Origin of the sequence: Pseudoxanthomonas sp. X-1 (genome assembly GCF_020042665.1) — a bacterium.
Lineage (GTDB): Bacteria > Pseudomonadota > Gammaproteobacteria > Xanthomonadales > Xanthomonadaceae > Pseudoxanthomonas_A > Pseudoxanthomonas_A spadix_A.
Window position 1 is genome coordinate 1,377,277 of record NZ_CP083376.1, and the last position, 56,842, is coordinate 1,434,118.

Below are 56,842 nucleotides of genomic sequence, written 5' to 3' on the forward strand. Positions count from 1 at the left end.
CGGTTCGGGCAAGACCACCCTGCTGGTCCGGCAGGCCTTGGAGCGACCTGGGCGGCGCATCGCGATTGTCACCTACACGCTGGAAAACCTTGAAGAGATCCGGCGCTCGTTTGAGGTCCACGCCGGCGCGGTCCCCGCGCATGTCACCTTGCACAGCTGGTATGGCTTTCTGCTGCGCCAGTGCATCCGCCCGTACCAGGCGGCGCTGTGTCCTGAGCCTCGCATCGAGACCATCCTGTTCGTAGAAGGTGTCACCAACAACCGGGCCCCACGCACTCAGGTGGCGCGCCACTACCTGGCTGGCAACCGGATGTATTCGGACCGGGCCGCCGACTTTGCTGTGCGCTGCGATGAGCTGACCCAAGGTCAGGTTGTGGCACGCCTGGCGGCCATGTACGACGAGCTCTACATCGACGAAGTTCAGGACCTGGCCGGCTTTGATCTGGATCTGGTCGAGCGGCTGTTGAAGAGCCATATCGCCATCACGTTGGTGGGTGATACGCGCCAGGCGACGTATGCCACCAACTATGCGCAAAGGCACAGCCAGTATCGTGGACCCAATCTGGCAGCGCTGTTTCAGATCTGGGAGTCGGATGGCTTATGCCAGCTGGATCACCGCCTCATCAGTCTGCGCTGCGTCCAAGCCTTGTGCGACATGGCTGACACGCTCTATCCGCAGATGCCCCGCACCCAATCAGGCAATGGCGAGGTCACGGGGCATGATGGCATCTACCTCGTCGCTCCCGGCGACGTTGCTGCGTACATGCGAGAGTTCGCCCCCACAGTGCTCCGGCATGACCGGCGGCATGCCTGCGACGGACTGCCTGCGGTGAACTTCGGGCAGTGCAAGGGACGCACTTATAGCCGAGTCCTAATCTTCCCCAACGGGCCGTTGACGCAGTACCTGCGCACCGCAGATGCGGCGCGCATCACGGCGCCATCGAAGTACTACGTGGCCTTCACCCGTGCGCGGCAAAGCGTAGCATTTGTGTACGCTGGCGTATGTATGCTGCCGGGACACCAGCTCTATATGCCTGCCAGAGCGAGCACGTAGAGTAGCGTTCATATCTCGCATATCTCGCGGAAACGGCGGCGCCGGGCAGCCTAAGTAACAGCTGGCTTGATCGACGCCGAAAACCCTTCCGTTTGCATCCTACAAGGATCCTTGTAGAATCGCCGAATGAACGATGATTCTGCCGTCTCAGCGCTCTCTGCGCTTGCCCACTCCGACCGCCTGGCCGCATTCAGGATGCTGGTCCGCGCAGGTCCCAACGGCATGCCGTCGGGTGAAATTGCCGAAGCGCTTGCGATTCCGCCACCGCGCATGAGCTTTCACCTTGCGACCTTGGAGCGGGCGAGCCTACTGCGCTCTTGGCGCGACGGGCGGCGTGTGCTGTACGCCGCCAACTACGAAGACATGCGCCAGCTTCTTGAATTCCTCACCGAGGACTGCTGTTCCGGAAATCCGGATATCTGCGGCGCCCTCAATAACCTCGTCACCCCTTGTACCACGGAGACCTGCGCATGAGCTTTCCTCAGCCGTTTAACGTCCTGTTCCTCTGCACCGGCAATTCAGCGCGCTCGATCCTGGCCGAGAGCGTCCTTCGCAAGATCGGCGATGGCCGTTTCAATGCGTTTTCCGCCGGCAGCCATCCAAAGGGTGAGGTCCACCCGCTGGCAATCGAAACGCTGCGTCAGGCCGACTACCCAGTCGAGGGGCTGCGCTCCAAGGCGTGGGACGAGTTCGCCGTGCCCGACGCCCCAGCGATGGATTTCGTTTTTACCGTCTGCGATCAGGCTGCCGGCGAGGCCTGCCCATTGTGGCCAGGACAACCGATTACCGCGCATTGGGGTATCCAAGACCCGAGCCGTGAAGCACGCGGGGACATGTGGCAGCGCGCCGCCTTTCGGCAGGCGCTTGTGTACATGGAGAACCGTATCAAGGCGTTCGTCGCACTTCCGATCCCCACACTGACCCGGACGAGCTTGGCCGCCCAGGTAGGCGAAATCGGGCAGTTCGACGGCACCTCATCGTCGCGACCCGACGTGGCGTAAGGGGATCATGATGACACTGACGATTTACCATAACCCGGCCTGCGGCACGTCCCGGAATACCTTGGAAATGATGCGCCAGTCCGGTGAACACCCGGAGGTCATCGAATACCTGCAGACGCCCCCAACGCGCGAGAAGCTGGTCGAGCTGATCGCCGCGATGGGCATGGCGCCGCGTGAACTCCTGCGCCAGAAGGGAACACCGTACGCGGAGCTGGGCCTGGATAATCCCGCGCTCACCAACGAACAACTGGTGGACGCGATGATGGCGCATCCGATCCTGATCAACCGTCCCATCGTCGTTTCTGACCGGGGGGTGGCCCTGTGCCGACCGTCCGAGAAGGTGCTCGCGCTGCTGGACAACCCGCTGTCCTCCTTCACCAAGGAAGACGGCGAAATTGTGACGGTAGCCGGAGCGTCGACATGATCGATCGCATCGCCGCAGATCTGCCGAGCATCGACGCAACGCAACTTGCACCAATCGACGTTGACGCGCTAGCTGGGCCCGGCGACCCCAGGCACCCGCCCCGGATCCTCATCCTCTATGGCTCGCTGCGGGAACGCTCTTATTCGCGGCTGCTGGCAGAGGAAGCCGGCCGGCTCTTGCGCTGGTACGGTTGCGACGTACGAATCTTCGATCCGCATGACTTACCACTGCCTGACGGAGCCACCCCGGATCATCCGAAGGTGAGTGAGCTGCGCGATCTCGCGTACTGGTCCGAAGGCATGGTCTGGGTCAGCCCCGAACGCCACGGCGCCATGACCGGGATCATGAAGGCGCAAATCGACTGGATTCCGCTGGCCGACGGCGCCAAGCGCCCAACACAGGGCAAAACCCTGGCGGTGATGCAGGTGTCCGGCGGTTCGCAGAGCTTCAACGCAGTAAACCAGCTGCGTGTACTCGGCCGGTGGATGCGTATGGTCACCATCCCGAACCAGTCCTCGGTGGCCAAGGCATTCCAGGAATTTGATGAGGCCGGGCGCATGAAGCCGTCCGCGTACTATCAGCGAGTTGCAGACGTATGCGAGGAGTTGGTGAAGTTCACTTGGCTGGTGCGTGGTCGCTCAGCGTATCTGACCGATCGCTATTCCGAGCGCGTTGAGAGCGCCGAAGAACTCTCCAAGCGCGTGAATCAGCGCTCCATCTAACCCTGTCGGAGCGCTGCATGCTTGCCCTCGCGATCTTTATCGTCACTCTTGTATTCGTCATCTGGCAGCCGCGCGGGCTCGGCATAGGCTGGTCAGCACTTGCCGGCGCCGCAGTGGCATTGGCCACCGGCGTGGTCGGGTGGAATGACGTTGGCACGGTGTGGGGGATTGTCTGGGATGCGACATTCACCTTCGTCGCACTCATCATCATCTCGCTCATCCTGGACGCGGCCGGCTTCTTCGCATGGGCGGCCCTGCATGTGGCCCGCTGGGGCGGCGGCAATGGTCGGAGGCTCTTTCCGCTGATCGTCCTGCTGGGCGCTGCGATCGCAGCCGTGTTCGCCAACGACGGCGCGGCCCTGCTGCTGACGCCGATCGTTCTGGCGATCCTGTTGCGCTTGAATTTCCCGCCAGCCGGGGCGCTGGCGTTCACGGTCGCCTGCGGCTTCATCGCTGACACGGCAAGCCTGCCTCTCGTTGTCTCGAACTTGGTCAACATCGTCACCGCGAACTTCTTTGACGTCTCATTTGGACGCTACGCAGCGGTCATGGTGCCGGTGAATTTGGTGTCGGTCGGTGCCACGCTGATCGTCCTGTGGCTCTGGTTCCGCCGCGACATTCCGCGCACTTACCCGCTCCACGATCTTGAAGCGCCGCATGAGGCGATCCGCGACAAGGCAGTCTTTCGCGCCGCCTTGCCCCTTCTTGCATCGTTGCTCGTTGCGTACTTCGTAACCGGGCCGCTCGGCGTGCCCATCGCCTTGGTGACGGGTGCGGCTGCGCTGGTGCTGATGGCAATTGCAGGTCGCTGGACGAGAGGCGGCCGAGGCGCCACCGTGGCCCTGACCAAGATTCTGCGCGGCGCGCCTTGGCAGATCGTGCTGTTCTCGGTTGGCATGTATCTTGTGGTTTATGGGCTTGGCAACGCCTGGCTGACAAAGGTGGCAAGTGCGGTGCTTGAGTGGCTGGCAGCGCAGGGAACCTTTGTGGCCACGATCGGTACCGGCTTCGCGGTGGCGGGTCTCGCATCGATCATGAACAACATGCCGGCAACCCTAGTGGGCGCGCTGGCCATCGACGGGGCCAATCTTCCGGCCGCCACCCGCGAACTGATGATCTATGCCAACGTCGTGGGCAATGACCTCGGCCCCAAGCTCACCCCGATCGGCTCGCTCGCGACCCTGCTGTGGCTACACGTCCTCGCCGGCAAGGGCCAACGGATCACGTGGGGCCAGTACATGAAGGTGGGGCTCATCCTCACGCCGCCCGTCCTGTTGGCCACGCTCATCGCGCTCTGGATATGGCTGCCGCTTGAGCGGTGACCGCGCTGGCGCATCGAGCTACTGGCAGTGGTCACATTTTCTTCAAGGGCGGCCCAGTTGGTGGCGGTGCTGCCGGACCGGGGTCCTTGAAGCAAAGCACGACTTGCTCAATCCCGAATTGATCGACCAGCACCTTGGCAATCACGGCTCGTACCAGATCTAGATCGACAGAAGGTTCGGCAACCGTGATTGTTGCGGTGATCTGCAGCTTGCCTCCTCCGCACGGAATTAGGCGCAGATCATTTACCGCCTTGACGCCGGGACCGACGAACATCCCTGCCAGAACCTTTTCCAGATCAATTTGGCTCATGATCTCGTGGACTCAAAAGGAATGCGCCTACCGCGATTCCCAAGGTCGCGATGAAGCCAGCGGTACAGCACCGGTAGTACCAAAAGAGTCAACGCGGTCGATGACACGATCCCACCGATGACGACCGTAGCGAGCGGACGCTGCACCTCCGAGCCGGCACCGATATTCAAGGCCATGGGCAGGAACCCGAGCGAGGCCACCAGGGCGGTCATCAGCACCGGGCGCAGGCGTCCAAGGGCGCCGTCCCGGACAGCGTCGTCCAGAGCATCGCCCTGTTCGCGCAGGCGGCGGATGAAGGCGATCATGACCAGCCCGTTGAGCACAGCCACGCCCGACAGCGCGATGAAGCCCACGCCGGCGGAGATCGACAGCGGAATCCCCCGCAGGGCCAGCGCCAGCACCCCGCCCGTCAGCGCCAGTGGAACGCCACTGAACACGATGGCCGCATCCTTGGCCGAGCCGAAGGCCATGAACAGCAGGGCGAAGATCAACGCCAGTGTCACCGGAACCACCACCCCCAGGCGTTGGCTGGCCGAGATCAGCTGCTCGAAGGTGCCGCCGTAGTCGATCCAGTAGCCCTCCGGAAGCCTCACATCCTGGCCGATGCGCGTGCGCAACTCGCCGACGAACCCGCCCAGATCGCGCTCGCGCACGTTGGCGGTGATCACCACCCGCCGCTTGCCATTCTCGCGGTTGATCTGATTGGGCCCGCGCTCCACCTGGATCTTCGCCACTTCCCGCAGCGGCACCGTACGAGGCCCACCATTGGCGCCGGTGGCCAGGCGGCTGGACTCGTCCACGCTGGCGCTTTCCGGCAGTGGAATGGGCAGATCTGCCAGCACAGCCGGGTCTTGGCGCTGCGATTCGGGCAGGCGCACGACCAGGTCGAAGCGGCGGTCGCCCTCGATCAACTGGCCGGCGACACTGCCCCCAATGGCGGTGGCCACCGTTTCTTGCACGTCGCCCGGGTTCAGGCCATACCGAGCCAATGCCGCCGGATCTGGTGTGATGGTCAGCAGCGGCAGGCCGGTGACCTGCTCGGCCTTGACATCCTCGGCGCCGGGGACGCTGCGCATGATCCGCTCGACCCGGCTGGCCAGGCGCGTCAGCTGGTCGAGGTTGTCACCGTAGACCTTGACCGCAACGTCAGAGCGGACGCCGGAGATCAGCTCGTTCGTGCGCATCTGGATAGGCTGGGTGAACTCGTAATTGCTGCCCGGAATTTCCTTGGCCGCTGCCTCCAGCTCTTCTACCAGCTCGGCCTTGGGCTTGCGCGGGTCGGGCCACTGGTCGCGGGGCTTGAGCATCAGGAAGGTGTCGGCCATCGACGGCGGCATCGGGTCGGTGGCCACCTCGGCGGTGCCGATCTTGGAGAAGATGTTGGCCACTTCCGGGAACTGGGCCAAGCGCTTCTCCAGGGTTTCCTGCATGGCCACCGACTGCTCCAGGCTGGTGCCGGGGATACGCATGGGCTGCAAAGTGATGTCGCCTTCATCCAGGCTCGGCACGAACTCCGAGCCCAGGCGGGTGGCCAACACGCCACACCCCACCACCAGCACGGCCGCGCCGGTCAGCACCACAACCCGCCGGCGCAGCGCCCAATCCAGCAGCGGCGTGTAGCGAGCGCGTGACCAGCGCATCAGGCGGTTGTCGTGCTCAGCCACACGACCGCGCAGGAAGGTGGCGATCGCCGCCGGCACGAAGGTCAGCGACAGCACCATGGCACCGGTCAGGGCCAGCACCACGGTGATGGCCATCGGGTGGAACATTTTCCCTTCCACCCCCGACAGCGCAAAGATCGGCAGGTAGACCGCCGCGATGATGCCCAGACCGAACAGGCTGGGACGGATCACCTCAGCGGTGGCCGAGGCGGTCAGGTCAAAACGCTCCTCATCGTTGAGCTGGCGGCCCAGCGCGTGCTGCGCCTCCCCGAATCGGCGCAGACAGTTCTCGATGATGATCACCGCCCCGTCCACGATCAGGCCGAAGTCCAGTGCGCCCAGGCTCATCAGGTTGCCCGACACGCCGCCACGGACCATGCCGATGATGGTGAACAGCATCGCCAGCGGAATCACTGCGGCGGTGATCAGCGAAGCGCGCACATTGCCCAGCAGCAGGAACAGCACCACCACGACCAGCAGCGCGCCCTCGATCAGGTTCTTGGACACGGTATTGATGGTGCGGTCCACCAGCGCGGTGCGGTCATACACGGCTTTGGCATGCACGCCCGGGGGCAAGCTGGCGTTGGCGGCGGCCAGCTTGGCCGCGGCCGCCTGGGAGACCTCCCGGCTGTTGGCGCCAAACAGCATGAAGGCGGTACCGACCACGACCTCATGGCCATTCTGGGTGGCCGCGCCCGTGCGCAGCTCCTTGCCTTCGCCGACGCTTGCGACATCGCGCACCCGAATGGGCACGCCATCGCGCCGGTCCAGCACGATGTTGCCGATCGCCTCCAGATTGGCCAACTGGCCGGGCACGCGCACCAGGAACTGCTGGCCGTTGCGTTCGATGTAGCCGGCGCCGATGTTCTGGTTGTTGCGCATGACAGCAGCGACCACGTCATTCAACGTAAACCCCAAGGCCACCAGCTGGGCCGGATCCGGGGTGATGTGGATCTGCCGCTCAAAGCCGCCGATGGTGTTGACCTCGGTGACGCCGGGCGTGGTGCGCAGCTGCGGCCGGATCACCCAATCCTGCAGGGTGCGCAGGTCCGTGGCCGTGTACGGGGTGCCGTCGGGCTTGCGGGCATTGGGCTCGGCCTCCACGGTGTACATGAAGATCTCGCCCAGGCCGGTGGAGATGGGGCCCATCTCCGGATCCAACCCGTCGGGCAGTTGGGAGGCGATCTGCTGCAGGCGCTCGGCGACCTGTTGGCGGGCAAAGTACAGGTCGGTGCCGTCCTTGAATACGACAGTGACCTGGGAGAGCCCGTAGCGTGACAGGGAGCGGCTGTAGTCCAGCTTGGGCAGGCCGGCCATGGCCGTTTCGATGGCGAAGGTCACCCGTTGTTCGGCCTCCAGCGGGGAGTAACCCGGGGCCTGGGTGTTGATCTGGACCTGGACGTTGGTGATGTCCGGTGTGGCGTCGATGGAGAGGTGACGGTAGCTCCACACACCCAGCGCAATCAGCGCAGCGGTGAGCACCAGCGTCAGCCAGCGGTGGCGGATGGACAGCCCAATGAGGCGTTCGAGCATGGCGGGCCTCATTCTTCTTCCACGGTGAACTTTTCGATGTCGGCCTTGATCAGGAAGCTCTGGGCCACCACCACCTGTTCACCGGCCTTGAGCCCTTCCAGCACTTCGGCGCGCTCAGCGTCGCGGCGCCCCAGCTTGACTGGCCGGGTGTGGTAGGTCTCTCCCTGCTGCACGTAGACCACGTCCTGGTCTTCTGCGGTCTGCAGCGCGGTGATCGGCACCACCAGCGCCGCCGATTGGCGATCCACGGTGACCCGCGCCTTGACCGCCGAACCGGGCCGCCACAGGCCATCGGTGTTGGCCACTGTGGCGCGCGCAATGGTGCTTTGGCTGGCGGTGGCGGTGCCGGGCAGGACGCGCTCCAAGGTGGTCTGTGCGGTGACGCCATCGCTCAAGCGGGTGACCGTCACCGGTACGCCGGCACCGATGTGCTGGGCGTCGGCGCCGAAGATGTGCAGGTCCACCCACAGCGTGGACAGGTCGGCGACCTCAAACAGCGGCGCGCCCTCAGCGGCCGCCATGCCTACAGCAGCCGTACGCGCCATGACCACGCCACTGATCGGCGCGGTGACGGTATAGGTCGTCAGGCTCAGGTTGCTCTCTACCGTGGCCAGTGCCTGGCCGGCCCGCACCTGATCACCCACGCCGGCTCGCACGGAGCGGACCGGTCCGGGGAAGCGTGCAGTGACCTGCGCGATGCGCCCGTCGATCGGGGTCAACAGCCCTTGCACCTCATGCTCATCGGCAATCTCACCGGGCCCTGCCGGCGCGACCTGGATACCCGCCGCCTGCGCCGCCTTGGCGGCAATCTTGGTTTCCAGCGGCGCTTCCTCGTGCTCGCCGTGTTCTTCGCCCTCAGCGGCGGCGCCGCCTTCGGACGCTTCGTTGGGGGCCGACGCGTTGCAGGCGGCCAGCATCATCAGGGCCATGCCCAGTGCGGTCCAGGAAAAGCGATTCATGGGGTTTCTCCAATGGAAGCGGCCGACGGCGGCGTTACAAGCGCCTGGCCGGTCAGTCGTTGAATTTCGATCAGGGCGCGCTGTGCATCGAGCGCCACGTCCAGCTGCTGCTGGGCCATGGCCGTGCGTTCGGACTGCAACTGTGCCCATTCCAGGTAGCTGATCGCGCCGGCGCGATAGGCGCGCTCGGCGGCCTGCTCGGCCCGGGCCAACTTCGGCAGCACGTCGCCTTGCAGCCGTGCAACCTCGGCCTGCGCCACGGTATAGCGGCCATGGGCCTCGACCAACGTGGAATACAGCGACAGGCCCTTGGCCTCGCGCTCGATTGCCATCACCTCCAGTTCGGCTTCGCCGGCGCGGATCTCTGGCTGCGCACGGCTGCGGCTGCCCAGCGGCATGGACAGGCTGGCCACCAGCGCGGTGTCGTCAGTCTCCTGCAGGCGGCGCACGCCCAGCTGCCACGACAAGTCTGGCGCGGCCGCCGAGCGCGCCAGCTGGAGTCGCGCCTGCGCGATTCGGCCGGCGTCGGCAAATTGCGCCAGCTCGGGAGTGCGCTCCAGTTCCTCGGCCAATGTCTGCATGGACGCGATCGCGGGCAAGGTCATCGGATCGGCTGCGGCCACCTCGAAGCTGGGAGCCCGTTCGCCCCACAGTGCGGCCAGATGCTGACGGGCGGCGATTCGCTGCTGCTCGGCGCGATCACGGGTCAGCTCTGCGCGCGCCAGCGCCGCCTGTGCAGTCAGCAGCACCGACTCGGGCGACGCGCCAGCCTCCAGGCGCTGCCGGGCAGCGGCCACGGTTCGCTGGCGCTGGCCAACATCCTTGTCCGCCAGGCTGCGTTGCCGGTCGGCTCCGACGACGGCCAGATAGCGCCGCGCCGTCTCGGCGAGCAGGTCCAGCCGCCCGGTCTCGCGCTGCACGGCCAGTGCATCAATCCGGCTTTGGGCCAAGGTGCGGCGGGCGTCGAGCTTGCCGCCGCGCTCCAGGACCGAGCTCAGGCTCAAGGTCAGCTCGGCGCTGTCCAGGCCGCGGGCTGCGCCAGTGCCCAGCGCATTTTCAACCTCCGCCCCCAACGTCCACGGTGGCCGCTGCACGGCCTGGTCGCGCTCGGCAGCGAGCACGGTGGCCCGCGCATCGACCAGGCGCAGCTCGGGGTGGGTTTGGGCCACGCGTGCAAACGCATCGTCCAAGGTCATCAGCTCTTCCGCTGTCGCCGGCGTTGCCGCCGCGCTCAACAGTAGCCACGCGGCCAGGGCCGCCAATCGCACATGCATGAAGTACTCCAGAATTTTCGATAGCCAACAGGGATCCGGCGCACGCCGGCGCGCATCACCCTGCGATCGGCGGCCGGAACGGCGCGAGCAGGTGCTCATGCCGATACCTGTCCGCATGGGCTGTCGCCGACGGCCAATGCCGGCCGATATGAGCAATGGCCAACACTATTTCTGGAGCCGGCGCGGCCTGGCTACAGCACAGCACCAGCTGCTGAATCCGGTGCAGCGCGGCGTCTACGCCACGCTCGGAAGCTGGTGGTGCCACTGCTGGGTCATGGTCGGCAGCGGCCGAATGGGTTTGCGCATGGAGCTCGCCAGCCACTGCCAGCACCGGCTGCGTCACAAGGCCCACGGCCAAGTGCGCCAGCAGCAGCCAGCGCAGGCCACAGCTCAGCCGGCCAAGCGCTGTCATGCAGGCGTTTTGCGCGCGTCGGCATGTGCCCGGCGAGCATCACCCAAGATCTCGAAAGCCTCCTTGATCACATACAGACCGATCAGGGCGCCGATCACGAAATCCGGGTAGGGGCTGGCCAGCCACCACACCAACAGGCCGGCCAGAATCACCCCAACGTTGGCCACCACATCGGCGCGGGTAAACAGCCAGGTCGCTCGCAAATGCACTTCGCCGGACTTCAATGGGGCGAGCATACGGAGCACCTTTAGGTTCACGGCGAGCGAGACCAGAGCGGTACCGATCATCCAACCGCTGACCGGCTCGGCGCCATACATCACCCGGCGGCCCACTTCGACCAGCACGCCTACGCCCAGCAGCAGCAGCACGCTGCCACTGACCCACGCGGCGTTGGCCTTGAAGCGCGCCGTGCGCCCGATAGCGACCAGGCCAATGGCATAGGCGGTGGCGTCAGACAGCATGTCCAGCGCGTCGGCCAGCAGCCCGGTGGAATGGGCAATCCAGCCGGCAATGCCGCCGATCACGGCCATCGCTGCATTCAGCACCAAGGCGATCCAGAGGATGCGCCGCTCCTCCTTGTTCTTGGCTTCGTGGTGGCACCCGCAATCACTCATGTCCTGGTCCTCTGCTGTGTTGTTTCATTGCTTGTTTGCGCCTGGCTGTCTACGCACACCGGAACGGGCATTGGCGAGGAACCCCACGATGGCGGCGGTGCCTACCAGTACCTGCGCCAGCAGCGACTGCCAGTTCGGATACAGGCCGATCCATTCGATGCGCGGCAACGCAAGCGGTGTTTGAGAGATCCAGCCCGCTTCCTGCAACGCGGCCACGCCTTTACCGATCAGGATGACCGCCATCACCGCGATGAGAATCGAGCTGATCGAAAAGAACCGGCCAATCGGCAGTCGCCTGCTCATGCGCAGCATCCAGTACGCCACCGCAGCCAACACCGCGATTCCCGCCACCAGGCCTGCGAGGATGGCGGTGGACGCCTGATCGCTCCACATCGCGATGTAGAACAAGATCGTCTCAAACACCTCGCGGTACACCGCGACAAAGGCCAGCATGAACAGGAAAACAGCCGAGCGCCGTGTCAGCGCATTCGTCAGCTTGGCGTGCAGGTACTCCTGCCACCGCCCTGCAAGGCTCTTTTGGTGCATCCAGATGCCTACGCTGAGCAGGACAGCGGCAGCGAACAAGGCCGAGACGCCCTCAGTGACTTCCCGGTTCGCACCGCTGATATCAACAAAGTAAGTAGCCACTGCCCAGGTAGCTGCGCCTGCCAACAACGCGCAGATCCAACCCGCATGCACATACGGCAACACATCAGACCGCTCGGCTTTACGCAAGAACGCCACGATGCCAATCACGATCAGCAGCGCTTCCAGTCCTTCGCGCACCAAGATGGTAAAGCTGCCCAGAAACGCGGTACTGGCCTCTATTCTGGTGTCCTGCAGCGCCACGTCCGCCCGATCAAACAGCTGGGCAATTTGCGCTGCCTGCACGGCCACGTCAGCCGCCGGATCGTGCTGATCCAGCTGCGCGCGGTAGCCTGCCATGGCCGTTTCGATCTCTCGCAGCAATGACGGATTGCGCGTGGCCAGCGTGGGTTCAAGCGGCTCTACACCATCCAGATAGGACGAGAGCGCAAGCTTCTTGGCTTGAGCCAGGTCCTCATCAGCGTAAGCGCGCTGGCTGGCGGCCAGTCGCTGCCGCGCCACCGCAAAGCGATCGGCTCCTGGTACCGCTTCGTTTACTGCCTGTGGCTGCGAACGCAGGTAGGCGATGATCGCGTTTGCCTGATCGGCGGGCATCGTGGTGGCAAGATCGGCCTCTCGCGTGCGTGTCAGCGCTTCGAGCGAGGGAATGTGCGTATGGGCCTCGGCACTGGTGCGCCATAACGCTTCACCTTGAGCCTTGGCTTGCGAGGAGTACCCCAAGCTGCCCACATAGAATGCCAACGCCCAGCGATCACTTTCTGCCAGCCCAGAGAAGCTGACCATGCCGGTACCCGGCACACCCTGGGAAATGACCTCGTACAACGAAAGCGGCGTTCGCTGCGCGGCGCGAGTGGCATCGGTGAACGCGATCGGCGGCGGACTTAACGCTTGCGCGGCGGGGCCATCACCGTGACCTGTGGGGCCGTGACAAGCCGCGCACTGCTGGCTGTAGATGGACGCGGCCTGGGAGGTCTTCGGCGGGCTCGCCGGAACAGCGCCGATTGGGTAGCGGGCCAACAGCGTCGTGCCGAGCCCGCGCGCCAACGTTGCCACTTGCGCCGGGTCGGCCTTCTCTGCCACCGCCTGGACTAGGCGGTCGGCCTGGGCCGTCAGCTCCTGCTGGTTCTGGCCACCGGGCAATGCTGCCAGCTGACTGCGCACGGCGCCGGCAAACTCGCTCATTTCGGCGTATTCGTTGGGGGCAATTACGCGGCCGGCCTGGACCGCGCCGGGGTAGTCGACCGCGATGTAATCGAGCATCTGCCAGGTTTGGCGCAGGTCTGCTGCGGCAGGCTCCGCCTGAGCAGAAGCGGGCAGAACCCAGCCGATCAGCAAGGCAATCAGGCAGTAGCGAATCAAGGCGTTGGGCAGTGGCATGGTCGTCACACGCAGCGCCGCGGCCGGAGTGGCGGCGGATACGGGTTCAGCGTAAAGTCCGTAGCTACTACGGAGTCAAGCGTACTACGAATGAAAATCAGTCAGGCTGCCGACGCCAGCGGATGCCACTTGGAGACGATTCGCTATTACGAGCGGATCGGGTTGCTGCCGCGCCCGGGGCGCACGGGCAACGGCTACCGGGTCTATGGCCCGGCCGACATCGAGCGGCTGCGCTTCATTGCGCGTGGCCGGGACCTGGGCTTCAGCCTGGAGGAGGTCCGCAGCCTGCTGCAGCTGGCCGGCGATGAGGAGCTTTCGTGCCGGGACGTGGACCGGTTGGCCCGCAGCCATCTGGCCGACGTGCGCGCCCGCATGGCCGACCTGCAGCGCATGGCCAGCGAGCTGGAACGGGTGATTGCCAGTTGCCATGGCGGCCAGCGGGCCGAATGCACCATCCTGTCAACGCTGCGCCAGCCGGCCGCTGTGGAGGCCACGCGCCAGTGACCGAACTGGACCGCTACCTCGATGCGGCCACGCGCCAGAACACGGTGCGCAGCTACGCCTCGGCGCTGCAGCACTTCGAGGTCGACTGGCAGGGTCACCTGCCGGCCACCCCGGACAGCGTGGCCCGGTACTTGGCCGCATACGCGCAGACCCTGGCTGCGAGCACGCTGCGCCAGCGGCTGGCTGCCATTGCCTCCTGGCATCGCGATCATGGGTTTGTCGATCCCACCCGGTCGCCGCTGGTGCGCAAGGTCCTCAAAGGCATCAAGACCCTGCACCCGGGCCAGGTCAAGCAGGCCGCGCCGCTCCAGATTCGGCGGCTGGTCGAGCTCGATGACTGGCTGGCCGCGGCGATCGCTGCGGCACATGCCCGGGGCGATGGGCCGGCGGCGCTGCGCCATCAACGGGACCGAGCGCTGGTGTTGCTTGGGTTCTGGCGGGGCTTCCGTGGCGATGAACTGCTGCGTCTGGACGTGGCCCATCTCACGCTGGTGCCGGGACAGGGAATGACCTGCTTCCTGCCACGCAGCAAGGGTGATCGGCAGGCAGCCGGCGTCACCTACAAGGTGCCGGCGCTGTCGCGGTTGTGCCCGGTGGAGGCGACCCAAACCTGGCTGCAGGCGGCTGACCTGCAAGAAGGGCCGGTGTTTCGTGCAGTCAACCAATGGGGCAAGGTAAGCGCCGAAGGTCTCCATCCCAACAGCCTGGTGCGCCTGCTGCGCGAGCTGCTGGCCAGTGCGGGCTTTGCGGATGCGGGGCTCCACAGCAGCCATTCGCTGCGCCGCGGCTTTGCCAGCTGGGCCAACGACCAGGGCTGGGACATGAAGGCCTTGATGGAGTACGTGGGCTGGCGCGATGTGCAGTCGGCCATGCGCTACCTGGACGGGCGTGACCCGTTTGCCCGGGACCGCATTGAAGCGAGCCTGCCCAGTCCAACCGTGCCGGTACCGGCGATGGCACTGCCGGCGCCGGAGGGCAAATCGGCCCTGCAGCTGCGCCTGCGCATGGTGCTGACCCCGTTTGCCCGCACGGGCCGCGGCGCGGCCAAGGCCCGAGGCCGAATTGAAGAGATCTGCTTGGCCCCGTTCCAGGCTGTGCGCCTGAACACCGCCAGCAGCGAGTACCAGTTGACTGCTCCCACCGATCCCGAAAGGGATCTGGATGAAATCCTGGCCACGTTGCTCGATGACATGCACCGCATGGCCGATACGCACCAGTGTTTCCTGGAAGCGTCTCTCAATACAGACGACGGCCGGCACTGGGATTGATCCCCTCATAACTTCCGGATCCAATGGCTACCTTTCACGAGACCGCCTACCCGCGACTGAAGCCTGATCCCACCGCCAAGGAACTGGAGGAGATCTATACCCCGACCGCCGCTGAGATTGCATTCGCCAAGCAGCTGACCACCCAGCCGGGTCCGCAGCTGGCGGTACTGATTCATCTCAAGCTCTTCCAGCGCTTGGGCTACTTCACGGTGTTGGCCGACGTACCCGAGCGGATCCGGAAGCACATCGCCAAGGCCGCCCGACTCGGGCGCGTATTGGACACCGACCAGCTCGAACGCTACGACGCTTCCGGCAGCCAGCGCCGGCATATGCCGCAGCTTCGGCAGTTCATTGGGGTGCGCCCCTTGGCCAAAGCCGGGATGTCTTGGCTGGACACGGTGGCCACCGGTGCAGCCCAGACCAAGCACACCATCCCGGACATCGTGAACGTCCTGCTTGAAGAGCTGGTGCACCATCGCTACGAACTTCCTGGCTTCCGCACCTTGGAACTGGCCGCCATCGGTGCCCGCGAGCGGGTCAACCTGGGCTACTACCGCAGTATCAGCCACGCGCTGACGCCCGCCACGCGCACGCTCATCGACGAACTGCTGCGCGCACCGGAAGGGTCCAGGTTCACCGGCTGGCAATCAGCCGAGTTGTTCATCAAGCAGGTGCGCGGGCTGGAGAACACGGCCCAGCAGAAATTGCTGGCCTACCAGCTCGAACATGCCAAACGGGCCGACTTCCTCATCGGCCAGCTCAAGGAAATCCTACAGGCCTATCAGCTCGACGGCAGCGATAGTCAGCGCGTGGATGCCATCGACAATAGCCTGGAAGCGGAAGTGTCGACCTTGCTGGCCGAATGCGAAGAACATATGGCCTACGCCGGGAAGAACTACCTGCCATTCATGCTGCAGCCCTATGGCGCGGTCAGGCCGCTGCTGTTCAATGGGCTGGAGCTGATGAACCTTCGGGCGACCAGCCACGATGCCGGCATGGAGCCGCTGATCGCAGCGGTGCTCTCGCTGCGCAACCAGCGCCGTGAGCTGATCGAGGTCGCCTCCCTCGGTTTGGACCCGGAAAAAGACTTTGACTGGATGTCCAAGCTCTGGCGTCAGCACGTGTTCGGCAAGCGGGCCAGTGCAGCCGGCGCCGGCTGGATGCACCGTAAGTACTTCGAGCTGGCCGTGCTGGTGCAGGTCAAGGACGAACTGAAGTCCGGCGATCTCTTCATTCCCAGCAGCGAACGGTTTGATGACTACCGTGAGCAGCTGGTCGATGAAGCCACCTTGGCCCAGGAACTGGAAGCCTACGGCCAGGTGTCAGGCCTGCCCACCGACGCCGAGTCTTTCGTGGCGGGATTGCGCGCACAATTGACCTCCCTGGCCGATGAGGTCGACGCGCGTTTCCCGGAGAACGTACATGCGGACATCCTGGATGGGCGCCTGGTGCTGCGGAAGGGGCAACGCGCCGAAGTCTCCAGCGCGATTACCACGGTGGATCGCCTCATCGCCGAACGGCTTCCAGAATCCAGCATCGTCGATGTCCTGATCGATGCCAGCCAATGGCTGGATCTGCACCGTTTCTTCCGCCCGATCGCCGGCACCGAGAGCCAGGTCGAAGATCTGCCCCGACGTGTGATCACCACGCTATTTTGCTATGGCTGCAACCTGGGGCCGACGCAGACGGCGCGGTCGATCAAGGGCTTCAGCCGGCGCCAAGTCGCTTGGCTAAACCTGAAATACGTGACCGAGGATGTGCTTGAGAAGGCCATCGTGGAGGTCATCAATACCTACAACAAATTCGACCTGCCTGGCTATTGGGGCAGCGGCAAGAGCGCATCAGCTGATGGCACGAAGTGGAGCGTGTACGAGGACAACCTGCTGTCGGAGTATCACATCCGCTACGGCGGCTACGGTGGCATCGGCTACTACCATGTGTCCGATAAATACGTGGCGCTCTTCAGCCACTTCATTCCCTGTGGCGTGCACGAGGGCATCTACATCCTCGACGGTCTGTTGGCCAACACTTCCGACATCCAGCCTGAGATCGTCCATGGCGACACGCAGGCCCAAAGCTACCCGGTCTTCGGCCTTGCCCACATGCTGGGCATCCAGCTGATGCCCAGGATCCGGAACATCAAGGACCTGACATTCTTTCGGCCCGAACCGGGTAGGGCTTATAAGAACATCCAGGCACTGTTCGGGGACAGCATCGACTGGCAACTGATCGCCACCCATCTCCACGACATGCTGCGGGTGGCGATCTCAATCCGATTGGGCAAGATCACCGCGTCCTCGATCCTGCGCCGGCTGGGCACCTACAGCCGGAAGAACAAGCTGTACTTCGCCTTCCGGGAACTTGGCAAGGCCGTTCGAACGCTGTTCTTGCTGCGCTACATTGATGACAATGAGATCCGCAAAACGATCCATGCTGCCACCAACAAGAGCGAGGAATACAACGGCTTCGTGAAATGGGTGTTCTTTGGCAGCCAGGGGATCATTGCTGAGAACGTCCAACACGAGCAGCGCAAGATCATCAAGTACAGCCAGCTGGTGGCCAACATGATCATCCTCCACAACGTGGAAGGCATGAGCCGGACCTTGGCCGAGATGAGGAAGGAGGGGATTGAACTGACGCCCGAGATCCTGGCCGGCCTGTCGCCTTATCGGACCAGCCACATCAATCGCTTCGGCGATTACCACCTGGATCTTGAAAGGGAAGTGGCGCCGCTGAGCTACAAAGCCAAGGTGCTTGAACAGACCCCATAGATGGGGAGAACCTGCCCCGAGAGACGAGCAATCAACCTTGAAATTCAGTCGCTTAGGCAGCTTTTGGCCCTGTACGTAATGATTCCCTGCCGACCCTCTTGATCGTCCCCAGCGCCGGCATCCCAATACCGAGGTCGATCAGCCCCCAAGCGGTATCCCCATCGACAGGATCGAGCGCGGCCAACAGCCAAGTCGCGTGCGCATCCGGCGTAAACAGTCGCACTGCTGGTATTGGGTCGATGTTCTGACCATCGGCGAGCGCTGCGCCGACGGCGAGCAGCTGCACCCGTTGTTTTTCGGTGACGAGCGGCTGGATCAAGGCCGGAACCCCCACGAATCCGACGATGCGCAGATGCGCTTTTCCGCGAAGGCGCAGAACCAAGGAAGCGGATGCGTGCTTTCGTGCGGAAGTACCGAGGCACAAGCTACCGAATCCGTGCGTGCACGGAAACGTCGAAGCGGAATTGTGTGGGCCAGCCGAGGCACGGATGCGGTTCCCCGATTCTGTCGGAATCCGCCAATGCGGCTTTCCGTAAAGGCACGAATACGGAAGTCAACAACACCAAATGAACACTATAGATTGTAGTCCTATAGGGCGCAATCGGCTGTCATCTTGGTTTTTCGGGGAAACCATAGGTGGCGGCGAAACACTCATTGGCAACGGCGATACGGACGGTCAGGAAAGCGCGGGGCTTGACCCAGGAAGCGTTCTCTGACGTGTCGAGCCGTACCTACATGAGTTCGCTGGAGCGGGAGCAGAAAAGCCCGACCCTGCACAAGCTGACCGAGCTGTGCGAAGTCATGGAAGTGCATCCGCTCACGCTGCTGACGCTGGCCTACGCCGGCGATAGCACGCGCAAGGCCGATCAGCTTCTGGCGCAGGTGCGCCAGGAGCTTGAGGCCGTCTTGAAGGAACGCGACGCGCCATAGGCGCGTGCGTGACGTGCTGCTCCTGGCAGCACCGCGCCCCGCCGCAATGGGCGGGGCGCGGTGGGTGGCCGTCAGGCCGCCTGCGGCTTGCTGCGCGACCAGATCAGGTCGTGCGTGCCGTTCTCGCTTTCGATCAGGCGGGCATAGATCGCTGCCGGGAACGAAGGATCGTCGACGGTCACGGACAGGTAATCCCGCCCGGCCTCGCTCGTCTTCTTCCACGCCGCGCCGATGTCGTGGCCGGCCGCCTGCAGGCGGAAATCGGGGGCGTTCTCCTTCTCGCCCTTGTCGTTGGGAACCAGCTTGACCTTGACGTTGAGCGTCAGGGTGCGGAGCGTGCCGGTGAAGCCGTCTTTCTCTGCGGTGAAAGTGCCGATGTTAGCCATGATGTTTTCTCCTTTCGGGTTGAACAAGGTCGCGCCAGTGCGTCCTTGTTGTGATCCGGCCGGCGGGGGATGGGCTGGCCGCACCGCTTGCGGTCGAAACGCAGTGGAGAACCTGGAAGCGAAAAGAATTTGTCCCGCGAGGAAGCCGCGCAGCGGCGGGGAAATTGTTTTCGCTGGAAGGTTGCGGCCATGAAGCCCAAGGCGAAGCCGTGCCCTCGCCAGGATTCACAACAAAGCAAGGACGCACGGGCCGCCTGTCCCGAAAGGAGACATGGCCGACTCGGCATCTCCGCGCGACGGCTGCACCGGCTTGCGCCCTGGCGCGGGCAAGGCCAACACCCCCAACGAAAGGCGAGAACGCCCCTTGCCGCAGCTTGCGGCGACGTGCTTGTTGCGTGGCGTGGAAGCTCCATAGGGCGGCCGGGCGGCGTGTCGGTGAACCGTCCTTCGTGACGTACAGGCGGCGAACCGCCAGCGTCGAGGACGGCACGCCTGGGCACAACCTGCCGCAGCAAGCCGGGGCGTAGCCCCACAAGCCCCGCCCATTGCGGCGGGGCGCAGCCTTCCTCGCAAGCGAAGCGCGCAGCGCCGCAGGCGCGAAGGCGTGAGGGATTGAAGCCGAATGGCCGTGACGGCGAAGACGGCACGGGGCGCAGCCCGAAAGCCCGGCGGCGCCCTTGGCGCCGTCACGCCATACCCGATTCCGGCAACGAAACTGGAAAAGCGAAGTGCAAACCCAGTGTAAGGTGACATTCTTGGACGCATTGATGACAGGCTTTCCCCATGACAAGCCATCCCTCGATTCTGGCTGCGCTTGCGGCCGCGCTGCTGTTCGGTGCCAGCACGCCTTTTGCGAAACAGCTTGCAGGCGACATTTCCCCGATATTGCTCGCTGGCTTGCTGTACCTCGGCAGCGGCATCGGGCTTTGGGTGGTTCGCCTCATCAGGGATCGCGGCTTTGCCGCGCCTGATCTGCCGGCGCGAGAGTGGCCCTGGCTGCTAGGGGCCATCGCCAGCGGCGGCGTGCTCGGCCCCTTGCTCCTGATGGTGGGCCTGACCCACACTTCGGCAGCCGATGCCTCGCTGCTGCTCAATCTGGAGGCGGTACTGACCGCGGTGCTGGCGTGGGTGGTCTTCCGCGAGAACGCCGATCGGCGCATCGTGCTGGGCATGCTCCTCATCGTGGCGGGCGGCCTGCTGCTGGCATGGTCGCAGCACGGTGGCACGGTACAGAGCAGCGCACTGGGCAGCTTCGCCGTGGCCGGTGCCTGCCTGTGCTGGGCCGTGGACAACAACCTGACGCGCAAGGTGTCGGCCACCGATGCCGTCTTCATCGCAGGCACCAAAGGGCTGGTGGCCGGCATCACGAATTGCACGCTGGCGTTGGCGCTGGGCGTCACGCTGCCGGCCTGGCCGCGCATGGCCGAAGCCATGAGCGTCGGACTGGCCGGCTACGGCGTCAGCCTGGTGCTGTTCGTCCTGGCGCTGCGCGGCCTCGGCTCCGCCCGCACGGGCGCGTATTTTTCGACCGCGCCTTTCATCGGGGCCGTCGTTGCCATCGCCGTCTTTCAGGAACCGACCTCGGCGGCTTTCTGGCTGGCGGCCGTGCTGATGGGCGTCGGGGTCTGGTTGCACCTGACCGAACGGCATGAGCACCTGCACACGCATGAACCGCTGGAACATGTCCATCGGCATGTGCACGACGAACACCATCGCCATGAACACGCCTTCGCGTGGGATGGCGTAGAGCCGCATTCACATCCGCACCGGCATGCGCCGATCACGCATCGCCATCCCCATTTCCCCGACGTGCATCACCAGCACAGCCATTAGCGGCGCAAGGCATTGCGCCGCTAATGGCTGTCGGGCTTTGACACCGGGCGCGGCCACGGCCGCGCCCGATTTGCGTTTCACCGCGCCCAGGACGGAACGGCCTGGGCGCGGTGCTGATCGCGTTTATTCCTTCGTCTCGATGAGCCACCACACGGCACGCGGCAAGGTGTGGCCCGTGATGGGGTGAATGTCGGTGAGATCGGCGCGGGCCGTCCAGCCCGAGGGCGGACGGTAGCCGCGCACGTCGCCGTCGCCGTGCCAGCGGCGGGCGCGCACCGTGCCGGGGGCGTAGATCGCCGCCATGCGCGGGCGGCTGGTGGTGATGCGGGTCATGGGGACTTCTCCTTCCAGCGAAGCGCCCCGGTCGAGGCCGGGGCGCTTGCCTTCGGCGCGGGTCAAGCGGCCAGCGCCTCGGCGGGTTCATCCGCCATTGCCTCGGCATCCTCCGGGGCGTCCTGCTCCGGGCCTGTCTCCTGCGAGCCTTCGGCCTTGAAAATGGCTGGCATCCAGCCCGTACCATCGGCCAGCCGCTCGGCTTCGCTGGCAATGTCGGCCTTCTTGAGCTTCGCCAGCCGGGTGATGGAATCCGGCGCAAACGCGCCCACGGCATCCAGAATCACTGCCTTGGAAACGTGCTTGAAGTAGCCTTCGGCGGTCGGCTTCCACCATGCGGCCATGTCGAGGCCCACGGCCTGCGCCAGTTCCGCGCCGGGTTGGTGCGGGGTGGCGCGCGGCGTCACCACGTCCACTGTGGAAGCCACGCACACGGCCAGCAGCCGCACCAGCTCGTCTTGCGGCTTCGCCAGCAGCGCGGCGAGCAGTTCGGCGCTGTCCTGCGGCAACGCTTCGCCCGCGACTTCCTGCGCCGTGCGCAGCGCCACGGCGGCAGGCGATTCCGATACGTCTGGGGCAAGGCTTTCCAGTCGGTCTTGCGCTTTCAGACTCACGCCGAGCGGCAAACTGTCATGGTAGTGACCGTCCTGCAGGATGGCCTGCACCATGCCATGCACCAGCGCAGCCAGCGCGACGTGCGGATGCCGGGCGACTTCGATTTGCAGCGCCGCCGTGCGGTGGGCGCTCAACCGCTGCGCCAGCCGGTCGGAGACGTTCACGGCCTTGGGCGTTTCGTCGTTGGCATCGCCTTCGTCCTCGTTCGCGCTTCCGCCCTCCGCGAAACCCTGCCGCAGCCGGTGCAGCGTGCGCAGCGCCTTGGCCTCGGCCTCGCGCAACAGCCCGCGATAGATGACAGCTTCGCCATCGCGGTCGATGGTGACGATGGCACCGGCCACGGCGCGCACGCCCGGCGCGTAGTCCTGCAAGGCGTCCTCGATGGCTTGCAGTTCCCCGGCCACCTGCTCGCGCCGTTCTTCCAGCGTTGCCACCTTGTCCTCGTCCTCGGCGTCGTAGGCTTCTTCCAGCGTCGTGTCGATCTTGTCGAGACGGCCTTGCAACGAGGCGATGCGGCGGGCCTCGCGCGCGCTCGGTTCGCGGCGCTGGCGCGGCGCGTTCTGGAACGCCTGCCGTTCGGCGTGGCTGATGTGTGGCACGGCCTCCACCCACGCCCAACCCTCGGCGCGCACGTCCTCGGCGTGCGCGTCGAGCTTGCCGCGCACCAGCGTTTCCAGCAGTGCGGCGTCGGTGAGGTAGGTTCCGGCATCGCCTTCCGCGAACAGGTCGCGGCGGATGCCGCCGCCCGCCTCGTTATAGGCGTCCAGCCCGACGAAGCGCACCAGCGGATGACTGGCGCTGATTTCGCGTTCGGTCAGGCGCTCGCGCAGCGCGGACGCGCCGCGCTGCCATTCCGGCGCACCGTAGAACGCGGCTTCCTGCGCGGCGTGGTCGTCCGTGATGGTCAAGGCCATCAACTGTTCCAGCGTGACGCCACCCGCACGGTAGTCGTCCAGCAGGCGCGCCGAGACGTTGGCGAGCTTCAGGCGGCGCTGCACCACCAGCGGGGACACGCCGAAGTCGGCGGCAATGTCTTCGATGGGGCGGCCTTCCTTCACCAGCGCGGCGAACGCCTCGAACTGGTCGGCGGGGTGCATCTGCTCGCGCAGCAGGTTTTCCGCGAGGCTGACGGTACGCGCCGAGGCATCGGGCACCAACAGGCACGGCACTTCGTAGTCGGCGGGGATGCGCTTCTTCTTCGCCAGCAGCTTCAACGCGGTCAGGCGGCGGTCGCCGGCAACGACTTCGTACTGCTCGCCATCGGCGGCGAGGATGACGATGAGGTTTTGCAGCAGGCCGACGCGGGAAATGCTCGCGGCTAGTTCGGGGATGGACAGGCGCGGCGTCCTGCGCGCGTTGCGCTTGGAGCGGCGCGGCTGCAACTGCGAGAGCGGAACCAAGATCAGATTCTTGGTCGGGTCGGCGGCTTCCAGCGGCGCGGCGGTTTCGATGGCGATGACTTCGGTTTTGAGTACGGCGTTCATGGTGATAACTCCTAGCGGTTGGGATGCAGCAGCGAGAGAAGCGGCAAGGGCTGCTGCCCGCCCCTGCCGCTGTGGGGTTCAGGCTTTCAACTGGCGCAGGCCCTCGGCCAGCAGCCACAGGGCGCGGTTCAGGCGCAGGTCTTGGTCGATGCCGTGCACGGGGCGGGTGGTCTGGCGGCGACCGTTGGCGCTGCGACCGTGCAAGCCGCCGCGCAAGAGGTTTTCCTGCGTGCGGTTGAACACGCTCCACAGGTCGCGGCGGTCGTCGTCGAGACGGCGCGGCGCGAGCACCTGCGTTTCGGTGATGGGTGCGGGCTTGTCGGGGGCGTCGTACTTCAGCGCCAGCGCGGCACGCGCGAACACTTCGGCTTCGCCGGTGTCCAGCGTGACGGCCTGCATGGCATCGCGGGATTCCTGCGCGCGGTCGAAGCCGTGCAGCACTTCGTATGCGCCTTCGATGACGTGCGCGGCTACGTCGCCCTTGTGCGGCACGCGCACGTCGGCCACGGTGTCACCGCATACCAGTCCGTTCTTGCAAACGAACCGGAACATGCCGGCGAGCATTTGGTAGCTGCTCGTTCCGTCATGGGAGTTCAGCAGGATGATTTCGTTGGCCTCGCGGCCGTTGATCTGGCTGGCGTGGCGCAGCCGGATCATGTGCTTGGTGTAGTCGCGGCGGTCGTCCTGCCGCACGCGGGTCTGCGTCACCATGAAAGGCTCGAAGCCTTCGCTGCGGAGTTCGCGCAGCACGGTGGCAGTGGGGATGTAGCTGTACCGTTCCGAGCGGCTTTCGTGCGGGGCGTCCGCGAAGATGGACGGGGCTACGGCGCGGATTTGGTCATCCGACAAGGGATGTTCCGAGCGCAGCACCGGGGAGCGGGATGCGAAGCGGGAAGCAAGTTGCATGGTCGTTCTCCTGACAAGGGTTGCTGTCGAAAAAGCCACCACCGGATTCCTAGATTCGGAGCCCGCCTTTCGGCTTCTCCGGTGGGGTCGGCGCGGAGACCTGGGCCGGCCTCGTTGCCACCGTCTTTCCTGAGTTCATCGCCCGCGACGGTCAGGAGCGCGCGGACGGGGGCCGTCAAGGAGACAAGCGCAGGGTTGGTGCGGCCCGCAGGCGCAGCCGAGGACACGGCCCTGCGCGCCTTGACGGCACACGGCCGCGGGCTACAGTCGCGGACAAGGTGATGAAGTCAGGAAAGGCGGATCGACAGGCGACGGCCGCTACGTTGGCGCAGACACCACGCAAGCGAAGCGCGCAGGCCCGGATCTCGGAGCCGGGCCGAAGGCCGCGCCGGCGCAGCCGGGGCGGCGGCATTGCAGGGGCGCCAAGCGCAGCGCGGCGGGGATAGCCCGCAGGGCTTTCCCCTGGAGTGCAAGCGCAGCGCGCAGCGCCGAAGGCGCGAAAGCATCGACATCAGACGCAGCAAAAAGAAAGGGTATCCGGATTTTAGTGTGGGAAGACCGCACTAGCCCTTCTTGTCTGACAGCTCTCGTTCGGTAGGTTTCTGGTATCGCAAGGCTTACGCGCTTTTAGCCTTCAGTGTGGGCTTTGTCTGGCGCATGTCGGTGCAAGGAAACAATCAGTGGCAGGTCACCTTGCCCCCGGCTCGAACTGGGGTTTGAGGCGCAGTGGAACGGAAAACCGGGTTAAGCCACGCGCCTAGCTCCCGTGCAGAGAATCGATCAGCGGGCACGACACAGTGCCTCGCTGCGCATGGCACTCGTTGACCAACCGTGACAGCACCGCTTCGATTCGCGTCAGGTCCGCCATCTTGGTGCGCACGTCGGTGAGCTGGAGCGCAGCCAGCTCGGCGGCTTCGCTGCAGTGAGTGCCGTCCTCAAGCTGTAGGAGTTGGCCGACTTCGTCCAGGTTGAACCCCAGCCGCTGGGCGGATTTCACGAAACGCACCCGCGCCACGTCCGCCGATCCGTAGCGGCGAATACTGCCGACGGGCCGACCTGGTTCTGGCAATAACCCCTTGCGCTGATAGAACCGGATGGTCTCCACGTTGACCCCAGCGGCCTTGGCGAAAGCCCCGATGGTCAGTGTTTGCGGATCGTTCACCATCGCGCTTGACTCCGTACTTGACTACGGAAGTAACCTTAGCGCATCACGCAACGTCTCGGAAGGAGATCCCTCACATGGCAGACCCCAGCAACGGCCGCGGTGCACTGGCCGCCGGTGGCCTCGCCGCCATCCTCGCCTCGACCTGCTGCCTCGGTCCGCTGGTGCTGATCACGCTGGGTTTCTCCGGCGCCTGGATCGGCAACTTGACCGCGCTGGAACCGTACCGGCCGATCTTCATTGGCGTGGCGCTCGTGGCGCTGTTCTTCGCGTGGCGTCGCATCTTCCGGCCGGCTCGCGCCTGCGCGCCGGACGACGCATGCGCCGTGCCCCAGGTGCGGACGGCCTACAAGGTGATCTTCTGGATCGTCACCGCCCTGGTGCTGATCGCGCTCGTGTTCCCCTACCTCATGCCCCTGTTCTACTGAAAGGAGATTGCCATGAAGAAACTCGTCGCATTGCTCGCTCTGACCGTTGCCCTCAGCGCTCCCGCCTGGGCCGCCACCAAAACCGTCACGCTGTCGGTGCCGAGCATGACCTGCGCCACCTGTCCGATCACGGTCAAGAAGGCGCTGACCAAGGTCGAAGGCGTCATCGAGGCCAAGGTGACCTGGGAGCCCAAGGAGGCGGTGGTAACCTACGACGATGCCAAGACCACTCCGGCCGCGTTGACCAAAGCCACCGAGAACGCCGGCTACCCGTCTACCGTCAAGAAGTGAGCACACGCTCATGACCGAGGCGATCACGCTGCACATCGATGGCATGACCTGCGGGTCGTGCGCCGAGCACGTCAAGCAGACCTTGGAAAAGGTGCCCGGCGTGCGTTCGGCCTCAGTGTCCTACCCACAGCGCCGGGCCGAGATTGAGGCCAGCGTAGGTACCGCCGCGGACGTGACCTCGCTGGTCGCGGCGGTATCCGCACTCGGTTACCGAGCGCAGCTTGCCGATGCGCCGGGGCAACCCAGCGACCTGCTGAACAATGCACAAGAGCGGCTGGGCGGCGAACCAAAGCGCGAGGACGATGAGGCTGCACTGCACGTGGCCGTGATCGGCAGCGGCGGCGCGGCGATGGCGGCGGCGTTGAAGGCCGTCGAGCAAGGGGCGCGTGTGACGCTGATCGAGCGCAGCACTCTCGGCGGCACCTGCGTCAACGTCGGATGTGTGCCGTCCAAGATCATGATCCGCGCTGCCCACATTGCGCATCTGCGTCGCGAGAGTCCGTTCGATGACGGCATTGCCGCCGCCTCGCCGAAGATTCTGCGTAAGCGCTTGCTGGCTCAGCAGCAGGGGCGCGTCGATGAACTGCGCCACGCCAAGTACGAAGGCATCCTGACGAGCACCCCGACCATCACCGTGCTGCGCGGCGATGCCCGATTCAAGGATGCGCACACGCTGACCGTGGCAACCGCTGACGACGGGATGCGCGAGGTGAGTTTCGACCGCTGCCTCATCGCCACCGGGGCCAGTCCGGCGATTCCACCGATCCCGGGCTTGAAAGACACGCCCTTCTGGACGTCGACCGAAGCGCTGGCCAGCGACACGATCCCCGATCGGCTGGCCGTGATCGGCTCGTCGGTGGTGGCCGTCGAACTCGCGCAGGCCTTTGCCCGGCTGGGCAGCAAGGTGACCATGCTGGCGCGCAGCACACTGTTCTTTCGCGAAGACCCCGCCATTGGCGAGGCCATCACGGCCGTGTTCCGCGCCGAAGGCATCGAAGTGCTGGACCACACCCAGGCCAGCCAGGTCGCCTATCAGGATGGGGAATTCGTGCTCACCACCGAACGCGGCGAACTGCATGCCGACCGGCTGTTGTTCGCCACCGGCCGCACCCCAAACACCCGCACGCTCAACCTCGACGCGGCCGGTGTGGTGGTCAATGCGCAAGGCGCCATCACCATCGACCACGCGATGCGCACTACCGTGCCGCACATCTATGCCGCCGGCGACTGCACTGACCAGCCGCAGTTCGTCTACGTCGCGGCGGCGGCCGGCACCCGCGCTGCAATCAACATGACGGGTGGCAACGCGACGCTGGATCTGACGGCGATGCCGGCGGTGGTGTTCACCGACCCGCAGATCGCCACCGTGGGCTACAGCGAAGCCGAAGCGCACCACGACGGTATCGAGACCGACAGCCGCACGCTGACGCTCGACAACGTGCCCCGGGCGCTGGTCAACTTCGACACGCGCGGTTTCATCAAGCTGGTTTCGGAGGCCGGTTCGGGACGACTGATCGGCGTGCAAGCGGTAGCCCCGGAAGCAGGCGAGCTGATCCAAACCGCAGTACTGGCGATTCGCAACCGCATGACGGTGCGAGAGTTGGCCGACCAGTTATTCCCCTACCTGACGATGGTCGAGGGGCTGAAACTCGCGGCACAAACCTTCACCAAGGACGTAAAGCAACTGTCCTGTTGCGCGGGGTAGTGGCTGGGCCTCTTACCTATGCTTCATCGGCTGAATCACAAATTCAGGCTGAAGCGCCGCCTCTTGCACAATGGGCTGAGGACTATTCGAAATACCCCTCTTCGAGTAGCCGCGCCAGCGTCGGGAGATAGGGGCCGTACTCGACCACGCGCGTGATCTTCTTCTTGCGCGTTGCCGCCGTGGTCATCCGCTGGAACACGAAGTCCGTGGTCATTGGGTCGTCGTCATCGACCAACACGGTTTCGATAACCGAGCCATCCTTGCGCGCCTTCTTGTCGTAGAGCATGCGCGCCCGAAGCACCTCGAAGCTGTAACCCCTGCCCATGCGGTTCATGTCTTTGGCCACTCGGTTGACTGACTCAGTATAGGCATTGGTAATCGGCTGCTCGAAGTAGGCGAAGATTTCGTCGTGCCAGTTGTGCACGGCGGTGGTCAGGTCCTTGAACGTGGCCGCCAATTCGGTCGGAATATTGGCCTGCCACTTCGCGCAGGCGGCTTCTGCTGCTGGGCGGGTCTTCTGATCCCAGATCGACAGAAATCCTTCCTTGAGCGCGTGGGCTTCGCTTAGGAGCGGGAACTGTTGGAACCATTCCCGCATCCGGTCCATATCTCTCCCTGTCAGGTCGTGCTGCCGCTTGAGCAGCAGGAACCGCTCGTCCTTGAGTTTGAGGCGCTGCCGGGTGGACAAATCCTTGCGAATGCGCTTGCGCAGCTTCTCCAGCGCGTCGTTCGCCATGCGCTGGATATGGAATCGATCGACCACGATCCGGGCCTGTGGCAGCGTGGCGCGCACCACCTGCCGATAAACGTGGTACATGTCCATCGCCACCCACTCGACCGAGTCCTTGTCCCGCAGGTCGCGGAAATAGGGCATCAACTCGGCTTTGGCCCGGCTGGGGCGGATATCGAACACGGTCTTGCGCTCGACGTTGGTGATCATGGCCCGGTACTGGCCGATGATCTTGAGCTCGTCGATACCCAGCACCCGCGGCGTCCGGAACTGGGTCTTGGCCTCGACCTCCTCGATGAAATCGTCGAAGACGTGGCGGACCGTCTTTTCGTCCACGGCTACTTCCCGGGCAAGGGCCGCAAAGGTCTTGGAGAAGGACTGGTCGCGGATATAACGCACCAGACGCGCCGTGGCTTGGCGTTTTCCATCAAGGTCCGCCACAGGCTCAAACAAGGTCTTGGTGCAGCTTGTACAGCGATAGCGACGGCGCTGGATGAAGATCACGACGGGTTTGCCGTGCGTCGGTGTGTCCTGAAACGACTGTTCCTGTGAGCCGTGACCATGCAGGCGTCCGGTCTTGCACAGCGGGCAGGTCACCCACTGATTGACGCCTTCGGCCTTGACGACGTAACTGTCCTCGCTGGTCAGGATTTCAAGCGTCTTCAGGCTTCGCAGCTGGAGAAAGTCCGTCACTCAGCACCTTGGGCGAACCCACACTGAAATCCGACTTTTACTCTAGCACATCCGCTCAGCCGTCCAACACCAAAATCCATTCTTTGAAAGTGATAGCTACAAAGACCTAAGGAGCCAGAACCCACACCAGATTCCGGATACCCAAAAGAAAGGCGCGTCGCCCCGAAGGACGATGCGCCGGGTTGTCGGCGTGCGATCAGTTCGCCGCCGGTGCAACCATCGACTGCAACTGCTCAATGACGCCGGGTTCGACGAACACGCACGGCTGGTTGGCTGCGATCGGCAAGTTGAACACGCGAGCGAACACCTCGCGTTTCAGGTGCGCCAGGCGACCCGTGCGATATGCCTGTTCGGGCTTTACGTTCGCACCGCCCGCCGGCGAGCCGCTGCGCTGCGGATCGCATTCGATGAGTGCGACAAAGCCATCGTCGGACAGCTTCTGGTGTTCGGCGCACAGGCCCCAGCCGGTGGCCGTGTGGTGCTCCATGCTCGCGCGCAGGCGGCGATCCAGCAGGATGGCGCCGGTGTCGAAGCGAACGCCGCAGACAAGGCAAACGTGTTGTTCAAGGGAAACGTGCGATTTGTCGTTCATGACGATCTCCGGTTGCACGGGCGGAATTGCCCGGAACCGTCGCCAGCACGGCGCAGCGCAAGCAGTCAGGGGGCAAAGCCGGCCGCCAGGACGCCAGCGCGCTATACGCGCGCAGCCCTTGACGGCGAGAACGCCGTGGTACGGTGAAGGGAACAGCAAGACCGCCTACACCCCGCCCAATGCACATACCCGCCTTTGGCAAGCGGAGCGTGCAGGCCCACGAGGGCCGAAGGCGTCAGGGGTCAAAGCCGGATGGCCGCGATTCGGCACGAAGCGCGGGGCGCAGCCCGCGAACCCGACGGCGGCACGCCAGGACGCACGGATGCTGCTGTCAGGACTTCTCGCTAGGCTCCCGCTGCTCGATCTGCAACCGCGCCCGCTCGGTCGCCTGCTGCAACTTCTCGCCCAGCACCGCACGCGGCGGCAAGCTGGTCAGGTACTCGGCAACATGGATGCCCGACTTGTCCAGTTCCAGCAATTCGATCTGCTCGCGCTTCTTGCCGGTGCAGAGAATGATCCCCAGCGGCGAGGCTTCTTCCGGCTCGCGCTCGTGCTTGTCCAGCCAGCGCAGGTAAAGCTCCATCTGCCCCTTGTAGGCTGCCTTGAACTCGCCGATCTTCAACTCCACCGCCACCAGCCGCCGCAGCTTGCGGTTGTAGAACAGCAGGTCAAGGTGGAAATCCTCGTCGTCGATCTGGATGCGCTTCTGCCGGGCCACGAAGCTGAAACCGGCGCCCAGCTCCAGCAAGAACGACTCCATTTCGCGGATGATCGCCGCCTCCAGATCGCCTTCCTGCCAGGTGTCCCGCAATCCCAGGAAGTCGAGGATGTACGGGTCGCGCATGACCAGGGCGGGCGACATGCGCTGCGCATCGCGCATCGTGGCCAGCTCCTTCGCGATCGTCTCGCCCGGCTTCTTGGATAGGGCCGTGCGTTCGTATAGCATCGAGTCGATGCGCTCGCGCAGCGTCCGCACGCTCCAGCGTTCGGCGCCTGCCATCTGCGCGTAGTAGTCCCGCTGGAGCGGGTCTTTCAGCGGGATGAGGGCGATGAAATGCGTCCAGCTCAATTGTCGTATCAGTGATACGACAATCTGCTCGTCGGGAAAGGTGGCGGCGAACTGCACCATACGGCGCAGGTTCTTGACCCCGAAACTGCTGCCGTATTCCTTCACCAACTGCGCCGCCAAGGTCAACACGACTTCCTCGCCGTAGTCGGCCCGCCGGCCCTCCAAGACTTGCGTGTGGATGCGCTGGCCGATGCGCCAGTAGAGCATCGTCAACTCGCTATTCACCGTCGAAGCGGCGCGCTGCCGCGCCGCCTCGATCAGTGTCCGAATGTCACTCAGCAATGCCGACGGCACTGCGGACGATGCCACGGATGACCGGCGCCCGTTCATGCCGCCCCCTCGGCCAGCTGGCGAGCGCCCGTAATGGCTTGGCGCCGGCTCGCCACCAGCTCGGCCGCATCGCGCACCGGCTTGTCCTCGGTGTGAACGTAGTGCATGAACATCGCCACGGTTTTGTGGCCCGTCAGCTTCATGCCTACCTTGGTCGGCACGCCAGAATTGGCAATGTCGGTCGTCGAGCGATGGCGGATGCCGTGCGTGCCGACATGTGGCACACCGGCGGCCTTGAGCACGCGCTTCCAGCCGCTGTAATGCTCGCCAAAGGTCAGGTGCTTGCTCGGGTCGTTGGGCGATGGCAGAACGTAAGGACAGCCTTCCCGACGCGGCGCTGTCGAAAGCAGCCGATAGGCTTCCGCGCTCATGGGCTTGGAAATGCCGCCGGTCTTGCTGTCGGGCCACACCACGCGCCGCTTCTCGAAATCCAGCCAGTCCCATTCGAGCGGGCAGATTTCGGAACGTCGCGCGGCGAACTCGAATTGCAGGCGGATCGCCAGCGGGATGACATAGTTTTCGAGCCCTTCCGCCTCCAGCTTCTCCAAGTGGCGGAAGATCAGTACCAGCTCGTCGTCCACGATGAGCCGGGTTTCCTTGCCAGGTGGGTACATCGGAACGTGCCGGCACGGGTTGGTGCCATCCGGTCGCAGGCCCCATACCTCTGCCATGTTGAACATCTTGCGCAGCACTCCGAAGGTGCGGTTGGCTTCGGCCGGCTTGTAGGCCAGTTTTTTCATCAGTGCCGCGATGTCGGGACGCTTTACGTCCTGCACCTTCATCCGGCCCATGATAGGGATGATGTTGCGGTTGATGACGCCCCAGTAGCCGCGCTGGGTGGTTGGCTTGTTGCGTTGCTTGGAGTAGTCCTCCATGAAGGTGTGGCAATACTCCTTCATGGTCGGTGCCTTGCGGGCGGCGGTCTTGGCCGCGCCGGGATCGCCGCCCCGGCGTACTTCGGCCAGCCAGTCCTGCGCCATGACGCGGGCCTGCTCGACGGTTAGTTCGCCGAACAGTCCCAGGGCGGGCTTGCGACGCTGGCCGGCGTTCGTACGGTACTGGAGCATGAACACCTTGCGACCCGCTGGAGTAATCTTGCAGAGGAAACCCGGCACGGCGGTATCTCGCAGTTCAACCGCCTGCGCTCGGGGCTGCGCCGCATCGACGGCGCTCTTGGTGAGTTTGATCTTTGCCATGCTGACTCCTCCGGCACCCCGGTTTCCAGGTGCCACGTGGGAGTCACGCGGGCGGAAGCCGGGTCAAGTTGCTGAAAGCACCGGCATAGGATGGACTGACCTAAGTCCTTGATAAACCTGCCACAGCGAGCCAGGTCGTAGTCCAGCGAAGTTCGGTGCTGGAGTCATCGTGAAACAAAAAAAGCCCCGGCCGATTCGGCCGGGGCTTTTGGCTCACGCGATGGCGGTGGAGCGGCTTACCAGGTGTAGGCGATGCGGCCGTACACGTAGGCGCCGTTGAAGCCGAACGGCGAGTAGTTGCTGTACGGGAACACGCCGCTGGTCGAGTTGGCGTAGGTGTTCTCCTGCGGATAGGTGTCCAGCACGTTGTCCGCGCCCACCGTCAGCGTCCACTGCGAGGTCGGCTTGTAGCTGGCGGTCACATCGACCAGCCACTTGGCATCGAAGGTCTGGTCGTTGGCCGGCGTGGTCGAGTTGCGCACGGTGACGCTGCCATAGCGCGTGCCCGTCAGGCCCACGCTCCAGTGGTCGCTGTGCCAGGTGCCGCCGACGATCGCCTTGCTCTTGGGGAAGCTGTCCTCCAGCCGCCCGACCTCGTCGCGCCCGACCAGGCCGGTGGTGATGCCCAGGTCGGTCAGCACGGCCGGCGACGCATCCAGGCGCGTCACCTCGGTCTTGCCGTAGCTGTAGCTGGCGGTCAGGTCCAGGCCGCTGGTCGCGAACGGGATCGCGTAGGTGCCCACCACGTCCACGCCGCGCGTGCGGGTATCGGCCGCGTTGGTGAAGTAGCGGAACTGGGTCACCTGGTCCTGGCCCAGGCTGGTCAGCAGCGCGCGCGCGGCCGGGGTGGTGTTGACGTTGGAGGACAGCAGGATGCGATCGTCGATCTTGATCTGGTAGGCGTCCACCGTCAGCGAGAACGCGTCGGTCGGCTGCAGCACCAGGCCCACGCTGTAGGAGGTCGAGGTCTCGGCCTTGAGCGGCTTGGCGCCCAGGGCCTGGGCCACGGCGGTGTCGGCCGGGAAGGTCCCGGACTGGAAGAACACGCCGTTGTTGATCGTGCTGGAGATCGCCTGGAAGCTCTGCTGGGCCAGCGACGGGGCGCGGAAGCCGTTGGACGCCGTGGCGCGCAGGGCGACCCGGTCGGTGAAGGCGTAGCGCGCCGAGAGCTTGCCCGAGACCTTGCTGCCGAAGTCCGAGTAGTCCTCGTAGCGACCGGTCAGGCCGGCGGAGAACTTGTCGGTGAAGTCGGCTTCCAGCCCGGTGTAGAACGCATAGCTGTGGCGGTCGGCGTGGACGGCGTTGGCCGGCGTGAAGCCGCCGAAGCCCTGCGCGCCCGAACTGGAGCCGGCGATGCCCAGGCCGGCGTTGGCGTAGGAGCCGTACTCGCCCGGCGACTGGTTCCACTTCTCGCCGCGGTACTCGGCGCCGAAGGACCAGGTCACCGGATAGGCCAGGCCCCAGTCCAGCGCCTGGGTGAAGTCGGCGTTGAAGATGTTCTGGGTGTACTCCAGCGCGCCATCGTAGAAGCTGGTCGGGCTGGCCGCGCCGAGCGTGTAGTTGATGGTGTTGCGGGTGTGGTAGTCGATCTTGTTGTAGCCGTAGTTGTAGCTGACGTCCCAGGTGAAGCCGCCGTCGGTGTTGCCCTTGAGCCCGGCGATCAGCGAGCGGTCCTTGGAGTACTGGTTGATCACCGGCACGTAGCCGTCCGGATAGAACTGCGCCAGCAGCGCGCTCTGGTTGTTGTGGTTCTTCGAGCGGTAGAAGGCGTAGGAATCGATGTCGCGGTTGCTGGCGATCGCCGTGGCGTAGGCGCTGAGGTGGTCGCTGAAGTCGAAGCTGGTGCTGGCCGAGACCGCGCCGGCGTCCACGTCCGGGTCGCCGATCACGAAGGCCTTCTGGCCCACCGAGGGGAAGTTGCCGGTGTTGGGCGTGCTGCCGGCGTAGGCGCCGGAGCGGTTGGTGGGATCCTGGTAGCCGACCTGGCCGGCCACGTGCAGCTTGCCGCGGCCGTCGGCGAAGCCCACGCCGGCATCGCCGGAGAGCTGGTACTGCTCGCCGTCGCCCTTGGCGTACTTGCCGTAGTTTACCGCCAGGCTGCCGCCGCTGCCGGCGCCCTTGAGCACGATGTTGATCACGCCGGCGATGGCGTCCGAGCCGTACTGCGCCGAGGCGCCGTCGCGCAGCACTTCCACGCGCTCGATGGCCGCGACCGGAATGCTGTTGAGGTCCACCGCCGAGGAGCCGCGGCCGATGCTGCCGTTGAGGTTGATCGCGGCCGAGGTGTGGTAGCGCTTGCCGTTGACCAGCACCAGCACCTGGTCGGGCGAGAGCCCGCGCAGCTGCGCCGGGCGCACGCCGCTGGTGCCGTCCACCAGCGCCGGGCGCGGGAAGTTGAGCGAGGGCAGGGCGCGCGAGAGCGCGGTGGCCAGCTCGGTGGTGCCGGTGGCCTGCAGGGTCTCGGGCGAGATGATGTCGATCGGCGACTGCGATTCGGCCACGGTGCGGTCGGCCACATGCGTACCGGTGACGATCACGGTATCCAGCGTGCTGGCTTTGACGGGCGCGGAAGTGACGGCGTCCTGGGCGAAGGCGGGGGCGGCGGCCAGGGCGAGTGCCACGGCGGCGGCGAGGGGACTGGTCTTGCGGTTCATCTGTGCAACTCCGGTAATAAAGGCATGCATCGCTGGGGGAGGGCTCGTCGCCTGAACAGGGGCGAGGTCGCGACGCACTTTCGAATTAACGCTTTTCTAACTGGTGTGTCAAACCCGGTTTCGGCTGAAATCGCTTTGGCCGTGCGCGCCGCGCGCCGGGAATTCCGGGGTTGCGGCACGTCTCGCGGGCTCCGAGTCAAGTATTCGTTAACGTTAGAATGGCGTCGCAGGAAGGGTCCTCATCTCCTCATGCCCTTCGGTTATTTCGGAAGCCCCCCATGATTTCCTTGCGTAATTTCGCCCTCCGTCGCGGCGAACGCCTGCTGTTGTCCAATGTCGACCTGGCCATGCACGCCGGCTACCGGGTCGGCGTGGTCGGGCGCAACGGCACCGGCAAGTCCAGCCTGTTCGCCGCGGTCAAGGGCGAGCTGGAGGCGGACAAGGGCGATGTCGAGCTGCCGGGCAAGGTGCGCATCGCCAGCGTGGCGCAGGAAACCCCGGCCCTGCCGGACGCGGCGCTGGACTTCGTGCTGGGTGGCGACACCGAAGTGGCCGCCGTGCTCAAGGCCGAGGCCGACGCCATGGCTGCCGAGGACTGGGAAGCGGTGGCCGCCGTGCACATCCGCATGGAGGAAGTCGGCGGTTACGACGCCCAGGCCCGCGCCGGCAAGCTGCTGCACGGCCTGGGCTTTCCGGCCGACACCCACCAGCGCGCGGTCAAGGACTTCTCCGGCGGTTGGCGCGTGCGCCTGAACCTGGCGCGCGCGCTGATGATGCCCAGCGACCTGCTGCTGCTGGACGAACCGACCAACCACCTCGACCTGGACGCGGTGTTCTGGCTGGAGCAGTGGCTGCTGAAGTATCCCGGCACGCTGCTGCTGATCAGCCACGACCGCGAGTTCCTGGACAACGTGGCCACCCACACCCTGCACCTGCACGGCGGCGGCGCCAAGCTCTACGTCGGCGGGTACACCGACTTCGAACGCCAGCGCACCGAGCACCTGCGCCAGCAGCAGATCCAGCACGAGAAGGCCGAGGCCGAGCGCGCGCATCTGCAGAGCTTCATCGACCGCTTCAAGGCGCAGGCCAGCAAGGCCAGCCAGGCGCAGAGCCGCATCAAGCGCCTGGCCAAGATGGCCGGCACCGAGGCGGTGCGCGCCGAGCGCGAGTTCCGCATCGAGTTCGCCGCGCCGGCGCGCCTGCCGTATTCGCTGATCCGCCTCAACCACGTCGAGGCCGGCTACGGCGAGGACACGGTGATCCTGCACAAGGTCGGCTTCGGCCTGGAGGCCGGCGACCGCATCGGCCTGCTCGGTCCCAACGGCGCGGGCAAGTCCACCCTGGTCAAGACCCTGGTCGGTGAACTGGCGCCGGTGCGTGGCGAGCGCAGCGCGCATCCGGACCTGTGCATCGGCTACTTCGCCCAGCACACGGTCGAGTCGCTGCACGAGGGGCAGTCGCCCATCGACCACTTCCGCGAGATCTCCCCGGATGCGTCCACCCAGTCGTTCCGCGACTTCCTGGGCAAGTGGAACTTCCCCGGCGATCGCGCCTTCGAGGTGGTCGACGGTTTTTCCGGCGGCGAGCGCGCGCGCCTGGCGCTGGCGCTGATCGCCTGGCAGCAGCCCAACGTGCTGCTGCTCGACGAGCCGACCAACCACCTGGACCTTGAGATGCGCGAGGCGTTGGCCGAAGCGCTGAGCATCTTCGAAGGCGCCATCGTGATGGTCAGCCACGACCGCCATCTGATCGGCCTGGTCTGCGACACCTTCTGGCGCGTGGCCGACGGCGTGGTCGAGCCGTTCTCCGGCGACCTGGACGACTACGCCGCGTGGCTGCGCACCCGCCCGGCCGCGCAGGGCACCAAGCAGAAGCTGGCCCAGGCCGTGCCCACGCCGCCGCCGCCGACCCCGCCGCTGGCGCAGAAGAAGCCGCCGAACCCGCACAAGCTCAAGGCGGCCGAGGACAAGGTGGCGCAGCTGGAAGCGGCCGTGGCCGCGATCGATGCGCAGCTGGCCGATCCGGCCAATGCCGCCGACGGCGGCCGGCTGGCCGCGCTCGGCCGCCAGCGCGAGCAGGCCGCCGGCGACCTGGCCAAGGCCGAGGCCGCCTGGATGGCGCTGTACGACGACGCGGCCTGAGCCGGCGCGTCAGTCCGCCGGCGCGGCGTCCTGCGCTACGCGCTGTTCGAGCCAGCGCCGGAACTGCTGCGCGGCCGGGCGCTCGGGCCGCGAGCGCAGCCGGGTGAGCCAGTAGCGGCCCAGCGCGATGTGCAGATCGAAGGGCTGCACCAGCTGGCCGCTGTCCAGCGCCTGCTGGAACAGTTCCACCGGCAGCAGCGCCACGCCAGCACCGGCGGTGGCGGCCGCGGCCATCGCCAGCGACGTGTCGAACACCGGCCCGCGCGCATCCAGCGGCGCGATGCCGGCCGCCGCGCACCAGCGCGACCATTCGTCCTGCCGGTAGGTGCGCAGCAGCGTGTGCGCGGCCAGATCCTCAGGGCGGTGCAGGGTCCTGGCCAGGGCCGGGGCGCACAGCGGCGCGAAACGCACCGACATCACCGGGGTGCTGTGCTGGCCCGGCCAGTCGCCCTCGCCGAAGCGGATCGCCAACTCCAGCCCTTCACCGGCCAGGTCGACGCGGTTGTTGTGAGTCTGCAGGCGCAGGTCGATGGCCGGATGCGCCGCGCCGAATTGCGGCAGGCGCGGCAGCAGCCAGCCGATGGCGAAGGTGCCGACCACGCCCACGTTCAAGGTCTCGCGATAGCGGCCATCGGCGAAGCGGTCCAGCGTGGCGGCGATGCGGTCGAAGCTTTCGTTGAGCATCGGATACAGCGCCGCGCCTTCGTCGGTCAGCGCCACCCCGCGCGCCAGGCGATGGAACAGCACCACCTGCAGGCGCGATTCCAATACACGGATCTGATGGCTCAGCGCGGCCTGGCTGATGTGCAGTTCCAGGGCGGCGCGGGTGAAGTTCAGGTGGCGCGCGGCCGCTTCGAAGGCGCGCAAGGCATTGAGCGGCAGGGCGGATCGGAGCATGACGGCGGGTCGGGAGGACGAGGACGCAGGCGCGGCGGCGGGGCGCCGTGCGATCGGCACTGTAGCCCAAGTCATCGATCCAGCTTATGGCTGCCCCTGAAACTTCGCGCTGGTGGCCCTGGGGCTGCCTTCCAATAATCCTGGGGACCAACCGTTCGGAGTGCCGCCATGTCTGACCGTCGTCGATTCCTCCAGCGCAGCGGGACCGCGCTGCTCACCGCCTTCGCCGTGCCCTGGGCGGCCGCTGCCGCGCCGGTGGCGCCTGCCGCCGCGAAGGGGGGCAGCGTGGCCGCGGCCATCGCCGGCGCCAAGGACTTTGCCGCGCTGGAGCAGGTCAGCGGTGGGCGGCTGGGGGTGACGCTGCTGGAGGTGGCCACCGGACGGCGCCTGGGCCGCCGCCAGGACGAGCGCTTCCCGATGTGCAGCACCTTCAAGGCGCTGCTGGCCGCGCACGTCCTGAGCCTGGCCGACGCCGGGACGCTGTCGCTGGATGAGCGCCTCCCGATCCGCCAGGCGCAGCTGCTGTCCTGGGCGCCGGAGTCGGAGCGGCACGTGGGCAAGGACCTCACCGTGCGCGATCTCTGTCGCGCGGCGGTCACCAACAGCGACAACACGGCGGCCAATCTGCTGCTGGCGCGGGCCGGTGGGCCGCCCGCGCTGACGACGTTCCTGCGCAGGCAGGGCGACGCGGTGACCCGCAGCGATCGTTACGAGCCCGAGATGAACAACTTCGCGCCGGGCGATCCGCGCGATACCACCAGTCCTGCGGCAGTGGCCGCGAGCCTGGCGCGCTTCGCGGTGGGCGATGGCTTGTCCAAGGCGTCGCGTGCGCAGTACGCGGACTGGCTGATCGACAACCAGACCGGCGACGACTGTCTGCGTGCCGGTCTGGGCAAGCGCTGGCGCGTGGGCGACAAGACGGGCAACAACGGTCGCGACACCCGCAACGATCTGGCGGTGTTGTGGCCGCTTGCGGGCGGCGCGCCGTGGGTGCTGGTGGCGCTGCTGCAGGGCGCCCGGGTCGATGCGGATCAGCGCGATGCGGTGCTGGCGCGGGTGGGGGCGCTGGCGGATGCGATGATCGGTTGAGCGCGCGGCTGCGTTTGGCGCCTCGCAGGTTCTTCCGACCGCTTGAGCTTGGCGGTTGGGCGTTCCGGCGTCGAAGGGGCGGCGGTACGGCAGGCGGTGTTCGCTCGTGCCTCGGCCGGGTCATCGATCCCGCCTGATGTGTCTATCGTCGTTGACCGCGTTGCAGTGGAGCTTCTTGGCTTCGGAGGGGCAGCGGGCCGGCGGGCCGTGGCCGCTTTTCCCTCGATCAGGGCATCCTGCCCTGACTCGGGCGCTCGGCGTCCTGCCTCGCTTGGCGCGGCCACGGCCCGCCGGCCCGCTGCCTCACACGTCAGGTCACAGGACTTCGGTTTGCGGGGCGTTCGAACCTCTCCTCGCGCACAACGCGATCGGCGGGAAGGTATCGACTTGAAGCCCCTCCCTTGCTCGAAGCGCAGGGGAGGGACGGGAGGGGGCGGAGCTTTACAGTCAAGCCACCAAAGCGAAGAACAAATCATTCCCCCTCAGTCGCTAGTTCGCGACTTCGAGCTCCCCTTCGCCTGTGGCGAAAGGGAGGGGCGGAGTACTGCCCGATGCACTCAGGTAGGAAGAAATCCGGATCCTTTCGCGGTTTGCTTCCGTCGGTCGGGTGCTGAACCTATGTGGGAATCGCCACGGCGGCGATGAGGCTTTCCCAGCGAAGCTTCATCGCGGCTCAAGCATTGCCAAGCCGAGCCTCATCGCCGCCATGGCGGCTTCCACAAAAGCATGTAGCGATCTCGATCCTTTCCATCCCGGCATCCGCCGTCGAGGGCGAGTCGTGCCCGGGAGCCGCGACCGGCCGGTCGCGGCCGGTTGGCGAAGTCCGCTGTTGTCGCGGACAGGATCCCGGCGAAGGTTCAACAAGCAGAAAGGCCGCTTTTCAGCGGCCTTTCTGCGGTCTGCGGCGCGGGCGCGCGGCAGGCTTACTTCAGCTTGGCGTCGGCGCGCAGGGCGTCGGCCTTGTCGGTCTTCTCCCACGAGAAGGCGGTGGCGGTGTGCTGCGTGCCGGCGCCGTCGGTGTAGGTGAATTCCTTCGGCTTGCGGCCGAAGTGACCGTAGGAGGCGGTCGGCTGGTACATCGGGTGGATCAGGTCGAGCATCTGGATGATGCCGTACGGACGCAGGTCGAAATGCTTGCGGATCAGCTTCTCGATCTTCTCGTCGGCGATCTTGCCGGTGCCGAAGGTGGTGACCGAGATCGAGGTCGGCTCGGCCACGCCGATGGCGTAGGAGACCTGCACTTCGCAGCGGTCGGCCAGGCCGGCGGCGACCACGTTCTTGGCCACGTAGCGCGCGGCGTAGGCGGCCGAGCGGTCGACCTTGGACGGGTCCTTGCCGGAGAACGCGCCGCCGCCGTGGCGGGCCCAGCCGCCGTAGGTGTCCACGATGATCTTGCGGCCGGTCAGGCCGCAGTCGCCCACCGGTCCGCCGATGATGAACTTGCCGGTCGGGTTGATGTGGAACTTGGTGCCCTTGTGCAGCCACTTGGCCGGCAGCACCGGCTTGATGATCTCCTCGCGCACCGCCTCGATCAGGTCCTTCTGCTTGATGCCCGGATCGTGCTGGGTCGACAGGACGACCGCGTCGATGGCCGTGGCCACGCCGTCCTCGTAGCGCAGGGTGACCTGCGACTTGGCGTCCGGGCGCAGCCAGGACAGCGGCGAGTTCTTCTTCTTGCGGATCTGCGCCTGGCGCTCGACCAGCCGGTGCGAGAGGTGGATCGCCGCCGGCATGTAGCTGTCGGTCTCGTTGGTGGCGTAGCCGAACATCAGGCCCTGGTCGCCGGCGCCCTGTTCCTCGGGCTTCTTGCGGTCCACGCCCTGGTTGATGTCCGGCGACTGCTTGCCGATCAGGTTGAGCACGCCGCAGGTCTCGCCGTCGAAGCCGACCTCGGAGCTGTTGTAGCCGATGTCCAGGATGACCTTGCGGGTCAGGGCTTCCAGGTCGATCCAGGCGCTGGTGGTCACTTCGCCGGCCACGATCGCCACGCCGGTCTTGACCAGCGTCTCGCAGGCCACGCGGGCGCGCTTGTCCTGCGCGAGGATCGCGTCCAGGACGGCGTCGGAAATCTGGTCTGCGATCTTGTCCGGATGGCCCTCGGAGACCGATTCGGAAGTGAACAGGTAGCTGGACATCAGGCTTATATCCTTTGATTCGGATGAAAAGATGGCCGCGCATGATACACGCGCGGCGCCGGCCGCGCATGGTGGCGTGCCCCGTGTTGCCGGGGCGTTACTTTCCGCCGCGCCGGCCGCCGCCGGGCCTGTCATCGCCCTGCCGCACGCGTGCAACGCGCGTGTCGCGGTCGCGGCCCAGTCTGGCGTTCCAGATACGCCGCTGACCGGGACGGGACCCGACCATGCGCCCTCTGGAAGACGCCCTCATCGAACGTTACCCGCGCTGGTTCGGCGGCCGCCGCGGCCTGCTGACCCGGCCGCTGCTGCGCCGCTACGGCCACTGGTCCGGCCTGGACCAGGCGCTGGCCTTCCTGCGCGAGCACCAGGACAGCGCGCCCTGGGACTTCGTCGCCGCCGCGCAGGGCCTCCTGCGGCTGGACGACAGCTTCGATGCGCAGGCGCTGGCGCGGATCCCCGCAAGCGGCCCGTTGCTGGTGGTCGCCAACCATCCTTCCGGCGCGCGCGATGCGATGGCGCTGCTGCATCTGGTCGGGCAGGTGCGCCGCGACGTCCGCATCGTCGCCAACCAGGTGCTGACCCGGATCGAGCTGCTGCGCCCCTTGCTGCTGCCGGTGCGCGTGTTCGGCGGCAGTTCGGCCGCCGGCAGCCTGCGCGCGGTGCGCGCGGCGCTGGAGGCGGGGCAGTGCGTGATCGTGTTCCCGGCCGGCGAGGTCTCGCGCCTGTCGCCGCTGGGCGTACGCGACACGGCCTGGCGGCCGGGGTTCGTGCGCTTCGCCCGGGCCAGCGGTGCCCAGGTGCTGCCGGTGCGCGTGCAGGCGCGCAACTCGGCGCTGTTCTACGGCGCCTCGGCGGTGTTCAAGCCGGCCGGCACGGTGCTGCTGCCGCGCGAGATGTTCGCGCGCCGCCAGCAGCCGCTGCGCCTGTACGTGGGCCAGGCGCAGGCGCTGGCGGCGCAGGCCGACGAGGCCACCGTGCTGCGCCAGCTGCGGCGCGCGCTGTACGCGCTCGGCCGCCGCGCCGATGCGGGCGCCGAATCGCCGGCCGAACTGGTCGCGCCGGTGCCGGTGGCGCAGCTGCGCGCGGCGATCGCGGCGCTGCCGGGCTTCGGCCGCACCAGCGAGGGCCGGCGCATCGTCGCCGGGCCGCTGGCCGCCGACTCGCCGCTGCTGCGCGAGATCGGCCGCCTGCGCGAACTGACCTTCCGCAAGGTGGGCGAGGGCACGGGCCGGGCGCTGGACGTGGACGACTACGACACCTGGTACGACCACATCGTGCTGTGGGACGAGGAGGCCGGTGCGGTCGCCGGCGCCTATCGCGTGGCGCGCGGGGCGCAGGTGCTGGCCAGGCGCGGCTTGGCCGGGCTGTACACGGCCAACCTGTTCGACTGGTCCGAGGACGCGCTGCCGCGCATCGCCCAGGGCATGGAGCTGGGCCGCAGCTTCGTCGCGCCGGACTACTGGAACAGCCGCAGCATCGACCAGCTGTGGCAGGGCATCGGTGCCTACCTCGTCGCGCATCCGCAGGTACGCTATCTGTTCGGCGCGGTGTCGATGAGCGCGGCGCTGCCGCAGGCCGCGCGCGAGCAGGTCGTGGCCTATTACCAGCGCTTCCACGGCCAGCACGCCGGGGCCACCGCGCGCCATCCCTTCGTGCTGCAGGCGGTGCCCGCGCCGTTCGAGGCGCTGGATGCGCAGGCGGCGTTCGCCGTGCTGCGCGAGAACCTCGCTGCGCTCGGCGCGCAGGTGCCGATGCTGTTCCGGCAGTACACCGAGCTGTGCGAGCCGGGCGGTGCGCGCTTCCTGGCCTTCGGCGTGGACGCCGACTTCGCCGGCTGCGTCGACGGGCTGATCGAACTGGACCTGGAGCGCATGCACCCGCGCAAGCGCCAGCGCTATCTGCACACCCCTACGCAGGAGCAAGCCGCATGAACCGCGCCGTGTTCGTCTCCGATGTGCACCTGGGCTCGACCCACTGCCATGCCGCCGAGTTCGCCGACTTCCTGGCGAAGCTGAAGTGCCGGCAGCTCTACCTGGTCGGCGACGTCGTCGACCTGTGGTGGATGTCGCGGCGGCGCGCGCGCTGGGACGCCGCCCACCAGCGCGTGGTCGAGGCGCTGCAGGCGCTGGCGCGCAACGGCACCGAGCTGATCTACGTGCCCGGCAACCACGACCGCGCCGCGCGCCGCTTCTGCGGGCTGATGCTGCCGGCCATGCAGGTGCGTCGCCGCGTGATCCACACCACCGCCGACGGCCGCCGCCTGCTGGTGGTGCATGGCGACGACTACGACGCGGTCACGCACTTCGGCGGGCTGCAGGAGCGGTTCGGCGACTGGCTCTACTACCGCATCCTCACCGGCAACAAGCTGGTCAACCGGCTGCGGCGGCGCCTGGGGCTGCGCTACTGGTCGCTGGCCGAGTACCTCAAGCGCAGGAGCGCGGCGGCCGAGCGCTACATCGCCCGCTTCGTCGACGCCGGCCTGGCCGATGCGCGCCGGCGCGGCCTGGACGGCATCGTCTGCGGACACATCCACCGCGCCGCATTGTTCCGCCGCGATGGCCTGGTCTACGCCAACGACGGCGACTGGGTGGAGAGCCTGACCGCGCTGTGCGAGGCCGCCGATGGCAGCCTGCAGTTGGTCTCGCACGCCGGGCAGGTGCTGGGCGAGGTGCCCGCGCGCCTGCGCCTGGTGGCGGACGAGCCGGCGTTGCCGCGGGCGGCCTGAGCGACCGTCCCAGCGGTAGTCGCGCTTTCGTTCCGCGTGGTGCCTGTCCTGGCGCCGCCGCCGTCTCCGTCTGATGGGCATGGAGCGAAGACTGCGTGTGCTGTTTCCCGGACTGCTGCTGATCGCGGCGCTGTTGACCCTGGCGCTGGCGCGCACGATGGTCGGCACCGCCCGCGACGGCCTGACCCTCGACGAGCCCTATCACTACGCCGCCGGCGTGTCCTATGCGCGGCTGGGCGACTACCGGATCAATCCCGAGCACCCGCCGCTGGCCAAGCTGTGGACCGGATGGCTGACGCCCTCGTCGGTGGTGCTGCCGCCGCTGCGCGAACTGCACGAGAAGGACGACGAGCGCATCTACACCCAGTCCATGGCCTACCTGGACAACGCGCCGGCCGACACCCAGCACCACATCCGCGTGGCGATGTTCGCGCTCAACCTGCTCCTGCTGGCCGCGCTGGCGCTGCTGGTGTGGAAGGTGGCGGGCCTGTGGTGGGCGGCCGGGCTGCTGGCCTGGCTGGCGGTGGATCCCACGGTCGGCGCGCACCTGCCGGTGCTGATGACCGACCTGCCGGTGGCCCTCGCCCTGGGCCTGAGCGCGGCCAGCGCGGCCTGGCTGGCCAGCACCTGGCGCTGGCCGGCCTGGGTGGCCTTCGCGCTGTCGGCGGGACTGGCGCTCGGGTCCAAGCACTCGGCGCCGGGCGCGCTGGCCGGCATCGGCGTGGCGCTGCTGCTGGCCGCGGCGTGGCGGCACTGGCGCAGCCGGCGCGACGCGCTGCCCGGCGCGCACGAGCGCGGCGCGACCCTGCTGGCGCGGTGGGCGGCGGTGGCGCTGGCGGCCCTGGTCGCGGTGGCCGTGCTGTGGTCGTTCTACGGCTTCCGCTTCCACGCCGGGCGCGATGGCAGCGATGCCTTCAACCGGCCGACGGCGCCCAAGATCGACGACCTGGCCTCGCCGATGCAGCGCAGGGTGCTGCACGCGCTGGACGACGCCCGCCTGCTGCCGCGCGCCTACTTGTGGGGCATGGCCGACACGCTGCGTGCCGGCGTGGAGGGGCGCGGCCAGCGCGAGCACAAGCTGTTCGGCCGCGACTTCAAGGGCGCGCCGCCGTGGTTCTTCTGGCCCGGCGCGCTGGCGGCCAAGATCCCGCTGCCGCTGCTGGCCGGCGCCCTGCTGGGCTTGCTGGCGCTGTGGCGCGCCCCGCTGTCGAGCGGACAGAAGCACCTGCTGCTGACCATGGGCGCGCTCGGCGCGGCGTACTGGGCCAGCCTGCTCGGCTCGCGCGGCACCTACGCCGGCGTGCGGCATGCGTTGCCGCTGTTCCTGCCGCTGGCGACGCTGGCCGGCGCGCTGGCCTGGCGCGCGTCGGTGTCGCTGCGGCGGCGCTGGCTGCTGCCGCTGGCCTTCGCTCCCACCGCGCTGGCGCTGGTGATGACCGCGCGCGAGCCGCGCCTGTGGGAATACTTCAACGAGCTGGGCGGCGGCAGCGCCAACGGCTGGCGCAACTTCTCCGACGAGGGTGTGGACCTGGGCCAGCGCCTGCCCGAGATCAGCCGCTGGATGCAGGCCCACCAGCCGCCGGGGACCACGCTCTACAACAGTTACATGTACATGCCCGAATGGGTCCGCGGCAGCGGCTCGCCGCTGCGCGAGTACGTCGGCGGCGTGGACGACACCAATGTGGCCGGGCACTACGCCGGCCTGTTCGTGATGCGGCTCAGCAGCACCATTCCCGAGCCCGAGTACAACTGGAACCCGGCCGTCACCATGCGCAACCTGCACCAGGTGGGCCGGATCGGCGTGCTGGGCATCTGGCAGGGCCGGATGGACGACAAGCGCCTGCGCGTGCGTGGCCTGTATCGCGAGGTGCTCAAGGAGGTCTACCGCACGCCGGCGCCCGACTGGCGTCAGGTGGCCAGGCGCTGCGCGGAGATCCTCGAGGCGGTGCCGTTCGCCACCGGCTGCTATGTCGAACGCGGCAATGCGCTGGCGCGCCTGGGCGATGTCGCCGGTGCACGCAAGGCCTGGACGGGCGGGGCCGAACAGCTCTCGCCCGACGATCCCATCGGCCTGCAGCTGCGCGCGCTGGTCAAGGCCAGCGCAGGTGATCGGCTCCCCGCCGACTGGCGCCCGGTGCGCAATCCCAGCCTCGAATGAGTCGTGGCGTCTGGCCTGATGCATGGGGCGCATGGCGCCGACGGCGGCGTGCAAGCAGGCATCACCATCAGCTTCAGCCTGCAGCTCAGCCTTGCGGCCCGCGCGGCAAGGGGCGTGACGCGGGCGGGATTCGGGCGCTCGCGCGGTGGCGAGGGGACCGGGCGCGCAGCCTCGCCCGCGCAGGCATGATGGCGCCATGGACTCGCTCACCCATCTTCTGCTCGGCGGCGCCATCGGCGCGGCCATCGCCCCGGCCGGCCAGCGCCGCGCCGCCATCCTGGCCGGCGCGGCGCTCAACACCGTTCCGGACCTGGACGTGCTGCTGCTGCCGCGGTTCACCGACGATCCGGTCGCGCTGATGACCTGGCATCGCAGCTTCCTGCACTCGGTGTTCGTGCTGCCGCTGATCGGCGCGCTGGTGTGGTGGGTCTGCCGGGTGCGCGGCACGCGGGTGAATTCGGCGCCGGCGCGCTGGTTCTGGCTGATCCAGGCCTGCCTGCTCAGCCATCCGCTGATGGACGCCTGCACGGTCTACGGCACCTCGCTGCTGTGGCCGCTGGATGTAGCGCCGGCGATGTGGTCGCTGTTCTTCATCATCGAACCGGCCTTCACCCTGTGGCTGCTGCTGGGCTGCGTCATCGCCTGGTGCGCGCCGCGCAAGCCGCTGGGCCGGCGCGGCGCGATCGCCGGGCTGGCGCTGGCCGCCTGTGTGCTGGGCGTGGCGGGGCTGGCCAAATGGAAGGTCGATCGCCAAGCCGAGCGCACGCTGGCGGGCATGGGCCTGGGCGACATGCCGCGCTTCTCCACGCCGATGCCGTTCTCCACGCTGCTGTGGCGCGTGGTGGCGATGACGCCCTCAGGCTATGTCGATGCCGAGCGCTCGGTGTTCGACACCGGGCCGATGGTCTTCCGCGGCCATGCGTCCAATACCCAGGCGCTGGCGGAGGCGATGGGGATCGGCATCCCGGCGGTGACGCGGTTGGACTGGTTCAACCACGGCTTCATGCGCGCGCGGGTGCAGGACGGGCGCCTGGTGCTGTCCGACCTGCGGATGGGACTGGATCCGGACTACACCTTCAATTTCGCCGTGGCCGAACGGCGCGACCAGGACTGGCAGGCGATCGAGCCCGAGCAGATCCAGGTGCCGCTGCCGATCTCGGGCATCGCCGGGTTCAGGCGGCTGATCGGCGCGGTGTGGCATCGCACCTGGCATGAGGACGACACACCGCTGCGCGCGATGATCCTCGCTCCGCAGGCTCAGGCCACGTCGGCGAACGAGGACGCCACGCCGGCTTCCAGCGCGTCGAAGTAGTCGCGCGTCAGGCGCAGCTGTTCCGCCGCGCTCTCGGCGCGGTTGACCACCGCACGGAAGGCCGCGTTCTCCGGCCGGTCCTTCGCGTACCAGCCCAGGTGCTTGCGCGCGATGCGCACGCCCTGCGGCTCGCCGTAGAAGTCGTGCAGGGCCTGCAGATGGCCGAGCAGGATGTCGCGCACCTCGCCGATGGGCGGCGGCGGTAGGTCCTCGCCGGTGGCCAGGTAATGGGCGATCTCGCGGAAGATCCACGGCCGGCCCTGCGCGGCGCGTCCCACCAGCACCGCGTCGGCGCCGGTATCGCGCAGCACCTGTGCGGCCTTGCGCGGCGAATCGACGTCGCCATTGGCGAACACGGGGATGTCCAGGGCGGCCTTGATCGCGGCGATGGTGTCGTACTCGGCCACGCCGGTGTACTGCTGGTCGCGCGTGCGCCCGTGCACGGCCAGGGCGGCGATGCCGGCGTCCTGGGCGATGCGGGCGATGGTCGGCGCGTTGCGGTGCTGGGCGTCCCAGCCGGTGCGGATCTTCAGTGTCACCGGCACGTCCACCGCCTTGACCACCGCCGCGACGATGCGCGCCACCAGCGCTTCGTCGCGCATCAGCGCCGAGCCGGCCCAGGCGTTGCACACCTTCTTGGCCGGGCAGCCCATGTTGATGTCGATGATCTGCGCGCCGTGGTCGACGTTGTAGCGCGCCGCCTCGGCCAGCTGCGCGGGCTCGGTGCCGGCGATCTGCACGCTGACCGGCGCCGGTTCGCCGTCATGGTCCATGCGCCGCAGCGACTTGTCGGTGCTCCAGAAGCGCGGATCGGAAATGGTCATCTCCGAGACGGCCAGGCCCGCGCCCAGCCGCTTGCACAGCTGCCGGAACGGCTTGTCGGTGACCCCGGCCATCGGCGCCAGGATCAGCGGCGGTTCGATCTTGTAGGGGCCGATGTGCATGGAGGAGCAGCGAGCGAAGATGGGTGAGGGGAGCGCTGCCTCGCGCTTCGAGCGGATGGCGTCGGGCGGAGGGGCATTCCGCTCCATCCGCCGAGGCCGGTGGGCGAAACGCGTTTACCGAGCCGGCGTTCCGGCAAAGCTCCTTGCCCGCTTTCGCGCACTTCTCAGCCGGCCGCCGGCGTCAGCCGCGGCATCGACACCGCCGCGCCTTCGTGCTCGGTCGAGCGCGCGGCGAAGCGGTTTGCGAAGCGCACGTGCAGGTTGAACGCCGCCTGCGGCGCATATGCCAGCGACGCGGCCAGCGCGCCGTTGAACGCATCGCCCGCGCCGGTGGTGTCCACCGTCTGCGCCGCGTCGGCCGCCACGCGGTAGTAGGCCTGCGCGTCGCCGCGCAGATGCTCGTCCTCGTGCGAGACGAAGGCCCCGACCGCCCCCAGGGTGATGACCACCGTGCCGCCGGGCAGCAGCTGGCGGCACAGGCTGTGCAGCGTGTTGCCGTCGAGGGCCGCCACATCGTCGCCTTCCATGCGCTGGCCGACATGGCGGCCCAGCAGGGCGGCGAACTCGGTCTCGTTCGGCGTCAGGATGTCGCTCTGGCGCAGCAGCGCGATGCTGGCTACGGCGTTGGCCGGGGCGGGGTTGAGGATGGTGGCCACGCCCGCGGCACGCGCGCTGGTCAGTGCCGCCTCGATGCTCTCCAGCGGCGACTCCAGCTGCGCCAGCACCACCTGCGCGCCGGCCAGCAGCGGCTGCTGTTCGGCGATGAAGCCGGGGCTCAGGGTGAAGTTGGCGCCGGGGCCGATCACGATGGTGTTGCGGCCGTGGTTGTCCACATAGATGCCGCCGGTGCCGGTGGGCTCGTCGCTGGGCTCGGCCACCAGGCGCACGCCGTCCTGCTCGGCCAGGCCGCGCGCCATCGCGCCACCGGCATCGCCGCCCAGCGCGCACACGAACGTGGTCGCCGCGCCCGCGCGCGCCGCCGCGATGGCCTGGTTGAAGCCCTTGCCGCCGGGGCCGGAGCTGTAGCGCCCGGCGATCGTGGCGCCGGCGGCGGGCAGCGCATCGCAGCGCCAGACGTGGTCGACATTGAACGAGCCGACGACAACGACAGAACTCATAGACATCTCTTCTTCGAATCCAACATAAAAACGGCGGCCGCAAAGCCGCCGTCGGGGGCATCAGTATGCCGCAGCGCGGCACGGGCCTAGCGGCGAACGGCGTCCGCAATGCTGAACGAGGCGCGCGCCGTCAGCGCGCGCGGCGGCTTGGTTCAGCTGAAGTGGCTCAGCACCCCGGCGATGGTGGCGGTCATGAAGGTGGCGATCGAGCCACCCAGCACCGCGCGCAGGCCGAAACGCGCCAGGTCCGCGCGACGCTCCGGAGCCAGGCCGCCGATGCCGCCGATCTGGATCGCGATCGAGCTGAAGTTGGCGAAGCCGCACAGCGCATAGGTCGCGATCAGGCTGCCGTCGGCGCTGAGCGAGACGCCGGGCACCTGGCCGTTCACGATGCGCGCCAGCTCGGTGTAGGCGACGAACTCGTTGATCACGACCTTCTGCCCGATCAGCGAGCCCACCGTGGTCGCATCCCCCCACGGCGTGCCAATCACCCAGGCCACCGGCGCCAGCACATAGCCCAGGATCGTGGCCAGGTTGGTCGGCCGGCCGATCGCGGCGGCCAGGCCGCTCCACTCGCCGAACCAGGTCAGCGGCGCATTGAGCAGGGCGATCAGCGCGATGAAGGCCAGCAGCATCGCGCCGATGTTCAGCGCCAGGCGCAGGCCGTCGCCGGCGCCGGCCGCGGCCGCGTCGATGATGTTGCTGGTGGTCTTCTCCACTTCCATCTTGACCGTGCCGCGCGTCAGCGGCGTGCCGGTCTCGGGGATCAGGATCTTGGACACCACTAGCGTGGCCGGCGCGGCCATGATCGAGGCCGCCAGCAGATGCTTGGCGTAGAAGGCCTGCTGCACCGGATCGCCGTTGCCCAGCATGCCCACATAGGCCGCCAGCACGCCGCCGGCGATGTGGGCCATGCCGCCGATCATCATCGTGATCAGCTCCGACTCGGTCATCCGGGGGATGTACGGACGCACGGTCAGCGGCGCCTCGGTCTGGCCGATGAAGACGCTGGCGCAGACGCTGGTGGTTTCCGCGCCGGAGACGCGCATCACCTTGGTGATCGCCCAGGCCATGGCCCGCACCACCGCCTGCATCACGCCCAGGTGGTAGAGCACGCCCATCAGCGCGGAGAAGAAGATGATGGTGGGCAGCACCTGGAAGGCGAAGATGAAGCCCGCCTTGGGCACGTCCATCAGGCTGCCGAAGATGAAGTTGGAGCCTTCGCCGACGAAGCTCAGCACCTTCACGAACACCTTGCCCAGCCAGTCGAAGACATCGCGCCCGCCGGGCACCAGCAGCACCAGCGCGGCGAAGCCGATCTGCAGCGCCACGCCGGTCACCACCAGGCGCCAGTCCACCGCGCGCTTGTTGTTGGAGAACAGCCAGGTGATGCCCAGCAGCACGACCAGCCCGAACAGGCCGAACGCGGCCCGCGATACACCTTCCAGCATTGCGATCCCCAAGACCACGCGACGTCGAAGCGATGCAGCCTAAGTGAGGGGGACGGGCGCGGCAAGGCGAAGCCGGCCCGCCGCGTGGCCACGGGGCGCCGGAGGTGGGGATGCCGCCCGGGCCGGCGCGCTTCGCGCGGCGGTGCGCGCCGGGCTCAGCGGCAGGGCACGGCGGCCGGATCGTCCGGCCGCAGCGCCAGGTCGGCCGAGACCGGCGCGGCCAGCGCCCGGCTGCCGAAGGCCTCGCGGAACAGCCGCTGCGCCTGGCGCTCGGCCTCGACGCGCTGGCGTGGATCCAGCGCCGGGGCGGCCGGCGCGGGGATGGCCTGCAGATAGGACAGCAGCAGCCGGTAGCGATAGGCCAGGGCCGCATCGTCGGCCACCCGCGCATCGAGCAGGCCGTGGTCGTCGCTGTAGGCATCGGCCAGCAGCAGCGCGGCGCGCGGGTCGCCCGCCTGCAGGGCGCGCTGCAGGATCGGCACGGCGTCGCGGTACCAGTCGGCGAAACCCGGGTCCTGCAGGTAGCGTTCGTGGTCCTGTGCCTGCGCCGCCTGCGGGAACGGGCCGGCGGCGTAGCGCAGCATCGCGTCGCGGTTGCCCGCCAGCGCCGCCTGGCGCAGATAGAACGCGGCCTTGGTGCGCAGCGCGTCGTCCACGCCCTGGCAGCGATCGCGGCCGGTCTCGGCGGGCGAGGGCGCGGCGCAGAGCAGCAGCTCCACCCCGATCCGGCAGGCGGCCATCGCCTCGCCGGCATCGGCCCGGCGCAGGACGGCCTGCAGATTGGCGCCCAGCGGTTCGTCCCAGGGGGGCAGGGCGGATGCGGAGACCGCATCGGTGCGCGCGGTGGCCAGCCCGTCCGGCGCGCCGCGCGCGGCCAACGCCCGCTGCGCCTGCGCGGTCTGCGCGGCGATCCGTGCCGACAGCGCGGCCGCCTCCTCGGCCTGCCGGCGCCAGCGCCAGACGCCGAAGGCCACGGCCGCCAGGGCCAGCACGCCCATCACCAGGTTGAAGCGACCACGCGGGCTCACGGCGTGTCCTTGCTCGATCGACCGCGGCAAGTCTGCCATGTGCCCCGTGCATCCCGCGCCGTCACCCAGGTGCGCGGGCCGCGGATGGGAAGCGCGAACACGATCGAAGAAATCGATCATGGACATTTGACTCTTCAATGAGAATGATTATCATCCACGTCGAACCACACAGGAGTCGTGCCATGTCCGCCAACACCATCGCCTTCCCCCATGCCGACACGCGCGCGGCCGAGCGCGGTCCGCGCGCGGTGCCGCCGGCCGAGACCCTCGACAGCGAAGCGCTGCTCAAGGGCCGCCGCGAGATCCTGATCCAGCACGGCGACCGCGTGTACCGCCTGCGCCATACCAGCAACGACAAGCTGATCCTGACCAAGTAAGTCATCAGGTTCGCGGGCGCCGGAGCGCCCGCTGCCGTGTTCGCGCCCGCACCGCGCGGCGCGGCGGCCCCGGACGCGCGGCGATGGATCTCCCTCTCTCTCCCCGTCGCCGCGCGCGGACCGCTGTCGCCGCCCCGGTGCACTTGTCCGACCACCCGCCCCAGGAGCCGGTCATGACCCTCGCCCCGACCGCGACGCCCCCACGCGCCGACGCGACCCGTGCGCTGCCGCTGCCGCAGCAGCTGGCCGCGCTGGGCACCGTGCTGTGCCTGTATCGCGCCCAGCAGGGCAGTGAGTTGGCCGGCTGGAACCAGGCGGTGCGCGCGGCGGTCCAGGCCGGGGTGGAAAGCGACGGACTGCGCGAGAGCCTGTTGTTCTTCGACCGCGACGGCGCCTGCTGCTGGCGGCTGTGCCTGCTGCCGGACAGCGACTTCCTGGCGTGGGACCAGCTCAGTGCGCGGCTGCCGGCGCATGCGGCCGGCGCGCCGCAGGGACGTGGGGTGAGCGAGCGGCTGTGGCAGCGCCTGGCCCGGCGCCTGACCGGCGAGCAGTGGCGCGCCTGCCCGGTGCGCCTGCATGCGCTGGCCGCCTCGGGCGCGCGGGCGGTGCTGGCCGCCAGCCTGACCCCTGTCTCAGCGCTGGGAGCGAGCGCCACGCGCGCGATCGTGCACGCCGAAGGCGCCGAGCTGGCCGCCTGGGACGACTGCTGCTGCGCGCAGGCCGCGCTGCAATCGGTCGGCGTCGGCGCCTCGCACGGCGACCTGGCCGACTATGTCTTCAGGCCCGACCTGAAGACCGGTCGATGACCTGCCGCGCGCCACCTTCCATGCGCCGCTGGCCCGCCTCGTCCCGTGGCCCGCACTGCCCGCCGGGGACGGACGCGGCCGACCCGGGCGGCGCCTGCCCGAGGTGAGCGCCGCCCACTGAACCCCAGGCGCCTGCGCCTCGCCGAGACGACCTCGCCATGTCGTCTCGGCGTGCCCCGCGTCTCCTGCTGAACCTCCCGCGGTGGCCCTGCGCCACTGCGCCTTTTCCTTCCTCCTGGGCGCCAGCCGCGACCGCGCACGGTCGCGCCAGCCTGCCGGGTCACCTTGCAAAGGGCCTGTCATGCCGACGTTCCGTGTTTCCCTCCTTGCCTGTGCGCTCGCCTGCGCGCTGGCGTCCCCGGCGCGCGCCGCCGATCCAGCCGTGACCCCGCCGGGCGCAGCCGGCGATGCGCCGCCCACGCGCGACTTCGATCCGCTGCAGGTCACCGCCACGCGCAGCCAGCGTGCCGTGTCCGACGTGCCCAACACGGTGGACGTGATCGAGCGCCAGCGACTGGACCAGGCCCTGGTCTTCGACATCAAGGACCTGGTGCGCTACGAGCCGGGCGTGTCGGTCACCTCCAGCTTCGGACGCTTCGGCCTGGGCGGCTTCCGCATCCGCGGGCTGGAGGCCAACCGCGTGCAGATCATCACCGACGGCATCCGCGTGCCCGACGCATTCGCCATCGGCAGCTACTCCAATGCCAACCGCAACTTCGTCGACCTGGACACGGTCAAGCGCGTGGAGATCCTGCGCGGGCCGGCCAGCGCGCTGTATGGCTCGGACGCGCTGGGCGGCGTGGTCGCCTTCGTCACCAAGGACCCTTCGGATTATCTGAAGGCGGGCAAGGATGCCTACTTCGGCCTCAAGTTCGGCTATGCGGGCGACTGGAACGGCCTGTTCGCCGGCGCCACGGCCGCCTTCGGCGGGGAGCGCTGGAGCGGCCTGGCGGCGGTCAGCCACCGCCAGGGCCAGGCGCAGGAGAACATGGGGCACGATCGCAGCCTGGCGCCGGTCGGCACCGCCGCCAACACCCGCACCGCGCCGAATCCGCAGGATCGTAACGGCACCAGCGTGCTGACCAAGCTGGTCTACGCACCGTCGCAGACCAGCCGCCTGCGCCTGACGGTGGAGGGCAACCGCGACGACACCGACACCAACGTGCTCACCGCGCGCGGCTACAGCGCCTCGACCCGGGCCACCACGCTGGACCTGCGCGGCGCCGACCACCAGTCGCGCGAACGCGTGGCCCTGGCGCAGGAACTGGACGCGCTGGACTGGGCGCTGGCCGACAGCCTGGACTGGCAGGTCTACTGGCAGGACAGCCAGACCACGCAGGACACCCACGAGCTGCGCTCCACTGCCAGCCTGGGCCGGCATCGCCGCGACCGGCGCTTCGACTTCGAGCAGCGCGAGATCGGCGTGCAGGCCAACCTGCTCAAGACCATCGACGCCGGCAGCGTGGTCCATACCCTGCGCTACGGTCTGGACCTGCAGCGCACGCGCACCGAGCAGGAACGCGACGGCCGGGTGACCTACGCCAATGGCACCAGCACCAATGTGATGTCGCCGGACGTCTTCCCGGTGCGCGACTTCCCGATCACCGACACCACCACCGCGGCCCTCTACGCGCAGGACGAGATGGCCATCGGTCAGCGCTTCAGCCTGGTGCCGGCGGTGCGCGTGGACCATTACGACCTGGACCCGAAGCCCGATGCCATCTTCGTCGAGGACAACCCGGGCATGGCCGTGACCGGGCTGAGCAAGACCAGCGTCTCGCCCAAGCTGGGCGCGGTGTGGAAGTTCGCCGGCGACTGGTCGCTGTACGGCGGCTACGCACGCGGCTTCCGCGCGCCGCCCTACAACGACGCCAACCTGGGCTTCACCAACCTGCAGTTCGGCTACACCGCCATCCCCAACCCGGACCTCAAGCCGGAGACCAGCAACGGCTTCGAACTGGGGCTGCGCTACACCGGCGCAGCGGTGTACGCCGCGCTGACGGGCTATCGCAACGACTACCACGACTTCATCGAGTCGCAGGGCTTCGTGGGCTACAACGCGCAGGGCCTGATGGTGTTCCAGTCGCGCAACGTGTCGCGGGCGCGCATCTACGGCGGCGAGTTCAAGGGCGGCATCGACCTGGGCGCGCTGGCCGGCTGGAGCGGCTGGTCGCTGCGCGCGGCCGCGGCCTGGTCGCACGGGCAGGACCTCACCGCCGATGTGCCGCTGGACACGATCGATCCATTGACCGGCACGCTCGGCCTGGCCTACGACGCGCAGGCCTGGGGCGTGGAGCTGGCCGGTTCCTTCGCTCGGCGCAAGGACCGCGTGTCCGACGCGACCTACTTCCGCCCGCCCGGCTACGGCGTGGCCGATCTGCTGGCGCACTGGAATTTCGCCCCCGGCGCACGCGTGAACCTGGGCGTGTTCAACCTGGGCGACCGCAAGTACTTCAACCCGGGGGACGTGCCGGTGGGCACGCTGGCGAGCAGTACGACGCTGGATCGCTACACCAGCACCGGCCGCACCGTCTCGGCCAGCCTGACGGTGGAATGGTGAGCCCGCCCATGCGCCTCGCACGCCGCCGCACGACGCCCGCGCTGGTCGGGTTGCAGCTTCCGTCCCAAGTCAAAGGAACGCCTTACATGCACCGCCGCCTACCGCTCGCCGCCCTTGTGGCCCTCGCTGTCCTCGCACCGGCCCACGCGCAGACCGCCGACGCCGCCCGTGACCACGCGGCGATCCTGAAGATCGCCGGCGAGTTCGCGGTGGACTTCGCCTTCGACGAGACCGTGCTGCTGCAGCCCGGTTACGAGCGCGCCGCGGCCATGCGCAGCAGTGCCGACGAGGTGGTGATCGTGGTCGAGGACACGCCCACGCGCGTGGTGCTGCAGCACCTGCTGGTCGATGGCAGGAGCGGTCACGTCACCAAGCACTGGCGCGAGGACTGGGTCTACCAGGCGCCGCGGCGGTTCGAGTTCAGCGCCGACCAGACCTGGACCGTGCGCGCGCTGTCGCCGCAGGAGACCGCCGGCGCCTGGACCCAGTGCGTGTACGAGGTCAGCGATGCGCCGCGCTACTGCGGCACCGGTCGCTGGACCTACAGTGGCGAGGTGGCGACCTGGACCAGCGACGAGAGCTGGCGCCCGCTGCCGCGCCGCGAGTACACCCGCCGCAGCGACTACAACGCCCTGCGCGTGGTCAACCGCCACACCGTCACGCCCAACGGCTGGAGCCACGAGCAGTTCAACACCAAGGTGCTGCGCAGGCCCGACGGCCGCCAGGTGGAGATCGCGCGCGAGTTCGGCTTCGACGACTATCGCCGCGACAGCCAGGTCGACTTCGCCCCGGCCTACGCCTACTGGAAGGCCACCAGCGATTTCTGGGCCGGCGTGCGGGCGCGCTGGGCCGGGTTCCTGAACGCGCCGCCGGGCGTGCACCTGAAGACCAAGCTCGATGGCATGGCGATGGTGATGCCGCTGTTCGAGCAGGCCGACACCCTGGTGCAGGG

Annotated in this window: 46 protein-coding genes and 1 pseudogene (2 of these 47 running past the window's edge); 24 read left to right on the forward strand and 23 right to left on the reverse strand. The window is 67.4% G+C overall.

Features of this window, described 5'->3' with window-relative positions; translation table 11 throughout:
• The 6 genes from LAJ50_RS06050 to LAJ50_RS06075 all read left to right on the forward strand — a co-directional run.
• Positions 1-1,054, forward strand: partial view of a UvrD-helicase domain-containing protein gene (locus LAJ50_RS06050; RefSeq protein WP_130531481.1) — the 3' portion only. Its footprint begins 44 nt before the window's first position; 1,054 of the gene's 1,098 nt are visible here — the last part of the coding sequence; the start codon falls outside the window, past its left edge; its stop codon occupies positions 1,052-1,054.
• A gap of 126 nt (positions 1,055-1,180) precedes the next feature.
• Positions 1,181-1,528 carry a metalloregulator ArsR/SmtB family transcription factor gene (locus tag LAJ50_RS06055; RefSeq protein ID WP_130531482.1) on the forward strand — a complete coding sequence of 116 codons (348 nt, stop codon included), beginning with the start codon at positions 1,181-1,183 and terminating at the stop codon, positions 1,526-1,528.
• Positions 1,525-2,055 (forward strand): arsenate reductase ArsC, encoded by a 531-nt coding sequence (locus LAJ50_RS06060; protein WP_130531483.1) that lies wholly within the window; start codon positions 1,525-1,527, stop codon positions 2,053-2,055. Before LAJ50_RS06055 ends, LAJ50_RS06060 begins: the two co-directional genes overlap by 4 nt.
• Positions 2,056-2,062: 7 nt before the next feature.
• A complete protein-coding gene (gene arsC, locus LAJ50_RS06065; protein WP_205957720.1) occupies positions 2,063-2,479 on the forward strand; it encodes an arsenate reductase (glutaredoxin) in 417 nt (138 codons plus the stop codon).
• The gene (gene arsH / locus LAJ50_RS06070) at positions 2,476-3,201 is read left to right on the forward strand and encodes an arsenical resistance protein ArsH (RefSeq protein ID WP_130531485.1); all 726 of its coding nucleotides are present in this window, start codon (positions 2,476-2,478) and stop codon (positions 3,199-3,201) included. The genes arsC and arsH overlap by 4 nt, the downstream gene beginning before the upstream one ends.
• A gap of 17 nt (positions 3,202-3,218) precedes the next feature.
• On the forward strand, positions 3,219-4,523 hold the full coding sequence (locus tag LAJ50_RS06075) for an arsenic transporter (RefSeq protein WP_138652271.1): 1,305 nt from the start codon (positions 3,219-3,221) through the stop codon (positions 4,521-4,523).
• 31 nt (positions 4,524-4,554) lie between these two features.
• On the opposite strand, the gene LAJ50_RS06080 is transcribed toward LAJ50_RS06075, so the two are convergent.
• The 6 genes from LAJ50_RS06080 to LAJ50_RS06105 all read right to left on the reverse strand — a co-directional run bounded on the left by LAJ50_RS06080 (position 4,555) and on the right by LAJ50_RS06105 (position 13,269).
• A complete protein-coding gene (locus LAJ50_RS06080) occupies positions 4,555-4,833 on the reverse strand; it encodes a hypothetical protein (protein WP_138652269.1) in 279 nt (92 codons plus the stop codon).
• On the reverse strand, positions 4,830-8,027 hold the full coding sequence (locus LAJ50_RS06085) for a CusA/CzcA family heavy metal efflux RND transporter (protein ID WP_138652267.1): 3,198 nt from the start codon (positions 8,025-8,027) through the stop codon (positions 4,830-4,832). Before LAJ50_RS06085 ends, LAJ50_RS06080 begins: the two co-directional genes overlap by 4 nt.
• An 8-nt stretch (positions 8,028-8,035) precedes the next feature.
• Positions 8,036-8,986, reverse strand: a complete 951-nt coding sequence (locus LAJ50_RS06090) for an efflux RND transporter periplasmic adaptor subunit (RefSeq protein ID WP_138652265.1) — start codon at positions 8,984-8,986, stop codon at positions 8,036-8,038.
• Positions 8,983-10,260 (reverse strand): TolC family protein, encoded by a 1,278-nt coding sequence (locus tag LAJ50_RS06095; RefSeq protein ID WP_138652333.1) that lies wholly within the window; start codon positions 10,258-10,260, stop codon positions 8,983-8,985. Before LAJ50_RS06095 ends, LAJ50_RS06090 begins: the two co-directional genes overlap by 4 nt.
• Before the next feature lie 408 nt (positions 10,261-10,668).
• The gene (locus LAJ50_RS06100) at positions 10,669-11,286 is read right to left on the reverse strand and encodes a cation transporter (RefSeq protein ID WP_130531491.1); all 618 of its coding nucleotides are present in this window, start codon (positions 11,284-11,286) and stop codon (positions 10,669-10,671) included.
• A 24-nt stretch (positions 11,287-11,310) separates the two neighbouring features.
• Positions 11,311-13,269, reverse strand: coding sequence for a cytochrome c/FTR1 family iron permease (locus LAJ50_RS06105; protein ID WP_130531492.1), 1,959 nt, complete (start codon positions 13,267-13,269; stop codon positions 11,311-11,313).
• 90 nt (positions 13,270-13,359) lie between these two features.
• Here LAJ50_RS06105 and LAJ50_RS06110 point away from each other — a divergent pair, with 90 nt between their 5' ends.
• From LAJ50_RS06110 to LAJ50_RS06120, 3 genes are read left to right on the forward strand one after another with little or no spacing between them, the layout of a single operon-like run.
• The gene (locus LAJ50_RS06110) at positions 13,360-13,773 is read left to right on the forward strand and encodes a helix-turn-helix domain-containing protein (protein WP_130531493.1); all 414 of its coding nucleotides are present in this window, start codon (positions 13,360-13,362) and stop codon (positions 13,771-13,773) included.
• On the forward strand, positions 13,770-15,041 hold the full coding sequence (locus tag LAJ50_RS06115) for a site-specific integrase (protein ID WP_138652263.1): 1,272 nt from the start codon (positions 13,770-13,772) through the stop codon (positions 15,039-15,041). Before LAJ50_RS06110 ends, LAJ50_RS06115 begins: the two co-directional genes overlap by 4 nt.
• 23 nt (positions 15,042-15,064) lie before the next feature.
• Positions 15,065-17,812 (forward strand): Tn3 family transposase, encoded by a 2,748-nt coding sequence (locus LAJ50_RS06120; RefSeq protein ID WP_138652261.1) that lies wholly within the window; start codon positions 15,065-15,067, stop codon positions 17,810-17,812.
• 97 nt (positions 17,813-17,909) lie between these two features.
• Here LAJ50_RS06120 and LAJ50_RS06125 read toward each other — a convergent pair.
• Positions 17,910-18,131, reverse strand: a pseudogene (locus LAJ50_RS06125) (DUF2958 domain-containing protein); the annotation flags it as partial.
• Between the two features lie 317 nt (positions 18,132-18,448).
• Between LAJ50_RS06125 and LAJ50_RS06130 the strand changes: the two are divergent.
• Positions 18,449-18,742, forward strand: a complete 294-nt coding sequence (locus LAJ50_RS06130; RefSeq protein ID WP_130531523.1) for a helix-turn-helix transcriptional regulator — start codon at positions 18,449-18,451, stop codon at positions 18,740-18,742.
• 71 nt (positions 18,743-18,813) lie between these two features.
• Here the strand turns inward: LAJ50_RS06130 and LAJ50_RS06135 are convergent, their stop codons facing one another.
• On the reverse strand, positions 18,814-19,128 hold the full coding sequence (locus LAJ50_RS06135; RefSeq protein ID WP_130531600.1) for a DUF736 domain-containing protein: 315 nt from the start codon (positions 19,126-19,128) through the stop codon (positions 18,814-18,816).
• A gap of 783 nt (positions 19,129-19,911) precedes the next feature.
• Between LAJ50_RS06135 and LAJ50_RS06140 the strand changes: the two genes are divergently transcribed.
• Positions 19,912-20,961, forward strand: coding sequence for a DMT family transporter (locus LAJ50_RS06140; RefSeq protein ID WP_130551941.1), 1,050 nt, complete (start codon positions 19,912-19,914; stop codon positions 20,959-20,961).
• A 123-nt stretch (positions 20,962-21,084) separates the two neighbouring features.
• Here the strand turns inward: LAJ50_RS06140 and LAJ50_RS06145 are convergent, their stop codons facing one another.
• The 4 genes from LAJ50_RS06145 to merR form a co-directional block, all read right to left on the reverse strand.
• Entirely contained in the window at positions 21,085-21,294 is a 210-nt protein-coding gene (locus tag LAJ50_RS06145) for a hypothetical protein (protein WP_130551942.1), read from the reverse strand.
• A gap of 62 nt (positions 21,295-21,356) precedes the next feature.
• Positions 21,357-23,393, reverse strand: coding sequence for a ParB/RepB/Spo0J family partition protein (locus tag LAJ50_RS06150; RefSeq protein ID WP_130551943.1), 2,037 nt, complete (start codon positions 23,391-23,393; stop codon positions 21,357-21,359).
• A 78-nt stretch (positions 23,394-23,471) separates the two neighbouring features.
• Entirely contained in the window at positions 23,472-24,299 is an 828-nt protein-coding gene (locus tag LAJ50_RS06155) for a DUF932 domain-containing protein (protein WP_130551944.1), read from the reverse strand.
• A 757-nt stretch (positions 24,300-25,056) separates the two neighbouring features.
• On the reverse strand, positions 25,057-25,464 hold the full coding sequence (gene merR / locus LAJ50_RS06160) for an Hg(II)-responsive transcriptional regulator (protein WP_012480188.1): 408 nt from the start codon (positions 25,462-25,464) through the stop codon (positions 25,057-25,059).
• A gap of 74 nt (positions 25,465-25,538) precedes the next feature.
• Between merR and merT the strand changes: the two genes are divergently transcribed.
• From merT to merA, 3 genes are read left to right on the forward strand one after another with little or no spacing between them, the layout of a single operon-like run.
• Complete coding sequence (gene merT / locus LAJ50_RS06165) at positions 25,539-25,889, forward strand: mercuric ion transporter MerT (RefSeq protein WP_019183730.1); 351 nt, start codon at positions 25,539-25,541, stop codon at positions 25,887-25,889.
• A 12-nt stretch (positions 25,890-25,901) separates the two neighbouring features.
• A complete protein-coding gene (merP, locus tag LAJ50_RS06170; RefSeq protein WP_012480190.1) occupies positions 25,902-26,180 on the forward strand; it encodes a mercury resistance system periplasmic binding protein MerP in 279 nt (92 codons plus the stop codon).
• A gap of 10 nt (positions 26,181-26,190) precedes the next feature.
• On the forward strand, positions 26,191-27,885 hold the full coding sequence (merA, locus tag LAJ50_RS06175) for a mercury(II) reductase (RefSeq protein WP_138652259.1): 1,695 nt from the start codon (positions 26,191-26,193) through the stop codon (positions 27,883-27,885).
• Between the two features lie 82 nt (positions 27,886-27,967).
• On the opposite strand, the gene LAJ50_RS06180 is transcribed toward merA, so the two are convergent.
• The 5 genes from LAJ50_RS06180 to LAJ50_RS06200 form a co-directional block, all read right to left on the reverse strand.
• Positions 27,968-29,308, reverse strand: coding sequence for an ISL3-like element ISStma11 family transposase (locus tag LAJ50_RS06180; RefSeq protein ID WP_019183731.1), 1,341 nt, complete (start codon positions 29,306-29,308; stop codon positions 27,968-27,970).
• A gap of 196 nt (positions 29,309-29,504) precedes the next feature.
• Positions 29,505-29,900 (reverse strand): ATPase, encoded by a 396-nt coding sequence (locus tag LAJ50_RS06185; protein ID WP_074546695.1) that lies wholly within the window; start codon positions 29,898-29,900, stop codon positions 29,505-29,507.
• Positions 29,901-30,231: 331 nt separating this feature from the next.
• Complete coding sequence (locus LAJ50_RS06190) at positions 30,232-31,299, reverse strand: PDDEXK nuclease domain-containing protein (RefSeq protein WP_138652257.1); 1,068 nt, start codon at positions 31,297-31,299, stop codon at positions 30,232-30,234.
• Positions 31,296-32,495, reverse strand: coding sequence for a site-specific integrase (locus LAJ50_RS06195; protein WP_074546693.1), 1,200 nt, complete (start codon positions 32,493-32,495; stop codon positions 31,296-31,298). The genes LAJ50_RS06190 and LAJ50_RS06195 overlap by 4 nt, the downstream gene beginning before the upstream one ends.
• A 236-nt stretch (positions 32,496-32,731) precedes the next feature.
• A complete protein-coding gene (locus tag LAJ50_RS06200; protein ID WP_138652255.1) occupies positions 32,732-35,149 on the reverse strand; it encodes a TonB-dependent receptor in 2,418 nt (805 codons plus the stop codon).
• A 278-nt stretch (positions 35,150-35,427) separates the two neighbouring features.
• Here LAJ50_RS06200 and LAJ50_RS06205 point away from each other — a divergent pair, with 278 nt between their 5' ends.
• Positions 35,428-37,290 carry an ATP-binding cassette domain-containing protein gene (locus LAJ50_RS06205; RefSeq protein WP_138652253.1) on the forward strand — a complete coding sequence of 621 codons (1,863 nt, stop codon included), beginning with the start codon at positions 35,428-35,430 and terminating at the stop codon, positions 37,288-37,290.
• A gap of 9 nt (positions 37,291-37,299) precedes the next feature.
• Here LAJ50_RS06205 and LAJ50_RS06210 read toward each other — a convergent pair whose 3' ends face one another.
• Entirely contained in the window at positions 37,300-38,187 is an 888-nt protein-coding gene (locus LAJ50_RS06210) for a LysR family transcriptional regulator (RefSeq protein WP_130550969.1), read from the reverse strand.
• 168 nt (positions 38,188-38,355) lie between these two features.
• Here LAJ50_RS06210 and bla point away from each other — a divergent pair, with 168 nt between their 5' ends.
• Positions 38,356-39,276, forward strand: coding sequence for a class A beta-lactamase (gene bla / locus LAJ50_RS06215; protein WP_138652251.1), 921 nt, complete (start codon positions 38,356-38,358; stop codon positions 39,274-39,276).
• Between the two features lie 923 nt (positions 39,277-40,199).
• Here bla and metK read toward each other — a convergent pair.
• Positions 40,200-41,411 carry a methionine adenosyltransferase gene (gene metK / locus LAJ50_RS06220; protein ID WP_130551635.1) on the reverse strand — a complete coding sequence of 404 codons (1,212 nt, stop codon included), beginning with the start codon at positions 41,409-41,411 and terminating at the stop codon, positions 40,200-40,202.
• 224 nt (positions 41,412-41,635) lie between these two features.
• Between metK and LAJ50_RS06225 the strand changes: the two genes are divergently transcribed.
• The 4 genes from LAJ50_RS06225 to LAJ50_RS06240 all read left to right on the forward strand — a co-directional run bounded on the left by LAJ50_RS06225 (position 41,636) and on the right by LAJ50_RS06240 (position 47,606).
• Entirely contained in the window at positions 41,636-43,342 is a 1,707-nt protein-coding gene (locus LAJ50_RS06225) for a GNAT family N-acyltransferase (protein ID WP_138652249.1), read from the forward strand.
• Complete coding sequence (locus tag LAJ50_RS06230) at positions 43,339-44,136, forward strand: UDP-2,3-diacylglucosamine diphosphatase (protein ID WP_130551637.1); 798 nt, start codon at positions 43,339-43,341, stop codon at positions 44,134-44,136. Before LAJ50_RS06225 ends, LAJ50_RS06230 begins: the two co-directional genes overlap by 4 nt.
• 79 nt (positions 44,137-44,215) lie before the next feature.
• Positions 44,216-46,294, forward strand: a complete 2,079-nt coding sequence (locus tag LAJ50_RS06235; protein WP_130551638.1) for a hypothetical protein — start codon at positions 44,216-44,218, stop codon at positions 46,292-46,294.
• Between the two features lie 196 nt (positions 46,295-46,490).
• Entirely contained in the window at positions 46,491-47,606 is a 1,116-nt protein-coding gene (locus tag LAJ50_RS06240) for a metal-dependent hydrolase (protein WP_138655437.1), read from the forward strand.
• On the opposite strand, the gene dusB is transcribed toward LAJ50_RS06240, so the two are convergent.
• The 4 genes from dusB to LAJ50_RS06260 form a co-directional block, all read right to left on the reverse strand.
• Positions 47,552-48,550, reverse strand: a complete 999-nt coding sequence (gene dusB, locus LAJ50_RS06245) for a tRNA dihydrouridine synthase DusB (protein ID WP_138655439.1) — start codon at positions 48,548-48,550, stop codon at positions 47,552-47,554. The genes LAJ50_RS06240 and dusB overlap by 55 nt on opposite strands.
• Positions 48,551-48,714: 164 nt before the next feature.
• The gene (locus LAJ50_RS06250) at positions 48,715-49,668 is read right to left on the reverse strand and encodes a ribokinase (protein WP_130551641.1); all 954 of its coding nucleotides are present in this window, start codon (positions 49,666-49,668) and stop codon (positions 48,715-48,717) included.
• Positions 49,669-49,820: 152 nt separating this feature from the next.
• Entirely contained in the window at positions 49,821-51,119 is a 1,299-nt protein-coding gene (locus LAJ50_RS06255) for a nucleoside transporter C-terminal domain-containing protein (RefSeq protein ID WP_130551642.1), read from the reverse strand.
• Between the two features lie 155 nt (positions 51,120-51,274).
• Positions 51,275-52,147: a hypothetical protein gene (locus tag LAJ50_RS06260; protein ID WP_224096493.1), complete on the reverse strand. Its 873-nt coding sequence runs from the start codon at positions 52,145-52,147 to the stop codon at positions 51,275-51,277.
• A 182-nt stretch (positions 52,148-52,329) separates the two neighbouring features.
• On the opposite strand from LAJ50_RS06260, the gene LAJ50_RS06265 reads away from it, so the two are divergent.
• From LAJ50_RS06265 to LAJ50_RS06280, 4 genes are all read left to right on the forward strand, one after another.
• Positions 52,330-52,524, forward strand: coding sequence for a hemin uptake protein HemP (locus LAJ50_RS06265; RefSeq protein WP_165424146.1), 195 nt, complete (start codon positions 52,330-52,332; stop codon positions 52,522-52,524).
• Positions 52,525-52,697: 173 nt separating this feature from the next.
• Positions 52,698-53,330 (forward strand): Hemin transport protein, encoded by a 633-nt coding sequence (locus tag LAJ50_RS06270; protein WP_138654528.1) that lies wholly within the window; start codon positions 52,698-52,700, stop codon positions 53,328-53,330.
• A gap of 301 nt (positions 53,331-53,631) precedes the next feature.
• Positions 53,632-55,890, forward strand: a complete 2,259-nt coding sequence (locus LAJ50_RS06275) for a TonB-dependent hemoglobin/transferrin/lactoferrin family receptor (RefSeq protein WP_138654526.1) — start codon at positions 53,632-53,634, stop codon at positions 55,888-55,890.
• Between the two features lie 86 nt (positions 55,891-55,976).
• On the forward strand, positions 55,977-56,842 hold the 5' portion of the coding sequence (locus LAJ50_RS06280; protein ID WP_138654524.1) for a DUF6607 family protein. 79 nt of this gene lie beyond the right edge of the window; the window shows 866 of its 945 coding nt (coding positions 1-866); the start codon lies at positions 55,977-55,979; its stop codon lies beyond the right edge, outside the window.

What these genes read in the sequence shown, in the direction of transcription:
- LAJ50_RS06250 (WP_130551641.1), bottom strand. Translation starts at nt 49,668, where the DNA reads ATGAGTTCTGTCGTTGTCGTCGGCTCGTTCAATGTCGACCACGTCTGG.
- LAJ50_RS06150 (WP_130551943.1), bottom strand. Translation starts at nt 23,393, where the DNA reads ATGAACGCCGTACTCAAAACCGAAGTCATCGCCATCGAAACCGCCGCG.
- LAJ50_RS06240 (WP_138655437.1), top strand. Translation starts at nt 46,491, where the DNA reads ATGGACTCGCTCACCCATCTTCTGCTCGGCGGCGCCATCGGCGCGGCC.
- arsH (WP_130531485.1), top strand. Translation starts at nt 2,476, where the DNA reads ATGATCGATCGCATCGCCGCAGATCTGCCGAGCATCGACGCAACGCAA.
- LAJ50_RS06195 (WP_074546693.1), bottom strand. Translation starts at nt 32,495, where the DNA reads ATGGCAAAGATCAAACTCACCAAGAGCGCCGTCGATGCGGCGCAGCCC.
- LAJ50_RS06110 (WP_130531493.1), top strand. Translation starts at nt 13,360, where the DNA reads ATGAAAATCAGTCAGGCTGCCGACGCCAGCGGATGCCACTTGGAGACG.
- LAJ50_RS06275 (WP_138654526.1), top strand. Translation starts at nt 53,632, where the DNA reads ATGCCGACGTTCCGTGTTTCCCTCCTTGCCTGTGCGCTCGCCTGCGCG.
- LAJ50_RS06225 (WP_138652249.1), top strand. Translation starts at nt 41,636, where the DNA reads ATGCGCCCTCTGGAAGACGCCCTCATCGAACGTTACCCGCGCTGGTTC.
- LAJ50_RS06235 (WP_130551638.1), top strand. Translation starts at nt 44,216, where the DNA reads ATGGAGCGAAGACTGCGTGTGCTGTTTCCCGGACTGCTGCTGATCGCG.
- LAJ50_RS06060 (WP_130531483.1), top strand. Translation starts at nt 1,525, where the DNA reads ATGAGCTTTCCTCAGCCGTTTAACGTCCTGTTCCTCTGCACCGGCAAT.
- merA (WP_138652259.1), top strand. Translation starts at nt 26,191, where the DNA reads ATGACCGAGGCGATCACGCTGCACATCGATGGCATGACCTGCGGGTCG.
- LAJ50_RS06080 (WP_138652269.1), bottom strand. Translation starts at nt 4,833, where the DNA reads ATGAGCCAAATTGATCTGGAAAAGGTTCTGGCAGGGATGTTCGTCGGT.
- bla (WP_138652251.1), top strand. Translation starts at nt 38,356, where the DNA reads ATGTCTGACCGTCGTCGATTCCTCCAGCGCAGCGGGACCGCGCTGCTC.
- merR (WP_012480188.1), bottom strand. Translation starts at nt 25,464, where the DNA reads ATGGTGAACGATCCGCAAACACTGACCATCGGGGCTTTCGCCAAGGCC.
- merT (WP_019183730.1), top strand. Translation starts at nt 25,539, where the DNA reads ATGGCAGACCCCAGCAACGGCCGCGGTGCACTGGCCGCCGGTGGCCTC.
- LAJ50_RS06255 (WP_130551642.1), bottom strand. Translation starts at nt 51,119, where the DNA reads ATGCTGGAAGGTGTATCGCGGGCCGCGTTCGGCCTGTTCGGGCTGGTC.
- LAJ50_RS06085 (WP_138652267.1), bottom strand. Translation starts at nt 8,027, where the DNA reads ATGCTCGAACGCCTCATTGGGCTGTCCATCCGCCACCGCTGGCTGACG.
- LAJ50_RS06145 (WP_130551942.1), bottom strand. Translation starts at nt 21,294, where the DNA reads ATGACCCGCATCACCACCAGCCGCCCGCGCATGGCGGCGATCTACGCC.
- LAJ50_RS06230 (WP_130551637.1), top strand. Translation starts at nt 43,339, where the DNA reads ATGAACCGCGCCGTGTTCGTCTCCGATGTGCACCTGGGCTCGACCCAC.
- LAJ50_RS06265 (WP_165424146.1), top strand. Translation starts at nt 52,330, where the DNA reads ATGTCCGCCAACACCATCGCCTTCCCCCATGCCGACACGCGCGCGGCC.
- LAJ50_RS06135 (WP_130531600.1), bottom strand. Translation starts at nt 19,128, where the DNA reads ATGGCTAACATCGGCACTTTCACCGCAGAGAAAGACGGCTTCACCGGC.
- LAJ50_RS06190 (WP_138652257.1), bottom strand. Translation starts at nt 31,299, where the DNA reads ATGAACGGGCGCCGGTCATCCGTGGCATCGTCCGCAGTGCCGTCGGCA.
- dusB (WP_138655439.1), bottom strand. Translation starts at nt 48,550, where the DNA reads ATGCACATCGGCCCCTACAAGATCGAACCGCCGCTGATCCTGGCGCCG.
- LAJ50_RS06210 (WP_130550969.1), bottom strand. Translation starts at nt 38,187, where the DNA reads ATGCTCCGATCCGCCCTGCCGCTCAATGCCTTGCGCGCCTTCGAAGCG.
- LAJ50_RS06105 (WP_130531492.1), bottom strand. Translation starts at nt 13,269, where the DNA reads ATGCCACTGCCCAACGCCTTGATTCGCTACTGCCTGATTGCCTTGCTG.
- LAJ50_RS06200 (WP_138652255.1), bottom strand. Translation starts at nt 35,149, where the DNA reads ATGAACCGCAAGACCAGTCCCCTCGCCGCCGCCGTGGCACTCGCCCTG.
- LAJ50_RS06090 (WP_138652265.1), bottom strand. Translation starts at nt 8,986, where the DNA reads ATGAATCGCTTTTCCTGGACCGCACTGGGCATGGCCCTGATGATGCTG.
- LAJ50_RS06055 (WP_130531482.1), top strand. Translation starts at nt 1,181, where the DNA reads ATGAACGATGATTCTGCCGTCTCAGCGCTCTCTGCGCTTGCCCACTCC.
- LAJ50_RS06075 (WP_138652271.1), top strand. Translation starts at nt 3,219, where the DNA reads ATGCTTGCCCTCGCGATCTTTATCGTCACTCTTGTATTCGTCATCTGG.
- LAJ50_RS06140 (WP_130551941.1), top strand. Translation starts at nt 19,912, where the DNA reads ATGACAAGCCATCCCTCGATTCTGGCTGCGCTTGCGGCCGCGCTGCTG.
- metK (WP_130551635.1), bottom strand. Translation starts at nt 41,411, where the DNA reads ATGTCCAGCTACCTGTTCACTTCCGAATCGGTCTCCGAGGGCCATCCG.
- LAJ50_RS06155 (WP_130551944.1), bottom strand. Translation starts at nt 24,299, where the DNA reads ATGCAACTTGCTTCCCGCTTCGCATCCCGCTCCCCGGTGCTGCGCTCG.
- LAJ50_RS06120 (WP_138652261.1), top strand. Translation starts at nt 15,065, where the DNA reads ATGGCTACCTTTCACGAGACCGCCTACCCGCGACTGAAGCCTGATCCC.
- LAJ50_RS06095 (WP_138652333.1), bottom strand. Translation starts at nt 10,260, where the DNA reads ATGCATGTGCGATTGGCGGCCCTGGCCGCGTGGCTACTGTTGAGCGCG.
- LAJ50_RS06270 (WP_138654528.1), top strand. Translation starts at nt 52,698, where the DNA reads ATGACCCTCGCCCCGACCGCGACGCCCCCACGCGCCGACGCGACCCGT.
- merP (WP_012480190.1), top strand. Translation starts at nt 25,902, where the DNA reads ATGAAGAAACTCGTCGCATTGCTCGCTCTGACCGTTGCCCTCAGCGCT.
- LAJ50_RS06100 (WP_130531491.1), bottom strand. Translation starts at nt 11,286, where the DNA reads ATGAGTGATTGCGGGTGCCACCACGAAGCCAAGAACAAGGAGGAGCGG.
- arsC (WP_205957720.1), top strand. Translation starts at nt 2,063, where the DNA reads ATGATGACACTGACGATTTACCATAACCCGGCCTGCGGCACGTCCCGG.
- LAJ50_RS06185 (WP_074546695.1), bottom strand. Translation starts at nt 29,900, where the DNA reads ATGAACGACAAATCGCACGTTTCCCTTGAACAACACGTTTGCCTTGTC.
- LAJ50_RS06205 (WP_138652253.1), top strand. Translation starts at nt 35,428, where the DNA reads ATGATTTCCTTGCGTAATTTCGCCCTCCGTCGCGGCGAACGCCTGCTG.